We start from the raw sequence: 56,812 nt of genomic DNA on the forward strand, positions 1-56,812 counted from the left end.
CGGACGTACTGCTCGGGGGTTGGATGGCGTGAACTTTGCTGAGCCGGCTGTACGCGACGGACATATGACACACCGGCCCGGCCCCTTCCGTCCGTGGGCGGCTGACCCGCCGTTGTGGTGGGGGCGCCTTCCGTCTGTACGCGGCTGACCCGCCGTTGTGGTGGGGGCGCCTTCCGTCTGTACGCGGCTGACCCGCCGTTGTGGTGGGGGCGCCTTCCGTTCGTACGCGGCTGACCCGCCGTTGTGGTGGGGGCGCCTTCCGTACGTACGCGGCTGACCCGCCGTCTTGGTGGTCCTTCACGCCGACCCTCCGGCCTCTATCGGTCGTGGGGTGCCGTCTCGCCGTTGTGGTGGTCGTTTGCGTCGGTCCGGTCCTTGCCGTTCGTTGGGTGCTGCCCCGCCGTCGCGGTGGTCCTTCGTGGTGGACCGGTTCCTTCCGGGCGTGGGGGCATCCCGCCGTCGTGGTTTCTGGTGGGTCGGGGAGAATCGGGAGTATGAGTAACCCGGACCACACGTCGCCCGAGTCGAAGGATCGGAAGCGGTCGGCGGCTGCCTCCTCTGCGGCCTCGGAGAACCCGAAGGCGTCGGAGGCGGGCTCTTCCGCCATGGATTCCCAGGAGACGGCTTCCGCGCCGCAGGCGTCCGTTTCGGTCAAGCCCGTCTACAAGGATCGGGTGTATCGGTCGCCCGGCGGGCTCGTGGGGGGCGTGTTGCTGCTCGCGTTGTTCGGGTGGCTCGGTGGGGACGCCATTGTGGCGGGGGACGGGCGGACGCCCTGGTTGGCGTTGGCGGCGTTGTTGTTCGCCGTGCCTGTGGTGGCCGCTTTCTCGGTGCGGCCCGCCGTGTTCGCGAATGACGATCGGCTGCGGGTGCGCAATCCGTTCCGGGTGATCGAGTTGCCCTGGGCCACCGTGGTGTCGTTGCGGTCCGGGTACACGAACGAGGTTGTCGATCAGGAGGGCACCAAGTACCAGCTGTGGGCGATCCCTGTCTCGTTGCGGGCCCGTAAGAAGGCCGCCCGGCGGCAGGCCCGTACGACTGCGCAGGGCGACAGCAGTGGTCGTACCGCCCTGGTCGAGCAGCCCGTGCGGGCCGAGACCGATCAGGTCATGGCTGATCTGAGGGTGCTGTGTGAGGCCCGGGCCAAGGCTCCGGGGTCTCAGGGGGAGACCAGTGTGCGCTGGGCCTGGGAGGTCATCGGGCCGGCGGTGGCGGGGGCGCTGCTGCTCGCCGTTCTGTGGGCGGTCGGTTGAGGCGGGTGAACATCCGGGGAGAGGGCGGCAATCCAACGCCCTTTCACTCAGGGTGAGTTGGAGCGGGGCGGCGCCGGTGCGCCGTACCCCCACAGGTTCGTGCGCTTGGATCGCGTGGGATCGTGCGTGGAGCGCAACCCCGATGGCGGCCGGAGTGTCCAGAGAACGATGAGTACGAAGACCGACCCAACCGACCCGACCGATCCACAGGCCCGCCCGCAGTCGCCCCGGCGACTGCCCGCGTCGGCCGTGCCCGAGGGCTGTCCCGACTGGAACGGGGAGCACGTACGGCTGTGGACGGGGGCGCACGCGCCGGCGTGGGTGCCGGTGCGACCGCGTTCGCTGCATCTGCTCGCCGTGGCCCTGGTCGGACTCATAGCCGGGTTCTGGCTGGCGAACTCCAGGGACGTGCCGCCCGCTCTCGCCGCGCTCCTCCCCCTCCAACTGGTGTGGATGCTCGCGCGCCCCGAGATCGTGAGGATCTCGGCACCCCTGCTCACCCTCCTCCTCGTCTGGTACGGCGGCTCACATGACCCGGCGACCGTCGTGGGCTTCCTCGCCATCACCACCACCTGGGCCGTGGCCGAGTTCCGCCTGAGCGCCGGGCGCATGCAGCGCCGTTGGGCGATGGCCGCCGCCGGGAAGGTCACCGCCCCCGTCCCGGCCGGGCTCGGGCCGCTGCGGCGCGGGCGGTTCCTGCTGCTGCTCGGGCTCGGCCTCGCCGTCGTAGGCGCCGGGCTCATCGCGCTCGCCTCGGGCTGGGAGACCGGCTCCGACCGGCGGGAGGCGACGCTCGTGGGATGGTTCGTGGTCGGCTGGGGCTGTACGTCGCTGCTCTCCGGTCTGCTGGGCCGCCGCCGCGCCGCTGCCCTCCGCCGCGCCCCCGTACCCGTCCTGCGCGTCCTCGTGCGCGACGCCGCCAACGGTGACGTCGAGGTCTTCGCCGCCGATGACGTGGCCGCGCTACGGCCCCTCCTCACCGTCTCCACCGAGGAGTGGTACGGCGACGACGAGGACGACGACGAGGAGGACGGGGACGACGGTGGGGAGGTGGAGGGGGGTCGGCTCGGCGAGCAGGAGATGGACGTACTCCTCGACTCCCTCCAGAACGACTGCGGCGACACCGACCAGCCCGGTCCCCTGCGCGAGGCCGTGCTGTACGGGGCCCCGTACGACGGCGGCGAGATCGTGATCGTCAGCGCCCCCGAGGACGCGGACGAGGATGAGGACGAGGGCGAGGGCAAGGGCGAGGGCGAGGAGAACGACGACGAGACCGTCGTGGAGTCCTCCGTCGGGCCGGTGCGGGCGCTGTCCGAGCGTGCCGTCCGGGTTCGTGTCCGTGAGGAGAAGGCGCGGACTCGGCGGAACATCGCCCTCGCGGACCGCCGTGCGGCAGCCGCCGCCGTGACCGCCGAGCGCCTGGGCTCCGGAGCCGTACGACGCTGGCGGGCCGGATGGCTGGACTGGTCCGTCTGCCTGTTCGGGATGCTGTGGGCGGCCCTGCTGGTGCTCGGCGAGGGCGGCGGCTGGAGGTACGTCCCGGGTGCCGTCATCGGGCTCATCAGCGCCGTCATGCTGCCCGGCATGGCTGCCTGGCGCGTCACCGCCGACCGGGAGGGCCTGTGGTTCAACGGCACCCTCAAGCCCCGGCACATCGCCTGGGACCACCTCATGAGCGTGAAGGTCGAGGGCGGCGAACTGAAGATCGACAGCCGCCGTGCGCGATTCGGCGGCGCGTGGACCGCGTACTCCCCGAGGTGGGCCCGGCTGGAACGACGCCTCGGCCTGATCCACCCGTACGAGAAGGTGGCCGCCGAGATCGGTGCGATGTGGAAGGACCCGGCGCTCCGGCCCACCGAGACCAGCGGCGAACACGAACGGGGCCGGGCCCTGTGGCCGCTGGGGTTGTTGCTGGCTGTGGTGTGGGTGGTGGCCCTGGTGTTGGTGCCGTAGGTCTATGGGTGTGGGGCAACGGCCGTAGGCCAATGGGTGTGGGCCAACGACTGTGGGCCAGCGGCTGTGGGCCAGCGACTGTGGGTCAACGGCCGTAGCCCAATGAACGTGGGCCAACGCCTGTAGGCCAACGCCTGTAGGCCAACCGAACGTAGGTCAACAACCGTGGGCCTACAGGTGTTGGTCGTTCGGGCGCGGGGGCGTGCGCGTGCGGCGCGGAGTTACTTACGGGGCGCGAAAGCCCCGGCCGGTATGACCGATCCGGCCGGGGCTCGTGAATTCTGCGGGGGCTTGGTGGTGGGGGTCTCGGGGCCTCCGAGGCCCGGGGTCAGATTCCGGCCGCTGCCGACAGGTCGTGCTTGATCGTCGTCAGGAGGGCCGTCGCCTTGGTGCGGGCCTCGGGAAGGTCGGCACGGGTGGGGACCGGGACCACGACCTCCAGGTAGCACTTGAGCTTGGGCTCGGTGCCGCTGGGGCGGACGATGACGCGGGCGCCGTCGAGGGTGTAGCGCAGGCCGTCGGTGGGCGGGAGCTTGTCCGTGCCCCGGGTGAGGTCCTCGGCGCGGGTGATGGCGAGCCCGGCGAGTGAGGTCGGGGGCCGCTCCCTCAGGCGGCGCATGGCGGCGGCGATGACCGACAGGTCCTGGACGCGGACGGAGAGCTGGTCGGTGGCGTGCAGGCCGTGTTCCACGGCGAGGTCGTCGAGGAGGTCCAGCAGGGTGCGGCCCTCCTCCTTCAGGCGCGAGGCCAGTTCGGTGATGAGCAGGGCGGCGGTGATGCCGTCCTTGTCCCGTACGCCCTCGGGGTCGACGCAGTAGCCGAGGGCCTCCTCGTAGCCGTAGCGCAGGCCCTCGACCCGGGCGATCCACTTGAAGCCGGTGAGGGTCTCCTCGTAGGGGAGTCCGGCCTTCTCGGCGATCCGGCCGAGGAGGGAGGAGGAGACGATCGACTCGGCGAAGGTGCCCCGCGCTCCACGGGACACCAGGTGGGTGGCGAGGAGGGCGCCGACCTCGTCGCCGCGGAGCATGCGCCAGGCCCCACCCTGATCGCCGCCCTTGACGGCCACGGCACAGCGGTCGGCGTCGGGGTCGTTGGCGATGATCAGATCGGGGTCGACGTCGCGGGCCTTGGCGAAGGCCAGGTCCATCGCGCCGGGCTCCTCCGGGTTGGGGAAGGCTACGGTCGGGAACTCCGGGTCCGGCTCGGCCTGTTCGGCGACCAGGACGGGCGTGGGGAAACCGGCTCGGGCGAAGGCCGCGAGGAGGGTGTCCTTGCCGACGCCGTGCATGGCCGTGTAGACCGTGCGGGCGGTTCGGGGGGAGTCGGGCGCGAGCACCGCGTCCGTGCGGGTGAGGTAGGCGTCGAGGACGGAGTCGTCGAGGATCTCCCAGCCGGACGTCGGGCGCGGGACGTCGTTCAGGGACCGTACGGCTTCGATCTCCGCCGCGATCCCGGCGTCGGCCGGGGGCACGATCTGGGAGCCGTCGCCGAGGTAGACCTTGTAGCCGTTGTCGCGGGGCGGGTTGTGGCTGGCGGTGACCTCCACGCCGGCTACCGCGCCGAGGTGCCTTATGGCGAAGGCCAGCACCGGGGTCGGCAGGGGGTGGGGGAGGAGGGCCGCGCGCAGGCCGGCGCCGGTCATGACCGCCGCCGTGTCCAGGGCGAAGTCGGCGGACTTGTGGCGGGCGTCGTAGCCGATGACGACGAGGCCGGGGCCGTTGGCGCCCTGGGTGGCGCCCTGCTTCGTGAGGTACGCGGCGAGGCCGGCGGCGGCGCGGATGACGACCGAGCGGTTCATGCGCATGGGGCCGGCGCCGAGTTCGCCTCGGAGGCCTGCGGTGCCGAACTGGAGGGTGCCGGAGAAGCGTGCGGTCAGCTCCGCCGTGTCCGCCGCGTCGATCAGCCTGCCGAGTTCGTGTCGGGTGTCCGGGTCGGGGTCCTCGGCCAGCCACGCCTTGGCGCGGGCGATCAGGTCGTCGTGCACGGGGGTCAACCTCTCGTTCCTTGTTCGTGTGTGCGTTGGATTGTCCTCGCCCCCGCCGCCCCTACCCGTAGCTCCCCCACTCTCGGCTTCGCGCGAGCGGGGGGACCCCCATCCAGGGGCTGTGCCCCTTTGACCCCCTGGCGCCTGATGGCTCGGGTGGTGTGGGTTGGTTGGCGGGTGCGGGTTGTGTGTGGTTGCTCGCGCAGTTCCCCGCGCCCCTTAAGAGCACGGGCCTGCGGCCCTGTGATCATCGGGCCGCAGGGCCGTGACATATGCGTCTCCGCCGCGTGGGCGCGACCAGCCCCCGCCGGACCCGCACCCGACAACGCACCCAACCCTTGCGCGCTACAGCCGGTTCAGTACCTGGGTCAGCAGTGCGCCCATGCGGGTCGCCGAGTCGCGGCCCGCCTGGAGGACCTCCTCGTGGTTGAGGGGCTCGCCCGACATGCCTGCCGCCAGGTTGGTGACGAGGGAGATGCCGAGGACCTCGGCGCCCGCCTCGCGTGCGGCGATGGCTTCCAGGACCGTGGACATGCCGACCAGGTCCGCGCCGATGACCCTGGCCATCCGGATCTCCGCCGGGGTCTCGTAGTGCGGGCCCGTGAACTGCGCGTAGACGCCCTCCTCCAGGGTGGCGTCGATCTCCTTGCAGAGCGCGCGCAGCCTCGGGGAGTAGAGGTCGGTGAGGTCGACGAAGTTCGCGCCGACGATCGGGGACGTCGCCGTGAGGTTGATGTGGTCGCTGATCAGCACCGGCTGACCGGGGCGCATACCCTCGCGGACACCACCGCAGCCGTTGGTGAGGACCACCGTCTTGACCCCGGCGGCGACGGCCGTCCGCACACCGTGCGCCACGGCGGCCACCCCGCGGCCCTCGTAGTAGTGCGTACGGCCCAGGAAGACGAGCGCGCGCTTGTCACCGATCTTGTACGAGCGGATCTTGCCACCGTGGCCCTCGACCGCCGGCGGCGGGAATCCGGGCAGCTCGGTGACCTGGAACTCGGCCTCGGGAGCGCCGAGCGCGTCCACGGCCGGGGCCCAGCCGGAGCCCATCACGAGGGCGACGTCGTGGGTCTCGGCGCCCGTGAGCTCACGCAGGCGCGCGGCGGCGGCGTCGGCGGCGGCGTACGGGTCGCCCTGGATGTCGTCCGGAAGAAGAGATGCGTTCACGCGACGAGGGTATCCGGTCCTGGCCTACGCGCGTAGATGCCCAGGTGTACGGGATCGGGATCGTTGTCTTGTCGTTTCCAACCGAAGGCCGCGTGCGGCGGCCGGGTGGTCACTCGCCCGGAACGAAGATGTCCTTGTCGTTGAAGACCTCGACAATGAAGATCAGTAGGCGGCCCACGCTGACCGTGTACTCGATGAGGATGTTCTGCGTCAGCCGGATCGTCCGGTCGTCTCCGGTGGAGCTTATGGGCCGGGACAGGTCGGGGAACGGGTCCTGGGCGAGCATCATGATGCCCTTGTCGAACGCGGCGCGCTGTTGTTCGTCGAGTCGGTCCCGCGCTGCCGCTGCCTGCTCGGTGTAGTAGACGGTGTACGCATTCCTGCCGGTCATCGCGCTCTCCCGTTTGTGCGTCAGTCCCGGCCAAGTCTAGGGTCAGGCACCCTCAACAAGGCCGCTTGCGCAGCTCCATCACGTAATCGTGTGGAGCCCCCGCCGATTCGGCTGCGTCGGCGATCTCGCCGAGGTAGCGGGCCGACGGCAGGCCGCCCTCGTAGCCGTTGAGGACGTAGACCCAGGCCGGTTCGCTGCCGTCGAGGGTGTGTACGCGCAGCCGCATCCGGCGGTAGATGTCCAGGCCGACGCCGACCCAGCGGTCCATGGCGTCCTCGTCCATCGGGGCGATGTCGTAGAGGGCCACGAAGACCTGGGCGCCGGGGGCTTCGACGACCGTGGCGAGGGCGCCCTCCCAGCCCATGTGTTCACCGCCGAAGGTGAGCCGCCAGTCGTTCAGCCAGCCGGTCGCGCGCAGGGGGGAGTGGGGGGCGCGGCGGGACATCAGGCGGGCGTCGAGGTTGCCGGCGTAGGCGGCGTAGAGCGACATGGGGAGCAGGGTAGCTCCGCTGGTTCGCCGGGCGCCTAATAGCTCGGGGGGACTGGGTTGGTTGGCGGGTGCGGGTTCGGTGGGGGCTGGTCGCGCAGTTCCCCGCGGCCCTTTCAGGAAGGGCTGCGCCCCCTGAAAAGGGCGCTGCGGGCCGATCCCTTACCCCGGCTCTGTCCCAACCGCGTCCATACGGGACAATGGAGTACGTGACTCGGATCGTGATCATCGGTGGCGGGCCCGGCGGGTATGAGGCGGCTTTGGTCGCCGCGCAGCTGGGGGCTGAGGTGACCGTCGTGGACTGCGACGGTCTGGGCGGGGCGTCGGTGCTCACCGACTGCGTGCCGTCGAAGACGCTCATCGCGACCGCCGAGGTGATGACGACCTTCGACTCCTCCTACGAGGAGCTGGGCATCATCGTCGCCGACGACACCCCGCACATCGACATGCCCGCGCGTGTCGTGGGCGTGGACCTCGGCAAGGTCAACCGGCGTGTGAAGCGGCTCGCGCTGGCGCAGTCGCATGACATCACCGCATCGGTGACGCGCGCCGGCGCGCGGGTCATGCGCGGGCGCGGGCGGCTGGAGGGCATGCAGGACCTGGACGGGTCGCGCAAGGTTGTCGTGCGGGCCGCGGACGGGTCCGAGGAGACCCTGACCGCCGATGCCGTGCTCATCGCCACCGGCGGGCATCCGCGCGAGGTGCCCGACGCCCAGCCCGACGGGGAGCGCATCCTCAACTGGACGCAGGTGTACGACCTCGAAGAGCTGCCGGAAGAGCTGATCGTGGTCGGGTCGGGTGTGACCGGTGCCGAGTTCGCCGGCGCCTACCAGGCGCTCGGGTCGCGCGTCACCCTCGTCTCCAGCCGCGACCGGGTACTGCCGGGCGAGGACCCGGACGCCGCCGCGGTTCTGGAAGAGGTGTTCCGGCGGCGCGGCATGAACGTCATGGCGCGATCCCGAGCCCAGTCCGCCAAGCGGGTCGGCGACCGGGTCGAGGTGACCCTCGCCGACGGCCGGGTCATCAGCGGTACGCACTGTCTGATGGCCGTCGGCGCCATTCCCAACAGCGCCGGGATGGGGCTGGAGGAGGCCGGGGTCAAGCTCAAGGACTCCGGGCACATCTGGACCGACAAGGTGTCCCGCACCACCGCTCCCGGTGTGTACGCCGCCGGTGACGTCACCGGGGTGTTCGCACTGGCGTCCGTCGCCGCCATGCAGGGGCGCATCGCCATGTACCACTTCCTGGGCGACGCCGTGGCCCCGCTGAACCTGAAGACCGTCTCCTCCAACGTCTTCACCGACCCCGAGATCGCCACCGTCGGCTACACCCAGGCCGACCTCGACTCCGGCGTCATCGACGCCGTCGGGGTGAAGCTGCCGCTGCTGCGCAACCCGCGCGCCAAGATGCAGGGCATCCGCGACGGCTTCGTCAAGATCTTCTGCCGGCCGGGCACGGGGATCGTGGTGGGTGGCGTCGTGGTGTCGCCGCGTGCCTCGGAACTCATCCACCCCATCTCGATCGCGGTCGACAACAACCTGACCGTCGAGCAGATCGCGAACGCCTTCACCGTGTACCCGTCCCTTTCGGGCTCGATCGCCGAGGTCGCACGGCAGCTGCACACCCGTAAGTCGGGTGGCGGCGTCTGACCAGGTGGAGCACGGTACGAGGCGGGTCCGGGTCGGTTTCGGTCCGGGCCCGTTTCGTCGTTCCGGTCGTCGTTCCGATCGCTTTCCGTCCCGGATGGCCCCTATATCACTTCTCGCCCCACCGTGCGAACAACTTCTGTTATTCGGCGCAAACTGCTGAAAGCAGACGGTCGTTGGCGTTACTGTCAGTTTCGTGTTCGCTGCAGAACGTCGCCAATTGATCCTCGAAATGGTGCGGGCCAATGGAGCCGTGTCGCTCCGTGAGCTCGCCCGCGTCGTCCAGACCTCCGAAGTGACCGTACGGCGGGACGTGCGCGCTCTGGAGGCAGAAGGACTCCTCGACCGCCGGCACGGCGGTGCGGTATTGCCGGGCGGGTTCACGCGGGAGTCCGGCTTTCCGCAAAAGTCTCATCTCGCGACCGCCGAGAAGACGGCCATCGCCGATCTCGCCGCGGGCTTCGTCGAAGAAGGCGAGGCCATCGTGGTCGGGGCCGGGACCACCACGCAGGAGCTGGCACGCCGGCTCGCGCGGGTCCCCGGGCTGACCGTCGTCACCAACTCCCTGCTGGTGGCCCAGGCGTTGGCCCATGCCAACCGTGTGGAGGTCGTGATGACCGGCGGCACCCTGCGCGGTTCCAACTACGCCCTCGTCGGCTCCGGCGCCGAGCAGTCCCTCCAGGGGCTGCGGGTCTCCAAGGCCTTCCTCTCCGGGAGCGGACTGACCGCCGAGCGCGGGCTGTCCACGTCCAACATGCTGTCGGCGTCCGTCGACCGCGCGCTGGTCCAGGCCGCCGCCGAAGTCGTCGTCCTCGCCGATCACACCAAGCTCGGCACCGACACCATGTTCCAGACGGTGCCGACCGATGTGATCACCCGGCTGGTCACCGACGACCCGCCCGGCCATGACGACCGCGCGGTCACCGAGTTGCAGGCCCTCGCCGATCAGGGTGTGCAGATCTCGGTGGCCGGGGCGTCGGGGGGCGGTGGTACGGGCGGTGATCCCGTCCCGGCGCGTCAGTCACGCCGGGACGTCCCCCTCCCCGGGCCCCGCCGCAACCAGGTCCACGGCTCCGCCCCGCAACTGCGCACCGCCACGGTCCTCGGCGACCAGCCGACCACCGCGGAACGGGACAGGGAGCGGGCGGCGCGGGTCGCCGATCTGCGCCGCCGCTGAGCGCTCCGCCGGCCGTGTCGTTATGTGGCTCCGCCGCGGGGCCGCGACAGGCCGTCGGTTGTCTTCGGCGGCATCGTGGCTGGTCGCTCCCCCACGCTCGGCTGCTCCCCCAGTGCTTCAAGGGCCTGGGAGGTACCCCCGGCGCGGGGGGACCCCAGCGCGGCGGAGCCGCCATCGATACAGCCGGTCACGGCTTCAGGCCGTGCACGGTCAGGGTCAGCAGGCGGTCGGCCAGCTCCGGATCGTCCGGGGTTTCCTCGGCCGCCAGCGCGATGGCGTGGGTGAGCCGGAGCAGGTCGCCGATGGACACGCCGTCGCGTACGGCGTGAGCCTGCTGGGCCCGGCCGAGGAGAGCCGCGCCCATGTCCCGGATCGGGGCACAGCAACGGGCCAGCTCCGAGGCGGACGCCGTGGTGGCGGAGTCGGCGTACGAGACTGTCATCAGCGCTTGCGACAGACCTCGGTATTCACTCGCGTGAGTGATGATGTCGCGCAGCCAGGAGATGAGAGCCGTGCAGGGATCGGCCGTCTGCTGGTGTTCCCGCGCACGGGCCAGCAGATCGCCGACCGCGTCCTCGAAGACCGCGCTCAACAACGCCTGGCGGTTGGGGAAATGGCGGTAGAGGGTGCCGATGCCGACTTCTGCGCGGCGGGCGATGTCCTCCAGTGAGGCGTTCGTTCCCTGGGCCGCGAAGACCCGCCTCGCCTCCGTGAGCAGCCGCTCGTGGTTCCGGCGGGCGTCGGCTCGCATGGGGCGGGGGGGTGCCAAAGGGGTCACCTGCTCTCGGATGGCGGGGTGATTTCAGCGGTTGTGGGTTCGCTGGGGTGCCATCAGCCTAAGAGTTCGGGTGAGTGAGGTCGTTGGGCGAGTGCGGGTTGTGTGTGGTTGCTCGCGCAGTTCCCCGCGCCCCTGAGAACGGCCCTTCGGGCCGATCGTCCGTGCAGCCCGTCCGTGTTCTCGTGAACGAGCCGCACGTTCTCGTGGACGCGCCGCCCGGTTCTCGTGGACGCGCCGCCCGTCCGCGATTCTCTCGGACGGGCGGCGGAGTCTGCTTCGAGTTGCCTCAGTCCTTGATCTCGCAGATCGCGGCGCCGGACGTGATCGAGGCGCCGACCTCCGCGTTGAGGCCCTTGATGGTGCCCGAGCGGTGGGCGTTGAGGGGCTGTTCCATCTTCATGGCCTCCAGGACGACGACCAGGTCGCCTTCCTTGACCTCCTGGCCCTCCTCGACGGCGACCTTGACGATCGTGCCCTGCATGGGTGAGGCGAGGGTGTCGCCGGAGGCCACGGGGCCGGACTTCTTCGCGGCGCGGCGCTTGGGCTTGGCGCCCGCGGCGAGGCCGGTGCGGGCCAGGGTCATACCGAGGGCGGCGGGGAGGGAGACCTCCAGACGCTTGCCGCCGACCTCGACGACGATCGTCTCGCGGTCCGCGTCGTCGTCGGCCTCGGTGGTGTCCGTGGGGGCCGCGAACGGCTTGATGTCGTTGACGAACTCGGTCTCGATCCAGCGGGTGTGAACCGTGAACGGGTCGGCGCTGCCGGTCAGTTCGGGGGCGAACGCCGGGTCCTTGACCACCGCGCGGTGGAAGGGGATCGCCGTGGCCATGCCCTCGACGGTGAACTCGTTCAGGGCGCGGGCCGCGCGCTGCAGGGCCTGCTCACGGGTGGCGCCGGTGACGATCAGCTTGGCGAGGAGGGAGTCCCACGCCGGACCGATGACCGAGCCCGACTCCACGCCCGCGTCGAGGCGGACGCCGGGGCCCGTGGGCGGGGTGAACGTGGTGACGGTGCCGGGGGCGGGCAGGAAGTTACGGCCCGGGTCCTCGCCGTTGATGCGGAACTCGAAGGAGTGGCCGCGCAGCGGCGGGTCGTCGTAACCGAGCACTTCGCCGTCGGCGATGCGGAACATCTCGCGGACCAGGTCGATGCCGGTGACCTCCTCGGTGACCGGGTGCTCGACCTGGAGGCGGGTGTTGACCTCCAGGAAGGAGATCGTGCCGTCGAGGCCGACGAGGAACTCCACCGTGCCGGCGCCGACGTAGCCGGCCTCCTTCAGGATGGCCTTCGAAGCGGCGTACAGCTCGGCGTTCTGTTCGTCGGAGAGGAACGGGGCCGGGGCCTCCTCGACCAGCTTCTGGTGGCGGCGCTGCAGCGAGCAGTCACGGGTGGAGACCACGACCACATTGCCGTGGGTGTCGGCCAGGCACTGGGTCTCGACGTGGCGGGGCTTGTCGAGGTAGCGCTCCACGAAGCACTCGCCCCGGCCGAAGGCCGCCACCGCCTCGCGCACGGCGGACTCGTACAGCTCGGGGACCTCTTCGAGGGTGCGGGCCACCTTCAGGCCGCGGCCGCCGCCGCCGAACGCCGCCTTGATCGCGATCGGCAGACCGTGCTCCTCGGCGAACGCCACGACCTCGTCCGCGCCGGAGACCGGGTCGGGGGTGCCCGCGACGAGGGGGGCGCCGGCGCGCTGGGCGATATGACGGGCCGCCACCTTGTCACCCAGATCGCGGATCGCCTGCGGGGGCGGGCCGATCCAGACCAGGCCCGCGTCCAGGACCGCCTGCGCGAACTCCGCGTTCTCCGAGAGGAAGCCATAGCCCGGGTGGATCGCGTCCGCACCCGAGTCCTTCGCCGCCTGCAGCACCTTGGCGATGTCCAGATAGCTCGTCGCCGGAGTGTCACCGCCCAGCGCGAACGCCTCGTCGGCGGCGCGTACATGCAGCGCGTCCCGGTCCGGATCGGCATACACGGCCACGCTCGCGATCCCGGCATCCCGGCACGCCCGGGCGACGCGGACAGCGATTTCGCCTCGGTTGGCGATCAACACCTTGCGCACGATGGCTCCCTCTCCTTGAAACAAGCCGAGTTTAGGGACTGCCGACACGGCGTTTCGACCCGTCCTCAATGGTGAGCTTGCCCACACGGAGCGTGAAACCAGGCTCGCTCAACCGGCGAAATCCCTTGTCGTACCGCATCACGCAGGACTCCACCCGAAAACCCTAGCCTCGTGATGTGGTCAAGGTCTCTGTGTGGCCGCGCTGCGGCCCACCGGGTTTCTTTGTGGAATCCCTACTAATGGCCCAACGATTCTTTGCTGTCGTGAGAACCCTTGTCCCGGGGTTTACCCGTTAGTAGCGTTCGCGATGTCTTGAACACCTACCTGGGGTAACGGGTGGCGCGAAAGCGACGACAGTGAAAGAGGGTGGACCGGTGATCCGTAGACCGGTGGCGGCGATCACGGCGATCGTGCTCTTCTCGGAGGCACTCGGGATCGCCGGGCTGCAGTGGTTCCTCGGGACGGTCGTCGACCGGCAGCAGATGTCGCTGGCCGGGCTGGACCCCGACGCGATGTCCGTCGGGTCCAAGGCTGGGGGTGTGCTCTTCGGGCTCTACTTCGCGTTCTGCGGCCTGGTCGCGCTGCTCGTCGCCGTACGGGACCGGCCTGCCGCCGGGCTGGGGCGGGTGCTGCTCATCAGTGTGGCCGTGGTGCACGGGCTGCTCGGCGCGTTCACCGTGGGGCTCGTGGGGTGGGGCGCCTTCGCGTTCATGATGGTCGCGTTGGCGCTCGTCGTGCTGACGCTGATGACGTACGACCGGAATGACGGCGCGGCGCCGGAGGCCTCGGGCCCGCCGGAGGCATCGGCACCGCCGGAGGCCTCCGGGGAGCCCGGGGCGGTCGGGCCTCCGGCGTCCAGTGCTTCCTGAGTGGTTCGGCCGGTCGGCTCGGATCAGTCGGCTCGGATCAGCCGCTTGGATCGGTCGGCTTGGATCGGTCGTGTGGGGTCAGTCGTCGGTGGCGGGCCACAACTCCGTGATGCCTACGCCCAGTTGGGCCAGTAGACGGCGGAGCAGGGGGAGGCTGATGCCGATGACGTTGCCGTGGTCGCCCTCGATGCCTTCGATGAACGGGGCAGAGCGGCCGTCGAGGGTGAAAGCGCCGGCCACGTAGAGGGGTTCGCCGGAGGCCACGTACGCGGCGATCTCCTCGTCCGTGGGGTCGCCGAAGTGGACGACCGTGGAGGCGAGCGCGGAGACGTGGCGGTCGGTGGCGGTGTCCCAGACGCAGTGCCCGGTCTGGAGGGTGCCGGCGCGGCCGCGCATGGACTTCCAGCGGGCGGTGGCCTCCTCGGCGTCGGCGGGCTTGCCGAGGGCCTGGCCGTCGAGGTCGAGGACGGAGTCGCAGCCGATGACGAGGGCGCCCTTGAGTTCGGGTTTCGCCGCTACGACGGACGCCTTGGCCTCGGCGAGCGCGAGGGCCAGGTCGGCGGGGGTGGGGGCGGTGACGGCGTCCTCGTCCACTCCGCTGACGTACACCTCGGGGGTGAGGCCGGCCTGGCGGAGGAGATTGAGGCGGGCCGGGGACTTCGAGGCGAGGATCAGACGGCGGCGGGGGTGCGGTTCGGTCATGCGGTCAGGGTAGGGGCCGGTGGGGCGTGGGGGCGCGGGGGGTTCGTCGGGCACGGGGCCCGGTGTCTACCCGGAGTCAGCCCAGGATTCCCAGGACCAGCATCGCCAGGAGCATGGCCAGGGCCATCAGGAGGCCCAGGCGGTGGAGCATGGCCTGGGTGTCTCGGAGGTCTTTGGGGGGCTTGTCGTCGGGGTCGGACCAGAGCATGGGTCGATGGTGCTTCGGGGGGCGGGGCGGGCGCCTGAGTACGGGTACTCAAGTTGGGGGCGCCCGGCCCACCGCCGGTCAGCTCGGCCAGTACGTGCGGCTCCAGGTCGTGGGGCCCGGCGCCGGCAGACGGTGCGCGGCGATGCGGGCCGGGTCGGACCAGGAGTCGCGGGGGGTGGCGGCGCCGGGCGGCTCGGTGGTGGCCGCCGCGGCGCGCGCTCGGACCACCGCCAGGGCGGCGGCGAGCTCCTCGGGGGTCGGGTTGCCCCGTAGGACCTTGATGGTCATATCGGCTCCCATGGGTCCGGGTCGGGTCACTGGGGGATCAGAGGGAGGGCAGAGAGCGGTCAGAGGGGGATGTTGCCGTGCTTCTTCGGGGGCAGGGATTCGCGTTTGGTGCGCAGCTGGCGCAGGCCCCGGACGATGTGGCGGCGGGTTTCCGAGGGCATGATCACGGCGTCGATGTAGCCGCGTTCGGCCGCGGTGTAGGGGTTGAGGAGGGTGTCCTCGTACTCCTGGATGAGGCGGGCGCGGACCTCCTCGCGCTCGTCGTCGGAGGCGGCGGCGATGGTGCGGCGGTGGAGGATGTTGACCGCGCCCTGGGCGCCCATGACGGCGATCTGGGCGGTGGGCCAGGCGAGGTTGAGGTCGGCGCCGAGGTGCTTGGAGCCCATGACGTCGTAGGCGCCGCCGAACGCCTTGCGGGTGATGACCGTGATCAGCGGGACGGTGGCCTCGGCGTAGGCGTAGATGAGCTTCGCGCCTCGGCGGATGATCCCCTCGTGCTCCTGGCCGACGCCCGGCAGGAAGCCGGGGACGTCGACGAAGGTCAGCACCGGGACGTTGAAGGCGTCGCACGTACGGACGAAGCGGGCCGCCTTCTCGGAGGCGTCGATGTCCAGGCAGCCCGCGAACTGCATCGGCTGGTTGGCGACGATGCCCACCGGGTGCCCCTCGACCCGGCCGAAGCCGGTGACGATGTTCGGCGCGAACAGTGCCTGGGTCTCGAAGAACTCCGCGTCGTCCAGGACGTGTTCGATCACCGTGTGCATGTCGTACGGCTGGTTCGCGCTGTCCGGGACCAGTACGTCCAGCTCGCGGTCCTCGTCCGTGACGGTGAGGTCCGCCTGCTCCGGGAACGCCGGGGGCTCGCTGAGGTTGTTCGACGGGAGGTACGACAGGAGCTGCTTGACGTAGTCGATGGCGTCCTTCTCGTCGCCCGCCATGTGATGGGCCACGCCCGAGGCCGTGTTGTGCGTGCGGGCGCCGCCCAGCTCCTCGAAGCCGACGTCCTCGCCGGTGACCGTCTTGATGACGTCCGGGCCGGTGATGAACATGTGCGAGGTCTGGTCGACCATGACCGTGAAGTCGGTGATCGCGGGCGAGTACACGGCGCCGCCCGCGCACGGGCCGACGATCAGGCTGATCTGGGGGATGACGCCGGACGCGTGGGTGTTGCGGCGGAAGATCTCGCCGTACATGCCCAGCGCCATCACACCCTCCTGGATGCGGGCGCCGCCGGAGTCGTTGATGCCGATGACCGGGCAGCCGGTCTTGAGGGCGAAGTCCATCACCTTCATGATCTTCTGGCCGAAGACCTCGCCGAGCGAGCCGCCCAGGACCGTGAAGTCCTGGGAGAAGACGGCCACCGGGCGGCCGTCGACCGTGCCGTAGCCGGTGACGACACCGTCCCCGTACGGGCGGTTCCTCTCCATGCCGAAGTCGGTCGAGCGGTGCCGGGCGAATTCGTCGAACTCCACGAAGGAGTCCTCGTCGAGGAGGAGTTCGATGCGCTCACGGGCAGTCAACTTGCCCTTGGCGTGCTGCTTCTCCACCGCGCGCTCGGAGCCGGCATGCGTCGCCTCATGGATACGGCGCTCAAGATCCGCGAGCTTCCCCGCGGTCGTGTGAATGTCCATGTCTGATCGGTTTGCTGGCTCTTCCGGCTCGGACATCGGGATGCGGCTCCCTGCCTGGATACGAGTGGGTGCGTTGGGTCTTCTTGAGCGGTCTTCCGACTGGTACGTGCTCAGAAGCAGACTTGGTTACTCATCCGTAGCGTAGTGCTGCGCCTACGGTTCGGCAGTGCGGCGTTTAACACACCTAGGGTGGGTTGCATGACGCCGCGAGATGCCTCAGAAGACGACAACGACAAGCCGCGCGACCAGTTGTACGGCAACCGCTGGTCCGATCTGGACCGGCCGCCCCTCAACGCCGCCGCCCTGCGACGGGCGTTGCTGCGGGAAGGGGGGCTGTGGAGCTCCCTGGACGTGATGCAGGTCGTCGGGTCCACCAACACCGAGTTGGTGGGGCGGGCGGAGGGGCTGCCCGAGGGGGCGGTGCTGGTCGCCGAGGAGCAGAACGCGGGGCGCGGACGGCTCGACCGTATCTGGACCGCTCCGGCGCGGTCCGGGCTGTTCTTCTCCGTTCTGCTCAGGCCCGGCGATGTGCCCGTGGAGCGCTGGGGATGGCTGCCGCTGCTGACCGGAGTCGCCGTCGCGACCGGGCTCTCCCGTGCCGCCGGGATCGACACGGCACTCAAATGGCCCAACGACCTGCTGGTGACCGTGGGCGGCGAGGAACGCAAGGCCGGCGGCATCCTCGCCGAGCGCACGGCGGACGGCGACGGCGTGGTCGTCGGCATCGGCGTCAACGTCAGCCTCCGCGCCGACGAACTGCCCGTCCCCACCGCCGGGTCGCTGGCGCTCGCCGGGGCCGTGACCACGGACCGTGACCCGCTGCTGCGCGCCGTGCTGCGGAGCCTGGAGGAGTGGTACGGCACCTGGCGGAGGGCAGGGGGCGATCCCGCCGTGAGCGGGTTGCAGGAGACGTACGCGGCCGGCTGCGCGACGTTGGGGCGCCGGGTGCGTGCCGAACTGCCCGGCGGGCGGGATCTGGTGGGTGAGGCCGTCGCCGTGGACGGGGACGGGCGGCTGGTGATCGCTTCGGGGGAGGGTGTGCAGGAGCCCGTGGGGGCGGGAGATGTGGTGCATTTGCGGGGTGCGTGAGTACATCGGGAGGGTGGGGGAGTACATCTGAAGGTGGGTGAGCGCAGGTGAGGGGTGGTGAGTGCGGGTGAGGGGTGGTGAGCGCAGGTGTGGGGTGGGTGAGTGCGGGTGAGGGGTGTGTGATTCGCGCCCCCGGGCGGTGCGCGACACCCCCTGCGCGGCCGGCCGGAAGGGGCCGCGTACGCATCGGCCGCACCTCACGGAGTGAGCTGGCGCACACCTGCCGTAGAGTTGAGGCCGGTCGAGTACGTGGCCGTGGGAGATCGGAAGGGCAGCAGGCGTGAGCGTCGAGGACACGGGCTCCGGCACGGACGCGCAGGGCCGTGTGGACCTTCCCCCACTGTCTGCCACGGGTGACGACCCCGCCGGTGAGGAGGACCCGCTGGCGTTGCGGCTCGAAGGGCTGATCCTCGGGGCCGAGCGGCGCTACACCCCCTTCCAGGCGGCCCGTAGCGCGGGCGTCTCGATGGAGCTGGCGTCCCGTTTCTGGCGGGCCATGGGCTTCGCCGACATCGGCCAGGCCAAGGCGCTCACCGAGGCGGACGTCCTCGCGCTGCGGCGGCTCGCCGGTCTCGTCGAGGCGGGGCTGCTGAGCGAGGCCATGGCCGTACAGGTGGCACGTTCCACCGGGCAGACCACCGCCCGACTGGCCGAATGGCAGATCGACTCCTTCCTGGAAGGGCTGACCGAGCCGCCGGAGCCGGGGATGACCCGCACCGAGGTCACGTACCCCCTGATCGAGCTGCTGCTGCCCGAGCTGGAGGAGTTCCTCGTCTATGTGTGGCGGCGGCAGCTCGCCGCGGCCACCGGGCGGGTCGTGCAGGCCGGCGACGACGAGGAGATGGTCGACCGGCGGCTCGCCGTCGGCTTCGCCGATCTGGTGGGGTTCACGCGGCTGACGCGCCGTATGGAGGAAGAGGAGCTGGGCGAGCTCGTCGAGGCGTTCGAGACCACCGCGGCGGACCTGGTGGCCGCGAACGGCGGGCGGCTCATCAAGACGCTGGGCGACGAGGTCCTGTACGCCGCCGATGACGCCGGGGTCGCCGCCGAGATCGCCCTCCGGCTCATCGAGACCATGGCGCACGACGAGACCATGCCGGAGCTGCGGGTCGGTATCGCCTTCGGGACCGTGACGACCCGGATGGGCGATGTCTTCGGGACCACCGTGAATCTCGCGAGCCGGCTCACCTCGATAGCGCCGAAGGACGCCGTCCTCGTCGACGGGGCGTTCGCCGAGGAGCTGACCCGGACCGGGGAGGCGCCCGCCTCCGAGGCGGAGGCCGCCGAGGCCGCGGCCGCCGCCGAGAAGGAGGGCGAGGAGCCGCCGACCTACCGGTTCGCCCTCCAGCCGATGTGGCAGCGGCCGGTGCGTGGGTTGGGTGTGGTCCAGCCTTGGCTGATGACTCGGCGGCCTGGGAAGGGTTGAGGGTTCGCCTGGGGGCCTGAGGGGTCGCTTGGGGGTCGCGGCTGAGGGTTCGCTCAGGGGTCTGGGGCCTCGGGGCTGGGGGCCGCTCCGGGACGGCTTGACGGTGAGCTGCCTTGACGGTGAGTTGCGGGGAGCGTCAGCGGTGCAGGGGTTCGTCCACGCACAGGCCCACGATCGGGACGCACAGGCCCGGCTGCCGGGGTGCGCTGGGCTCTTCCGCCTCCGTCGGGGGGTTCGGGGCGGCCGGGGGCTGGGTGGTCGACGCGGTCGGTTGGCGCGCGGCTGTCGGGGGCTGCTGGGTGGGCGTGGTCGGGCCGGTGGCTTCGGGGGCCTCGGCCGACGGGAGCGTGGCCGCGCTCGGGGGGAGACGGCGGGTACCGGGGCCGGACGGGAGTTCCACTCCTACCGAGGTCGAGGGGTGGGTCGCCGACGGGGGCGGGGCCGTCGACTCCGGTGAGGGCGGGGGCGTCGTGGGCGAGGGCGCTGTCGCGCTGTCCGTCGGGGTGTCGGTGGGCGGGGTGGTCGCGGGTGTCGAAGGTGTGCTCGCCATGGTCGCGCCGGTGTTGGTCGCGTGGTCCGTGATGTCGTCCGACAGTTCCGGGGCCGCGCCCGTCGTCGTACCGGCGCCGCCGACCGTGTCCGACGTCAGCCGTACGAGGCTCAGCGCGCCCGCCGCCAGGGCGAGGCCGCCCACGGCGAACAGCACCTTGCGGGGGCGTGGGCGCCTGTGGCGGCCTCGGGGGCGGGGCGCCACGGGGGTGGGGGAGGGGTGGTCTGGGGCGTCTGGGGCGGTTGAGGCGGCCGGGGGGTGGGGTGGGGGCGTGGGCGTGGTCGACGGGGGCCAGGTGGGCGACTGTCTTGGGACGCCGGTGGGGTCCCAGGGGGCTCCCGCCACCGGTGCGCCGGGTACGCGTGGTGTGCGCGGTGTCGTCGACGGTGCCTGCGGTCCCCACGGGGGTGTCGGTGTCGTGGTCGGCCCCGTGGTCGTGGTCGGCCTGGTCGGCCCCGTGCCTGTTGTCGGCCTGGTCACCGTGTTCGTCGTCATGGTCCGTTCCTCCCCTCCGCGCACGTGGCCCCCGGTGCGCCTGTTGCGGTGCGCAGGCTATGTGCCGGGGTGGGCGTTGTGGCCGGAGAAGGCCGGGATGTCACTCGAACGAGAGGACGGCGACGTCGGGGGTTGCCGTGCGGGTCAACGGGGGTGGGCTCACCGGGGGGCGTGGGGGGGCGTGCGGTCGCGCCTGGGCGGGTGGGTGCGTGGGTGGGTCGGGGCCGGGCCGGTGTGTCAGTCCGTCGCAGGCGGACGTACTGCTCGGGGGTTGGGATGGCGTGAACTTTGCTGAGCCGGCTGTACGCGACGGACATATGACACACCGGCCCGGCCCCTTCCGTCCGTACGCGGCTAGCCCGCCGTGGGGGTGGGTGTGACTACCCCGTCGTGGCGTGCGTGGCTGCCTCGCCGTCGTGGCGTGCACGGCTGCCTCGCCGTCGTGGCGTGCGTTGTGGAGATCTGTCTTTGGGTGCTTCCGGGCGTGTGTGTGCGTGAGTGCTGTCGGGCTTTTTCTCGGGGCTCGGGGCTGGGATGATCGGGGTGTCGGCTAGTTAACCTGCGTTAACCGGGAGGGTGTCATGGGTGCTGGTGTGGTCGAGGTGCGGTACGGGGAGTTCGTGCTGGTGCGGCGGCACGGGTTTGTCGCCGAGCTCGTGCTCGACCGGCCCAAGGCCATGAACGCCGTGTCCACCGAGATGGCGCGGTCCATCGGGGCCGCCTGTGCGGCGTTGGGCGGGGAGCGGGACGCGCGGGTGGTCGTGGTGACGTCCACGCATGAGCGGGCGTTCTGTGTCGGGGCCGATCTCAAGGAGCGGAACTCCTTCAGTGATGCCGAGCTGGTGCGTCAGCGGCCCGTCGCGCGGGGCGCGTACACCGGCGTACTGGAATTGCCGATGCCCACGATCGCCGCCGTGCACGGCTTCGCGCTGGGCGGTGGCTTCGAACTGGCCCTGGCCTGCGATCTGATCGTGGCCGACCGTACGGCCGTGGTGGGGCTGCCCGAGGTGTCGGTGGGGGTGATTCCGGGCGGCGGCGGTACGCAGTTGCTGCCGCGCCGGGTGGGGGCCGCGCGGGCCGCCGAGCTGATCTTCACGGCGCGGCGGCTGGAGGCCGTGGAGGCGCGGGAGTTGGGGCTGGTCGATCAGCTGGTGGAGGAGGGGCGGGATCGGGAGGAGGCCCTGGCGTTGGGGGCCCGGATCGCCGGCAACTCGCCTGTGGGGTTGCGGGCGGCCAAGCGGGCGCTGCGGCTCGGGCAGGGGCTCGACCTTCGGGCGGGGCTGGAGGTGGAGGACGCGGCCTGGCGTTCGGTCGCGTTCTCGGGCGACCGGGCGGAGGGTGTGGCCGCCTTCAACGAGAAGCGGAAGCCGGAGTGGCCGGGGGAGTGAGGGGCGTGGAAGGGGCGGGGGAGGGGGCGGTTGATGGCGTGGGGCCGTGGCCGTGGGGGCCTGTGCGGCCGTACCCCTGTTCGCGTCACTAACGTCTCAAATCGGTGCAAAGCTCCCTAGCCTGGAGGGATGGGTGGTGAGGACAGGCGGCTGAGGGCCGTGGTGGCGTTGGCGCGGGGCATGGCGGGGGCGCGCACGGCGCGTGAGACGTGGTGGGCGGCCGCGGACGGCGCCTGCCGGGCGCTGTCGGGGAGCTTTGCCGCGCTGTCCGTGTGGGAGCGGGAGCGGGGGCTGCTGCGGGTGCTGGTGAATGTGGGGAACCGGGCGGTGGGGGAGGAGGAGTTCCCCGAGGACGAGACGTATCCCGTGCATGAGTTTCCGGAGATCGCCGAGTTTCTGCATGAGCGGTGGCTGGAGGGCGGCGAGCCCAACGCCTGGGTGGAGACCGCCGCCGGACCGCTCGGGGGGCGGCGGCCCGGTGGTTTCTGCCATCAGCGGGTCGCGGCGCTGCGGCGGCGGGGGCGGGGGTGCTGTGTCGTGGCGCCGATCGTGCTGAACGGGCGGGCCTGGGGGGAGTTGTATGTCGCCCGGCCTGCCGGGGAGCCGGTCTTCCACGGGGGTGATGCCTCCTTCGCCACCGTTCTCGCCTCGGTCGTGGCCGCCGGGATCGCTCAGTCGGAACGGCTGGAGGAGGCGCGACGGCTTGCCTTCACCGACTCCCTCACCGGGCTCGGCAATCGGCGCGCGGTCGATCTGCGGCTGGACGAGGCGATGGAGGCGCACCGGCGCGACGGCACGGTGATCAGCCTCGTCGTCTGCGACCTCAACGGGCTGAAGAAGGTCAACGACTCCTACGGGCACGCCGTGGGCGACCAGGTCCTGGAACGGTTCGGGTCCGTGCTCTCGCGCTGTGCGGCGGAGTTGCCCGATGTGCTGGCCGCCCGGCTCGGCGGTGACGAGTTCTGTCTGCTCGCGGTCGGCCCCGCGGCGGACGAGGTCGTGCGGGTCGCCGGTGAACTGTGCGTACGTGCACGGGAGTTGGAGCCGGGCGACGGGGTCGCCTGCGGGGTGGCGTCCACCGGGGACGCGATCGGGCCGTTGCGCTCGGCCCGGCGGCTGTTCCGGCTCGCCGACGCCGCGCAGTACCGGGCCAAGGCCGCCGGTTCCGTGGAGCCGGTCGTCGCCGGACGGGAGGGGGAGGGCGCCGAGGACCCGGTGGTCAGCCTCGCCGACCGGCCGCCCGCTCCCGTCGACCCCGCCCACCCTGCGGACCGGCGCCGATTTCGGGGGCGCCGGTCCTAGGGCGGGTCGCGCGACTGTTCGAGGCTGCGCGCGGCCCTCGGATTCCTACGGCCCAGGGGCTGACTGGGGTCGTAGGGGTCCCGGCGGCCGTCAGGGGGGAGTGCGGCCGTGGGGACCGGATGGAATCGGGAGGTCGTGGGGGAGAGGGGTGTGTCCAGGCGCCTTGCCGTGACTTGAATGGGCAAGTGCTTTGAGCCTAGTGGGGGGTGGGGGTGCGGGCATCGTTCGGAGGGCGGATTCTGATCAATTCTGGATCGAACTCTGATCGAAGTGTGAGCTGCTTCCGATCTACGCGGATTGTTTCGGGGTGGTTGACGGGTGGGTGTCGCCGACTGTCGCTGTGGTGCCTGTCGCTGTGGTGCGCGGTAAGGGGCCCTGTCCTCGGTCGGTCGTGACATTCGGCGATTCAGTCCCTACGATCCTGAATATGGATATGCACACTGTGGGCACGGTGGTGCTCGGGACGAACGGTGCCACCGCGGCCGACGTCCTCGCCGTGGCGCGGGCCGACGCCCGGGTCGAACTCTCCGAGGAAGCCGTGGCGGCCCTTGCCGCCGCCCGCGAGATCGTGGACGCGCTGGCCGCCAAACCCGACCCCGTCTACGGCGTCTCCACCGGCTTCGGCGCCCTGGCGACCCGGCACATCGGCCCGGAGCTGCGCACCCGGCTCCAGCGCAACATCGTCCGCTCCCACGCGGCCGGCATGGGGCCCCGGGTGGAGCGTGAGGTCGTACGCGCGCTGATGTTCCTGCGGCTGAAGACGGTCTGCTCAGGGCGTACGGGCGTACGGCCCGAGGTCGCGCAGACCATGGCCGACCTCCTCAACGCCGCCATCACCCCCGTCGTGCACGAGTACGGCTCTCTCGGCTGCTCCGGCGATCTCGCGCCGCTGTCCCACTGTGCGCTGACGCTCATGGGTGAAGGGGACGCGGAGGGGCCCGACGGAGTCGTGCGGCCGGCCGGGGAGTTGCTCACCGCGCACGGCATCCGGCCCGTCGAGTTGCGCGAGAAGGAAGGGCTCGCCTTGCTCAACGGCACCGACGGCATGCTCGGCATGCTGATCATGGCGCTTGACGACCTGGAGACGCTGTACAAGTCCGCCGACGTCACCGCCGCGATCTCCTTGGAGGCGCTGCTCGGCACGGACAAGGTGCTCGCCCCCGAGCTGCACGCCATCCGGCCGCACCCGGGGCAGGGGGTGTCCGCCGCCAACATGCTGGCCGTGCTGAAGGGTTCGGGGCTCACCGGGCACCACCAGGACGACGCGCCCCGCGTGCAGGACGCGTACTCCGTGCGGTGCGCGCCGCAGGTGGCGGGGGCCGGGCGCGACACCATGGCACACGCGCGACTGGTCGCCGAGCGGGAGCTGGCCTCGGCCGTCGACAACCCCGTGGTGCTGCCGGACGGGCGCGTCGAGTCCAACGGCAACTTCCATGGGGCGCCGGTCGCCTACGTCCTCGACTTCCTCGCGATCGCCGCCGCCGACCTCGCCTCCATCGCCGAGCGGCGCACCGACCGGCTGCTCGACAAGAACCGCTCGCACGGGCTGCCGCCGTTCCTCGCGGACGACCCCGGCGTCGACTCCGGGCTGATGATCGCCCAGTACACGCAGGCGGCACTGGTGAGCGAGCTGAAGCGGCTCGCCGTACCGGCCTCGGCCGACTCCATCCCCTCCTCCGCCATGCAGGAGGACCACGTCTCGATGGGCTGGTCCGCCGCGCGCAAGCTCCGCACCGCCGTGGACAACCTGACTCGGGTGCTCGCCATCGAGCTGTACGCCGGCACGCGCGCCGTCGAGCTGCGGGAGGGGCTGACGCCCGCCCCGGCCACCAGGGCCGTCATCGAGGCCGTCCGCAAGGCCGGGGTGGAGGGGCCGGGGCCGGATCGTTTCCTCGCGCCCGATCTGGAGCTGGCCGACGCGTTTGTGCGGGAGGGGAGGCTGGTGTCGGCGGTGGAGGGGGTTGTGGGGGTGTTGGGGTGAGGTGCGGTCGGCAGATGACGGATGGCAGATAACGGATGGCAGATAACGGATGACAGATGACAGATGACGGGTGTCAGGTGACGGATGACAGATAACGGGTGACAGATAACGGGTGACAGAGGTCAACTGACGGATATCAATTGACAGATGACAGATGACAGATGACAGATGACAGATAACGAAATCTGTCAGTTGATCCCCGCGTCCGCACCCGCTCAGCACGCCTCCAGTCGCCCCTGCCGTACCGAGTACGCCACGAACCCGGCGCCCACCGCCAGGAAAACGGTTCCGCCGATGATGTACGGGGTGGTGTTCGGGCTTCCGGTGTCGGCGAGTTCGGTGGCGCGGCCGTCGGGGTCGGCCTTGGTGGAGGCGCTGTCCGTCGAGGTCGACGAATCCTGTCGTATGTCGGCGGCGTCCTGGGTCGCGTTCGCGGACGGCACGAACCACAGGGCGCCCAGAAGGGTCCCCGCGGCGGTTGCGGTCAGCAGCGATCGGCGGGCGGTCGACGACGCTCGACGTGCGACGGACACTGAATATCGATCCCCTTGTGGCGCGGGCGAATTGGCCGTGGACAGCGATGCTAATGAAAGGCGCGGGTCGCGGGAAAGTCGCGCGACCTGTGAGCCGTACGCTCCGGGGCATGAGTACACCTGAGACTTCACAGTTTGTCCGGCTTCGTTTGGAATTGGTGGTGGAGGTCGAGAATGTCGAGGCCGTCACCGGTGCGGCCTTGCGTCGGATCTCCGAGGACCCCGATATGCCGACCGATGAGCGGGCGCACGCCGAGAGTGCCGTGACGGAGGACACAGCGGAGGCGCTCGCGTATCTGATCGACCCGTTCGACCTGGTCAACGACGTGCCGGGGGTCGACCTGGCCCAGGCGTCATGGAGCAGTGAGGGAATCGACTACGACCCCGATTCGCCGGAATGGGGTCTTGACGAGGATGATGACGGCGAGGACGAAGAGGAAGACGGGCGCGGCTGAGGCGGCTTGGGAGATTCGTGACCCCGGGCGGCAACCGCCACCCGGGGTCCTCTCGTCTCAAGGGGCGCACTGGTCACCCGCGCACCACCGCTCGGACCACCGGTCGATGTGGACCGTCGGAGCGGCGATTCATGCGGACGGAGCGGCCGAAGTGGCGTATCCCACACATCGGCCCGAAGCGGAACGGCTCGGTGCCGTCACGGTGTTCTAGTGCTTACGGGGATTCTCGGTTCTGGGGATTTCGGCAACGATGGAGAAGCGTGTGATGACGAACAGTAAGCGGCGCAGGGGCCTGACGGTCGCGTCCGCACTGCTCGGCGGGGTGCTGGTGCTCTCTGCGTGCAGCGGAGGCGACAGCGACAACGCGTCCGGGAACGACGGCGGCGGGGACTCCTCGCAGGCCAAGGTCGACGAGGCGGCGGCCAAGAAGACCTCTGCGGCGGACATCAAGATCACGCCGCAGGACGGCTCGAACAACGCCTCCATCAACAACTCCGCCAAGGTCACGGTGAGCAAGGGCACGCTCACCGAGGTCACCATGACGACCGCCGACGGCACCGCCGTCGAGGGCGAGATATCCGCGGACAAGACGAGCTGGGCGCCGACCGCGCAGCTGGAGCGGTCCACCACCTACAAGGTCGCCGTCTCCGCCGAGGACTCCGAGGGTCTTGAGGCCCACGAGAACGCGTCGTTCACCACCGTCTCGCCGACCAACAGCTTCATCGGCACGTTCACGCCGGAGGACGGCTCCACCGTCGGCGTCGGTATGCCGGTCTCGCTCAATTTCGACAAGGCGATCACCAACAAGGCGGATGTCCAGAAGGGCATCACCGTCAGCTCCAGCTCCGGCCAGGAGGTCGTCGGGCACTGGTTCAACGCCAACCGGCTCGACTTCCGGCCCGAGGACTACTGGCAGGAGGGCTCCACCGTCACGCTGAAGCTCGCGCTCGACGGTGTCGAGGGTGCCTCCGGTGTCTACGGTGTGCAGCAGAAGACGGTGTCCTTCAAGATCGGCCGCAACCAGGTCTCGATCGTCGACGCCCAGACCAAGCAGATGAAGGTCATGCAGGACGGGAAGGTCGTCAAGACCATCCCGATCTCCGCCGGCTCGCCCGAGAACAAGACGTACGAGGGTCAGATGGTGATCTCCGAGAAGTTCAAGGAGACCCGGATGAACGGTGCGACGGTCGGGTTCACCGATGATGACGGCAAGGGCGAGTACGACATCAAGGACGTGCCGCACGCCATGCGTCTGACGACGTCCGGGACGTTCATCCACGGCAACTACTGGGGTGCCGACTCGGTGTTCGGCAACGTCAACACCAGCCATGGGTGTGTCGGTCTGAACGACACCAAGGGGGCGAACGACCCCAACACCGAGGCTGCCTGGTTCTACAACAACTCGATCATCGGTGATGTGGTGGTCGTCCAGAACACCGGTGACAAGACGGTGTCTCCCGACAACGGTCTCAACGGCTGGAACCTGAGCTGGGCGGACTGGACGGCGGGCTCCGCGGTCTGAGTGGTTCTTCGGTTCTTCAACGGCGCCATCCCGATCAACGGGGTGGCGCCGTTGGTGTGTTGGGCGCCTATCAGCTCGGGGGGTTGTGTGGGTGGGCGACTGCGGGTGGTTCGTGGTTGCTCGCGCAGTTCCCCGCGCCCCTGAAAAGCAGGGGCTGCGCCCCTATGCTTTTCAGGCCCGCAGGGCCTGGTCTTTCAGGGGCGCGGGGAACTGCGCGACCAGCCCCCACCCACCCGCAGTCGCCCACCCACCCCCTCGGGGGTCGAAGGGGCACCACCCCTGGGGATGGGACGGGTAGGGGCGGCGGGGGCGAGGAAACCTGTGAGACGGCACAGCCCTTCGCAGGCCCCGCCACAGGGTTCTCATGAGGCTCTCACTCGGGGCTTATTCCTTCATCACGCGGCGTCCCTAGCTTGCCGCCATGTTTTTCACCTACCTGAGGCGCGAACTGCGCCGCCGGAGAAAGGCGGCCCTCGTCGTCGCCTCCGGGCTCGCTCTGGGTATCGCACTGGTGATCGTGGTCAGTTCCGTGTCGTCCGGCATGGAGAAGGCGCAGGGCAAGGTGCTGGAGTCCCTGTACGGGCTCGGGACGGACATGACCGTCACCAAGGCACCGGCCGCCGACTCCGGCCAGAACGGCGGCGGCGACCGCCCACGGTTCGAGTTCGACGCCCAGGACAACGACTCCGACGAGGAACAGAGCAGTGACGTCGTCCTCGTCCAGGGCTTCCAGACCCTCGCCGACTCCACGGTCACCAAGGTCGGCACACAGCAAGGAGTCTCGGAGGCCGTCGGCGGTCTCAGCCTCCAAGTCATCAAGGTGAACGGGCAGTTCCGGCGCGGCGAGTTCCAGCAGGACGAGGGGGCGGGCACCGGCGGCGGGCAGGGCTTCCCCGGCGGCGGTCAGAACGGCGGCGGCAGCGGCCAGCCCCAGGGGCGGGTCGAGGGCGGCGGCGCTCAGTTCGACGTCAACAACTACTCCGTCTACGGCACCGACGTCACCCAGCCCGAACTCGGCCCGCTGACCTCCTCGAAGATCACCAGCGGCCGTACGTTCAAGACCTCCGAGACCGACGCCGAGGTGGCGGTCGTCGACACCTCGTACGCCAAGGAGAAGGAACTCAAGGTCGGTGGCAGTGTCACCATCAAGGGCACGAAGTTCGAGGTCATCGGGATCGCCACGCCCGACAGCGGGGACGCGGCGGCCAACCTCTACATCCCGCTGAAGCAGGCGCAGACGCTCAGCGACTCCCAGGACAAGGTCACCACGATCTACGTCAAGACGAGTGACTCCCAGCAGATCGACTCCGTCAAGTCGGCCATCCAGAAGAACATCGACGGCACGACCGTCACCACCTCCGCCGACCTCGCCGAGACGGTGTCGGGGTCGCTGTCCACCGCCTCCGATCTCGCGTCGAACGTGGGCAAGTGGCTGTCGATCGCCGTGCTGATCGCCGCGTTCCTGGTGGCCGGGCTGCTGACGTCGTCGGCGGTGTCCCGTCGGGTGCGGGAGTTCGGCACGCTCAAGGCGCTCGGCTGGAAGTCCGGGCGGGTCACTCGGCAGGTCGTGGGCGAGGCCGTGGTGAACGGGCTCGTGGGCGGTGTGCTCGGTATCGCGCTCGGGCTCGCGGGGGCGTACGCCGTCACCGCGATCAGCCCGACCCTGCAGGCCCAACTCGGCGCCAGCGGTGGGGGGTTCGGCGGTGGACCGGGCGGTGGCGGGCCCGGAGGCGGCTTCCCCGGTGGCGGTGGTGGTCCCGGCGGGGGTGGGCAGCAGGCGGCTTCCGAGGCGCTCGATGTCGCTCTCACCGCGCCCGTGAGCCTCTCCACGATCGTCGTCGCCGTCGGACTGGCCGTCGCGGGCGGGCTGATCGCCGGAGCCTTCGGCGGGTGGCGGGCCTCCCGGCTGCGGCCGGCGGACGCGCTGCGGCGCGTGGAGTAGACCGCGCGGCGAGATCCGTCCAGCCAGGTCCCTCCAGCCAGGTCCCCTCCAATCAGGCCCGTCCAGCCAGGTCCCTCCCATCAGGCCCGTCCAGCCAGGTCCGTCCAGCCAAGTTCTTCAGGGAATCCAGGAGTTGTTGCCTTCATGTACGTACTCAAGGGCGTCACCAAGCGCTATGCGCGCGGCAAGGACACCGTCAACGCGCTCGACGGGGTCGATCTCACCATCGCCGAAGGGGACCGGCTGGTCATTCAAGGGCCCACCGGCGGCGGGAAGTCCACGCTGCTGCAGATGCTCGGCGGGCTCGACAAGCCCAGTGCGGGGAGTGTCGAGCTGGACGGGACCGATCTCGCCACGCTGTCCGAGGCGCGGCTCACCAAGGTGCGCGGCGAGAACATCGGCTTTGTGTTCCAGAGCTTCAATCTCATCCCCACCCTCACCGCCCAGGAGAACGTCGAGACCGCTCTCGTCCCCCTCGGTGTGAAGGCGAGGGAGCGGCGGGAGCGGGCCGCCGAGGCGCTGACGTCGGTGGGGCTGGGGGAGCGGCTGGGGCATCTGCCGGCCGAGTTGTCGGGCGGGCAGCAGCAGCGGGTCGCGATCGCCCGGGCCCTGGTGAAGCGGCCGAAGGTACTGCTCGCCGACGAGCCCACCGGCAACCTCGACGAGTCCATGCGCGACGAGATCATGGAGGTGCTGGAGGGTCTGTGGAAGGAGCACGGGCTCACTTTTGTGATGGTCACCCATGACTCGACGCTGGCGAAGAAGGCCCCCCGGGTCGCGACGATCCGCAAGGGGCGGATCACCGTGAAGGAGAACGCCGGGGCCTGACACGGCTGTTGAGCGGGGCGCGTTGGAGTGGAGCCCGGGGCGCGTGCGAGGTGCGCGTGCTCCGGGTTTCGTGATTGCTGGGAGTCGGGGGTGTGGAGGGATGGCCGGATCGGGGTTTGGAAGGGAGAGCGGTCAGATAGCGGCACAAGTGAAGTAAATGCATCAGTTATGCGCCGTGTTTTGTGCGTTGTCCGCTGTTGAGCGGCAGTTGACCTCTCGTCATACTGCGTGACCCGGGGAAATTCGACCGGATTTCTGCCGTTGGATTTCTTCTGCCGGATTTCTGCTGCTCCAGGGGGAAAGTTGCGCAGACATATGGGTAGAGCGTGCGCGGTCCTGATCGCCATTGTTTCGACTGCGGCGCTGACGACGGGGACCGAGTACGCGGCCGGCGACGAGGCCGTGGGCACCGGCCGTATCGAGGCCCGGCATCGCATCACCCTCGTCACCGGTGACCGTGTGCTCATGGGGGCCGAGGGACGGGTGCTCGGGCTGGAGCGGGCCGAGGGGCGCAAGGGCGTTCCGGTTCAGGTGCGGGAGGTCGACGGCCATACGTATGTGCTGCCGGCCGATGCCGCCCGGCTGATCTCCGCCGGGCGGGTCGACCGGCGGCTGTTCGACGTCACCGAGTTGAACAGGGCCGACAGCCGCCGGGCCCAGCGGCGGGGGCTGAAGCTCATCGTCGGCTACAGCGGGAAGGCCGCCGGGGTGCGGGCCGACGTACGGGACGCCGGTGGCACCGAGGTGCGCCGGACGTTGAAGATCCTCAACGCCGACGCGGTGGTCGCGCCGAAGGACGATGTCGCCGAACTGTGGAAGGCGGTCACGGACTCCGACGGCACCGCGGCCTCCGGGGTCGCGCACATCTGGCTGGACGGCGTCCGCACGGCGAGCCTCGACAGGACGGTGCCGCGGATCGGCGCCCCCAAGGCGTGGAAGGCCGGCTACGACGGCAAGGGCGTCACCATAGCCGTGCTGGACACCGGCATCGACGCCACACATCCGGACCTCGTCGGCCAGGTGATCGCCGACAAGAACTTCTCCGCCTCGCCCGACACCACCGACAAGTACGGGCACGGCACCCATGTCGCCTCCATCGCGGCCGGGACGGGGAAGAAGTCCAAGGGCAAGTACAAGGGCGTGGCGCCCGGGGCCAAGCTGCTCAACGGAAAGGTGCTCGGCGACGACGGCTCCGGGGACGACTCCGGGATCATCGCCGGGATGGAGTGGGCCGCCGACCAGGGCGCCGATGTGGTCAACCTGAGCCTCGGCGGCCCGGACACCCCCGAGGTCGACCCGATGGAGGCCGAGATCGACAATCTCGCCACCGAGAAGGGCATCCTCTTCACGGTCGCCGCCGGCAACGACGGCGAGTAGGGCGAGAAGACGGTCGGCTCCCCGGGCAGCGCCGCCGGCGCGCTCACCGTCGGCGCGGTCGACGACAAGGACAGGCTCGCCCCCTTCTCCAGCCGGGGCCCGGGGCTGGACGGCCGGATCAAGCCGGACGTGACCGCGCCCGGCGTCGCCGTCACCGCCGCAGCGGCACCGGGCAGCGTCATCGACCAGGAGGTCGGGCAGAAGCCGGACGGCTATCTGACGATCTCCGGTACGTCGATGGCCACCCCGCATGTCGCGGGCGCCGCCGCCCTCCTCAAGCAACGGCACCCGCGGTGGACGTACGCCGAACTCAAGGGCGCACTCATCGCGTCCACCAAGAGCACGGGGTACACGCCGTACCAGCAGGGTTCGGGTCGTATCCGGGTCGACCGGGCCCTCAGGCAGAGCGTCGTCGCCGATCCGGTCTCCGTGGATCTCGGGGTCGCGGAGTGGCCGCACACCGACGACAAGCCGAGGACGCGGCAGCTGACGTACCGGAACCTCGGCAGCAAGCCCGTCACCCTGTCCCTGGCCGTCAAGGGCACCGACCCCAGGGGCAGGCCCGCGCCCGCCGGGTTCTTCGAGCTGGGCGCCAAGAAGGTCACCGTCCCGGCGGGCGGCAAAGCCACCGTGAAACTGAGCGCCCACACCAGGCTGGGCGGCAAGCTCAACGGCGCCTACACCGCGTACGTCGTCGCCACCGGCGGTGGACAGCGCGTACGGACGGCGGCGGCCGTGCGGCGCGAGGTCGAGTCGTACGACGTCACGCTCAAGGTGGTCGACCGGGGCGGGAAACCGGCGGTCGGCCACATGCTCGACCTCACCGGGGTCTCCGGGCTCGCCGAAGGCGTCTGGGTCATGCCGTACGACAAGGACGGCACGGTCTCGCTGCGGGTGCCGAAGGGGAGTTACATCCTCAACGCCGGGGTCGTCGTGGACCCGGACAATCTTGCCAAGGGCGCCGACTGGCTGGCCCGGCCGAGGCTCGACGTCGACCGGCGGATCTCGCTGACGCTGGACGCCCGCAAGGCGAAGCCGGTGAACGTGACCGTGCCGGAGACCGGGGCCGAATCCGTGTTCGCGGCGCCGGAGTTCACGCTGCGGGTGGGGGACGCCGGCTATACCTTCGGGTGGCTGCTCGACGGCTACGCGGGGTTCCGGACCGCGCATCTCGGGCCGTCGGTCGGCGGGGGCCGGCTCAGCCAGAGCTGGGCCGGGCAGTGGAACAAGGGGGAGACCTCGCAGTACTCCACCGTCACCCGGAGTGCGGTGGCGAGGCTTGCCACCGGCTTCACCAAGCGGTGGAAGAAGGGCGAGTTGGCCGTGGTGAAGGTCGGACTCGGGGCCTCCGCCGTCGGTAAGAACGGTGTGGTCACCGCGTGGCCCACGCTGCCCGGTGACGCCGGCATCCCGGCCGTCGGTGTCCAGCAGGCGCTTCCCGGCCGCCGGACCCTGTATCTGTCCACCGCCGGTGGCATCAGGTGGAGTTTCGACTTCGAGCAGTACGGCGGGGTCGACGAACAGGGGTATCCGGTCTCCGAGGTGTACTACACGACCGGGGACAGCCGCTCGTTCAGGGCCGGGCAGACGTATGCCCGGACCTTCAATGTGGGGGTGTTCGGGCCGAAGATCGGTGGGGTCCACGGGATTCGGCGGGATGGGGACGTGCTGTACGGGGCGTTGCCGATGTTCGCCGACGGGGGTGGGCATGTCGGGGCGTCCGTGTACGAGAAGGTCACGTCGAGTCTCTATCGCGATGGAGAGAAGATCGCTTCGGGGGAGGACGCGTTGGATGGGGCGCGTCAGTACGAGGTTCCTGCGGGGGCCGCGACGTACCGGCTGACGACGTCCGTCACGCGGGGTGCGGGGGTGGGGCGGGTCGGCTCCCGGATCGACGGGAGTTGGACCTTCAGGTCGAAGAGGACCGGGGAGGACACGGCGTTGCCGGTTTCCACGGTTCGGTTCGGGGGTGGATTTCTCGGGCTGGACAGTACGGCGGTCGGCGGGCGGAAGGTCAGTGTTCCGGTGACCGTGCAGGGGGCTGCCGTCGGGGGGAACCTCAAGTCGCTGGCTGTGTTTGTGTCCCGGGACGGGGAGCGGTGGAGCGAGGTTGAGGTGACGAACGGGCGGGTTGTGTTCGGGGGGCCTGGGGCGGGGGAGAGCGTGTCTCTGCGGGGGGTTGTGGTCGATCGAGAGGGGAATGTGGGGAGGGTGTCGATTTACGACGCGTATTTCGGGCGGTGAGTTTTGTCGCCCCCGCCGCCCCTGCCCATTCCCATCCCTAGGGGCGGCTGCCCCTCGACCCCGCCTTGGGCTTCGCCCGGGGCGCGGTCCAGCTCGGGTGCTGTGGATCGTTGGCGGGTTTCCGTGCGTGGGGGCTGGTCGCGCAGTTCCCCGCGCCCCTTCGAGGGCCTGCGGCCACTCGTCCCCTTCGGGGGCCTGCGGCCCCCTCTCACCCAGTCGGTGCTCTTGTTGCGTCTGTGCCCCAGATGGACAGGAGGTGGAGGGCTTCGGCGGAGGGGGAGTTGGGTTCTGGGTGGTAGATGATCAGGGTTTGGTCCTGGTCGTCGGGGAGGGGGAAGGACTCGTAGGCGAGGGTCAGGGGGCCCACCAGGGGGTGGTGGAGCTGTTTTACGCCGTTGCTCTTCTCCTTGACGTCGTGTGTGGCCCACAGGCGGCGGAACTCGTCGCTCTTGACGGACAGTTCGCCCACCAGGGCGGCCAGCCGGGGGTCGTCGGGGTGGCAGCCGGCGTCCATGCGGAGGTAGCTGACCATGTCGGCGGCCTTCTGGTCCCAGTCGACGTACAGATCCCGGGACGCGGGGTGGAGGAAGACCAGCCGGGCCCAGTTGCGCTCCTGGGCGGGCAGCTGGGACCAGTCGCCGAAGACGGCCGCCGCCATGCGGTTCCAGACGAGGATGTCCGAGCGCCGACCGGAGACGTATGCGGGGACGCCGTCCAGTGTGTCGACCAGCTGCCGCAGGGAAGCGCGCACCTGCTGCGGCCGGGCCGACGGCTTCTTCTTGTGGGCCTTCGGCTTGGCGAGATGCGTGAGGTGGGCGTGCTCGGCGGCGTTCAGCCGCAGGGCACGGGCGATGGAGTCCAGGACCTCGGCGGAGACATTGCGGCCGTTGCCCTGTTCGAGGCGGGTGTAGTAGGCCACGGACACCCCGGCGAGCTGGGCCAGCTCCTCCCGCCGCAGCCCGGGCACCCGGCGGTGACGGCCGAACGCCGGCAGCCCGACGTCCTCCGGCTGCAGCCGGGCCCGCCGGGTGCGCAGAAACTCGCTGAGCTCGGCACGCCGGTCCAGCGCACCGGGGGCACCCGCGGCACCGGCACCGCCACCTGCGGCTGCGGTGCCGGGGGGCGGGCCGGTCGGCGGCTCCTGTGCGGCTTCGGGCTGTTCGTCCATACGTCAAGTATTCCTGGTCGTACGCCCATGAGCCTGACCCCGCCAGTGGTAGGACCAGCGGACGTACGCAGAGCCGTGACCTGGGTGAACGTCGTGGCGTACGGCACGATGAATGCCGTACCCGGCCGGAAGGCAGGCCGGATACGGGACGACCACCAGGAGAACCCCGGCATGACCACCACTGTTGCCGCTTACGCCGCCCCCGCCGCCAAGGCTCCGCTGGAGCGCACCACCATCGAGCGTCGCGAGGTCGGTGAGTTCGACGTTCTGATCGACATCAAGTTCGCCGGCATCTGCCACTCCGACATCCACCAGGCCCAGGAGGGCTGGGGCGAGGCCATCTTCCCGATGGTCCCCGGCCATGAGATCGCCGGCATCGTCGAGGCCGTCGGCTCCGGCGTCACCCGGTTCGCCGTCGGTGACCGCGTCGGCGTCGGCTGCATGGTCGACTCCTGCCGTGAGTGCGAGAACTGCCGGGCCGGTCTGGAGCAGTACTGCCACGACGGCAATGTCCAGACGTACAACGGCATCGGCAAGGACGGCGAGCCCACCTACGGCGGCTACTCGCAGAAGATCGTCGTCGACGAGGCGTTCACCCTGCGCATCCCCGAGGGCATCGCCCTCGACGAGGCCGCGCCCCTGCTGTGCGCGGGCATCACCACGTACTCCCCGCTCAAGCACTGGAACGCCGGCCCCGGCAAGAAGGTCGCCGTCGTCGGGCTCGGCGGTCTCGGGCACATGGGCGTCAAGCTGGCGCACGCGCTCGGCGCCGAGGTGACCGTGCTGTCGCAGTCCCTGCGCAAGCAGGAGGACGGGCTGAAGCTGGGCGCCGACCACTACTACGCCACCAGCGACCCGAAGACCTTCCAGGAACTGCGGGGCACCTTCGACCTCATCCTGTCGACGGTCTCCGCCCCGATGAACCTCGACGCCTTCCTGTCCCTGCTCCGCACCGATGGCGCCTTCGTGAACGTCGGCGCCCCCGAGGAGCCCGTCTCCCTCAACCTCTTCTCGGTGATCGGGGGCCGCAAGACCCTCGCCGGGTCCGGTATCGGCGGTATCCGCGAGACCCAGGAGATGCTCGACTTCTGCGCCGAGCACGGCCTGGGCGCCGAGATCGAACTCATCCGCGCGGACCAGATCAACGAGGCGTACGAGCGCGTCCTGTCGAGCGATGTCCGCTACCGCTTCGTGATCGATACGGCGACGATCTGAGGGGGCGATGAGGGGAGTCCGTGACGGATGGTGAGGCTCCCGGCCGGGGTTCTAGCGTGGGAAGAGCCAGCGATGAACGACGTATGACGTACGAGGAGGCACGCACATGCCCGTCGCACTGAACCACACGATCGTCGCCGCCCATGACAAAGAGGCCTCGGCTCGGTTCCTGGCCGACATCCTGGGGCTTGAGGTGAGTCCGGAGTTCGGCCCCTTCACCCCGGTCGAGATCCCCAACGGCGTGACCCTCGACTACATGGAGAGCCCCGGCCCGATCACGCCCCAGCACTACGCCTTCCTGGTCACGGAGGACGAGTTCGACGAGATCTTCGCCCGCGTCAAAGCGGCCGGACTGACGTACTGGGCCGACCCGTTCCACCGCCGCACCAACGAGATCAACACCAACGACGGTGGCCGCGGCACCTACTTCGACGACCCCAACGGCCACAACCTGGAGATCATCACGAGGCCGTACGGAAGCGGGTCCTGAGCGGCATTCGGGGCGTGGTGTCGCCCGGGTGCGGCCTCGTCGCCGTGGCCGGACCATGGATGAAGGGGAGGGCGGAGCGGACGGTCGCGGTGCGATGACGACGGCTCGGGGGGCTTCGAGGTGTGAGTGACATGCCCCTTCACAAGGTCCGCCCGGGTACGGTCCACACGATCCGCCCGGACATCAGTGTGCTGGCCGACAGTCTGGAGGTGCCGGGGATCGGGCATCTCCCGGTGAACGCGTTCGTACTGCACGGCAAGCAGCCGGTGGTCGTCGACACGGGCCTCGGCCTGCCCGACCGGAACTTCGTCGAGACCCTCGACGCCGTACTGGACCCCGTCGACGTCCGCTGGATCTGGCTCACCCATCCCGACCGCGACCACACGGGAGGGATCTTCGAACTGCTGGCCGTCGCGCCGGAGGCTCAGGTCGTGACGACGTTCCTCGGCGCCGGCATCCTCTCCTGCGAACACCCCCTGCCCATGGACCGCCTCTACTTCCTCAACCCCGGCGAGACGCTCGACGTGGGCGACCGCACGCTCACCGGCTTCCGCCCACCCCTGTTCGACAACCCCGCGACCGTCGGCTTCTTCGACAACGCCTCCGGGGTCTGTTTCAGCTCCGACTGCTTCGGCGCCCCGCTGCCCACGGCCGAGCTGGCCCGGGCCGTCGACGTCCGCTCCGTCACCGTCGACGATCTGCGCGCCGCGCAACTGCTGTGGGCCACGGTCGACAGCCCCTGGGTGCGGATCGTCGACGAGGAGAAGTTCCTGGCGACCTTCGAACTGCTGAAGGACCGCAAGCCCGACCTGGTGCTCTCCACCCACCTCCCCCCGGCCGCGGGCATCACCGGCTCCCTCCTCGACACCCTCGCCACGGCCCCCTCCGCCCCACCCTTCACCGGCCCCGACCAAACGGCCCTCGAACAACTACTGGCCGGCTTCGAGCCAGACGGCGGCGGCCGCGGCCACTGATCGACATGGGGGGCGGAGGGGTCGGTGCGGGCGGCGGAGCGGATGTCCGGCCGCCCGCTTCTCTGCCGCCGCCCACATCACCGCCGTACGACTGCGGACGCCTACATCACCGCCGTACGACTGCGGACGCCTACATCACCGCCGTACGACTGCGGACGCCCACATCACCGCCGTACGACTGCGGAGGCGTTACGCCTTACGGCGCCCCGCCCCGAGCGGGGCCGTCAACAGCACCAACCCCACGGCGAGAACGCCCAGACCGCCCCACGACACTGCGGGCAATCGCTCACCGAGCACGCCGACTCCCAGGACCGCCGCGACGGCGGGCTCGGCCAGCGTCAGAGTCGTGGCCGTGGACGCCGACGTACGACGCAGCCCGTACCCGAAGAGCCGGTAGGCCAGCCACACGGTGAACACGGCCAGATACCCGGCCACGGCCACGCCCCGCGCACTGACCAGCCACTGCGCGCCGAGGAACACCACCAGCGGCGCCATGAGCAGCCCGGCCGCGCCGAACAGCACACCCATCACGGCGTCCGAGGCGTGCCCGGCGGTGATGAGCCGGCCGCCGATCAGCGAGTACAGGGCGTACGACAGCCCCGCGCACACGGCGAGCGCGACGCCCGTGAGGTCCGTCGGTGCGGAGTGCCCGGTGAGCGTGGGGCCCAGTACCAGCAGGGCGCACCCCAGTACGGCGGCGGTGGTGGCGCCGGCCCAGCGGGCGGTCGGCCGGGCCCGGCCGGTGAGCCAGGCCAGCAGTCCGGCGAAGACCGGCGCGCTGCCGAGGGCGATCACGGTGGCGACGGCCACGCCGGTGCGGGCCACCGCCGGGTAGAACGACACCGGGTACCCGGCGACCGCCAGTACCCCGAGCGCGAGCAGCCACCGTTCACGTCGGCCGCAACGACCGGGCAGCGAACGGGCGCCGCGTGCGGTCAGGTACAGCAGCACCCCACCGAGCGCCAGCCCGGCACCCCCGATGGCCGCCGAGGGAGCGCCCGAGGGCGCGAACGAACCGGCGGTACCGGTCGTACCCCACAGCAGGGCCGAGGTGAGGATCGGCGTGGGCCCACCGAACAGAGCGCCACATGAACGGCGAGCGCCCTCCGCTGTGGCGGCCGGGTGCGAAGAGTCCTGCGAAGAGGACGAAGAGGATGAAGAGGACAGAGAGGGAGTGCGATTCGGCACAGTCGTGATCTTCCGTCGTCGAATGCGAATGAATGCGATCCGAGAACGGGCGCACGACAACAGCCCCTGACCGAACGAACAGCCGTCGGACCGCATCGCGGGCCGACGGGCTGCACTACGAGCCGGTGGGGCCGGGGATCAGACCACCGCTGCCTGCGCCCGTCAGACGCAGAGAGGCGGCAGCACGACGTGCCAGTAGGTGTTCACCCGGGGATACTAACGGGCCCTTGGCCAGGCCGAGCGGGCGGCGGCGGACCTCAGCCCTCCGCCTTCGCCACCCCGATCGGGCAGGAGACCCCGGTGCCGCCGATGCCGCAGTAACCCGCCGGGTTCTTGTCGAGGTACTGCTGGTGGTAGGGCTCGGCGGGGTAGAAGGCGCGGCCCTCGGCCGGGAGGATCTCGGTGGTGATGGGGCCGTAGCGGGCGGTGGTGAGGACTTTCTGGTAGGCGTCGCGGGAGGCTTCGGCGACCGCCGCCTGCTGCGGGGTGTGGGTGTAGATCGCCGAGCGGTACTGGGTGCCGACGTCATTGCCCTGCCGGAAGCCCTGCGTCGGGTCGTGGGACTCCCAGAAGACCTGGAGCAGACGCTCGTAGGAGATGAGGGAGGGGTCGTGGACGACGCGGACGACCTCGGTGTGGCCGGTCAGACCGGAGCAGACCTCCTCGTACGTCGGGTGCTCCGTGGACCCGCCCTGGTAGCCGACCAGCGTGGTCCACACCCCCGCCGGCAGCTGCCAGAACTTCCGCTCCGCGCCCCAGAAGCAGCCGAGCCCGAAGTCGGCGATCTCCAGATGCTCGGGGTAGGGGCCGAGGAGGGGATTGCCCAGCACGGTGTGACGGCCCGGCACCTCGAACGGCCGCTCTGCGCGACCACGCAGCGCCTGCTCGGGGGTGGGCAGCTGGGGCGTGCGGCCGAAGAACATCAGCGACTCCTGTCAGGCTCGTCAGGCTCGTGGAACGGGGAACGGGGAACAGGGGAATGGGGAACGTTGAAACGAGGGAGCGGTACCCGGCACAACGTTCCGGGCACCGCTCGAATTCCGCCGCGCGAGCCACATCGCGTTCCCTCGCGTGTTTCGCCTCGCGTTTCGCCGCGTGTTTCCTCGCGCGAGCTGCCTCGCCCGAAGGCCGTCCTAAGCCGCAGCGCCTGGGTACCTTCAGCCGGCCGCCCCCTCCGCGGCCACCACCTGCGCCGACCCGTTGCGGATACGGCAGTAGTACGCGGCCATCGCGGCCCCGTCGCCCTGATAGCGCCACGGCAGCGCGTTCACATACCCGTCGACCAGCTTGAACTGTTCGAGCGCGGCGGCGTCGCGGTCCTGGAGGGAGAGGTAGTACGCGAGGAGGTGCCGCAGCTCGGGCAGCCGGGGGTGGGCGGCGTCGGCCGCGGCGGCGTCGGCGAGGCCCGCGTCGACCCGGCCGATCATCTTCGGCGTACGGTCGACATCGGCGTCGTCCGACGTGTCGTGCTCGAAGTGCGCGATGAGGGGCAGGACGGTCAGCAGGCTGCCCAGCGGCGCGTCCGCCGCCGCCCGCTCGGCGAACTCCGTGGCCAGCCGCTCCGAGCCCCGCCACTTCGCACACCAGTACTGCAACGCCGAGAAGTGCGCCTCGTAGTGGTGCGGGGCGCGTGCCGTGATCTCCGACCACAGCCGGTCCATCTGGGCATGCGGATAGCCGAGGCCGAGGGCCACCCAGATCTCCGTGATGTACGGGGTGGGGTCGTCGGGGTTGAGCGCGGCCGCCCGCGCGATCTCCTCGCGGGAACGTTCCAGCATCCGATGGAAGCCTCCGAACTGCTCACTCGTCGTGTGCCTGGCCAGCCTCCCGCCCCGCAGATCCCACGCCAGGATCACCGTGGAGCGGGCCCGTACGACGGCCGCGTCCGGGTCGTCGGGGCGGTCGGACTCCCACGCGAGCAGCCAGTCGTCCTCCTTGGCCGCGATCTCGGCCAGCTGGTACGCGGCCGACGAACGGCGCTCCCAGTCCCGGCCGATGTCCTGGAGCAGCTTGGCGGCGGCCTTCCAGTCCCCGCCGCGCACCGACGCGAGCGCCGTCTCCACACCGGCCGACGGCGGACCGGCGTACTTGGTGTTCTGCCGCTCGGCGGGCAGCAGCCCCAGTGCCTCGGCCGCGCTCGGGTCCTCCTCGGGCGGACTCGGCCGGAAGAACTCCTTCAGGAACACCCCGGCGATCCACAGCCCGAACAGCAGCGTCGGCACGGCCAGTACGGCGAGTATCCACAGCAGTACGGTCATCGCGGGGCGTCCGTCTCTCGCGCGGCGGGGCCATGGGGCGCGGCCGGGGGCAGCAGCGCGCGCAGCGGCCCGGTGTCCGGGTGGTCGGCGACCGCCGCCGCGATCGCCGCGCCGAGGTCGGCCTCCGAGCCGTCCGGCGCGGGCGGCAGCTTCACCGACGCCGGCTCCGACCAGGAGAACTCCCAGGTCAGCCGAGCGTGCGCGCTCAGCTCCGCCAGCGCCATGGCCCGCACCGCGTCCGCCAGCGCGGGCCGTACGAACTCACGGAACGCCCGGCCCTGCGCCTCCGCCGCCCGGTCGGACAGCGGCAGCCGCCGCGCCAGCTGCCACAGCTGACCGTCGTCGATCACCTTCAGCAGCGCGGACAGGGTCGGGTGGTCCTTGGTGTACAGGGCGAGGGCCCGGTGCAGCGCGGTGTCGAGGGAGGCGAAGTTCGCCGCCATCGAACCGTCCAGCAGCTCCTGCCAGTCGCCGGCCCGCCGGAACTGCCGCGCCTCCTCGGTCAGCACCGCGTCCTCCAGCGCCGCCAGCGTCCGGTCCGGGTCGCCGAGCAGGGACAACGCCACGCCCCTGGCCTTGTCGACGCGTCCGTCGGCGGGCAGCGCCTCGATCCGCTCGACCCTCTCCGCGATCGGCGGATGCGAGTCGTACGGCGACGACGGCTCGGTCGGCAACTCGGCGCGCAGGCCGACCAGTTCGAGCTGGCGGGCGGTGAGCATCCGGCCGTAGCCGCCGAAGAACTCACCGCGCGGCGGCAGCATGCGCGCCTCGGAACCGAGCGTGGCGTAGCTGTTCATATAGAACCCGAACGCCGCGTCCAGCGCCGGGATCTCACGCAGCGCCGACGCGGTCGCGTCCCGCCCGGCGATCCGCGCGGCAGCGGCGTCGGCGGCGTACTCCTGCCGGCGCGAACCGGCGAGCGTGGCCCGGAAGTACAGCTTGGCGTAGCCGATGTAGATCTTCGCCATCGCGCGGTACGTGATGCCCGCGGACCCGGTGTCGACCTCCTTCGCCTGCTTTCCCTTGGCCACGGCCTTGGCGTTCTTCTTCTCCTGCCGCGCCCGCTCCCGCCCGGCGGTGTTGTCGGCCCGCTGCTCGAAGTGCCCGATCGTCCGCAGCACCTGGGCCCGGCCGCGTACGGTGATCGCCGCGAGCCGGGTGTCGGAGTTGGAGTAGTGGCCCAGCTCATGGGCGAGGACCGCGCGCAACTGGGCCTCGGTCAGGCCCTGGAGCAGCGGTACGCCGAGGTAGAGGCGGCGCGGGCCGGGCAGCAGGCCGAGCAGTCGGGCGTCCTCGCTGACCGCCGCGTTGACATCGGGCGTCAGCACGATCCGCGACGGTGCGTGCGTGCCGACCTCGTCGGCCAACTCCCGTACCGTACGCCACAGTTCGGGCTCATCGGCCTCCGTGACCGCCAGCCCCTCAGGCTCCTCGCCCTTCGGGGTGCGCAGCATGAACAGGCCCCGGACCAAGGGGATCGCCAGGAGTACGGAGACCACGTACAACTTGGCCGCCAGGCTGGACGGGGCATGCAGATACAGCAGATAGTCGGCGGCGGCCAGCGCCGCGAGCAGGATCACGCCGAGCAGATAGAAGCCGGCGAGCAGTACGAGGGCGCGCGTAGCGCGCAGGGTCGCGCCCATTGGGCTGAGGTCCCCCCACGGGAAAATGGCATTCGGATGACGGTCGTGGACGTGTCTGTGGACGTGTCCATGACCGAGTGTGAGGGGCGGAGTATGGCCCAGGGGGGCTTGGGGGTGCAAGGGCTTACTGCGGGGGGCGCCCAAAGGGTGGGGGCGACTGTTGTGTGGCGACCGACGCGTCGTCGTGGCTTGTCGCGCCCACGCGGCGGAGCCGCACGTGTAACGGCCCCGCACCCCTTCAGGTCGGCTCAGTGGAGCAATGTCGCAGGGGTGCCCCCGTTCGCCTCGTACCCTGCCACCGCCAACGCTCGGTATATCGCGTAGTCGGACGCCGGGTCCTTGGCCAGGGTCCAGGGGAGGGCTCCGACGTGGCCGTCGATGTGGACGAGTTGGTGCATGGCCTCGGACCAGCGTTCGGCCTGGACCAGGAAGTAGAGCAGCAGATGGCGGACGTGGGCCGACATGGGGTCGTCGGGGCGGGCCTCGTGGACCGCGAAGAGGGCGCCGTGCATCGCCTTGGTGACCACCTCGCTCTGGTAGAAGCTCTGCACCAGGTCCACCTCGGGCAGGTGCTCGAACACCGCGAAGAGGGGCATGGCCGCGAGGAGCGACTCCTGCGGGGCCCGGGCCGCGGCGGACTCGGCGAAGGAGTACGCCAGCTCGCGCGAGCCGTGCCACTTCTCGCACCAGTAGTGCAGCGCCGCCAGATGCGCGCCCATGTGGGTCGGGGCGCGGTCGAGGACCTTCAGCCAGAGCTGCTCGAACTCCTCACGGGAGTAGGCGAGTCCACGCGCGACGGACAGCTCGATGATGTACGGGACGGGGTCACCGGGGGCCAGCAGCGCCGCGTCGCCGCACGCCGACCGGGCCTCCTCCATGATGATCCGGAACTCGTCCGTGCCCGGCGTGGACGTCCGCCAGGCCTGCTGCACCAGGAACTCCGCGTGCACCTGGGCGCCGCCCGCGTCCTTGGGCGCCTCGGCCCGCCACACCCGCAGCCACTGCCCACCCGGCGACTCGCTCACCCCACCGGGCTTCTGCGCCAGCTCCAGCGAGGCCGCCCCCGCGAAGGCCTGCACCCGCTGCCACCGGACCTCACCCTCCGCCTCGGTCCCGGCCAGCAACTGCTTCGCCGCGCGATAGTCCTGCGTCCGCTGAACGACGTCCAGCACATCCAGCAGATCCTGGTCCGGCCCCGGCATCCGCACATCCAGCAGCTCCTCCCGCACGAACCCGTAGTCCGCCGGATCAGCCGCATCCGGATGCCCCGCGTGCACCCGCTGAACCCCGGCCCGCCGCCGAGCCACGATCGGCCACACCACGAACATGATCATGAGTGCGGCCATCAGCCCCCAGAGAATCTCCATGAGCCCAGGGTTCCAGACCCCACTGACAATTGGCGAACGAGGGGATGGGGGCCGCGTTGTGGGAAAGCCGGGGCGCAGCCCCAGGCTTTAAGGGGCGCGGGACTGTGACATGTGCGGCTCCGCCGCGTGGGCGCGACCAGCCACGACGCAGCCGCAGCCGCCACACTGCCCGAGCCCCCCCACCCCATGAGGCGTCCCACCACCCCCGGACCGCCTACCCTCGGTGCATGAGCGAAAGCAACCCGCACTTCGAGACCAGAGCGATCCACGCCGGCAACACGGCGGACCCCCTCACCGGCGCGGTCGTCCCGCCGATCTACCAGGTCTCGACCTACAAGCAGGACGGCGTAGGAGGCCTGCGCGGCGGCTACGAGTACAGCCGGAGCGCCAACCCCACCCGCACGGCGCTGGAGGAGAACCTCGCCGCGCTGGAGGGCGGCCGTCGCGGCCTCGCGTTCGCCTCCGGACTGGCCGCCGAGGACTGCCTGCTGCGTACGCTCCTCAGCCCCGGCGACCACGTGGTCATCCCCAACGACGCGTACGGCGGCACGTTCCGCCTCTTCGCGAAGGTCGTCTCCCGCTGGGGCGTGGACTGGTCGGTGGCGGACACCGGCGACCCCGCCGCCGTACGGGCCGCGATCACCCCCAAGACCAAGGTCATCTGGGTGGAGACCCCGTCCAACCCGCTGCTCGGCATCACCGACATCCCGGCGGTCGCCCAGGTCGCCCGCGAGGCCGGCGCCAAGCTGGTCGTCGACAACACCTTCGCGACGCCCTACCTCCAGCAGCCGCTGGCGCTCGGCGCGGACGCGGTCGTGCACTCGCTCACCAAGTACATGGGCGGCCACTCCGACGTCGTCGGCGGCGCCCTGATCGTCGACGACCAGGAGCTGGGCGAGGAACTGGCGTACCACCAGAACGCGATGGGCGCCGTCGCCGGTCCCTTCGACTCCTGGCTGGTGCTGCGCGGCACGAAGACGCTCGCCGTCCGCATGGACCGCCACAGCGAGAACGCCACCAAGGTCGCCGACATGCTCACCCGGCACGCGCGCGTGACGCGCGTTCTCTACCCTGGCCTGCCCGAGCACCCCGGCCACGAGGTCGCCGCCAAGCAGATGCGGGCGTTCGGCGGCATGGTGTCGTTCCAGGTCGAGGGCGGCGAGGCGGCGGCGGTCGAGGTCTGTGACCGCGCCAAGGTGTTCACCCTGGGCGAGTCCCTGGGCGGCGTCGAGTCCCTGATCGAGCACCCCGGCCGGATGACCCACGCCTCCGCCGCCGGTTCCGCCCTGGAGGTCCCCGCCGACCTCGTACGCCTCTCCGTGGGCATCGAGAACGTCGACGACCTCCTGGAGGACCTCCAGCAGGCACTCGGTTAAGCGCTCTCCCAAGAGGCCTCGTTCGGGGCTCGGCGAAGGACGCTCTCCCCGAAGGGGACGCTCACCAGTCCGTCAGCGGTGGGGTCGTCGTGGACGGCGGCTCCACCCAGGGGCGCGTCATCGACGCCCAGACGACGAACGCCACCACGGCGGCCAGCAGCACCATCCACATCAGCTGCCGGGCCGCCGTCCGCCGCCGCAGCATGCGGCCACCGCGCCGCATCGCCTCCGCGCACACCTCGGGCGGCACCGACGGCGGCCGGCGGTCCAGGATCTGCCGTACGGCCGCCTCGCGATCCCTCAGACTCATGACGGTGCCACCTTCACCACCTTGGGGACGGCCTTGCGCGGCGGATGCAGCACCGTCGCCATGGCCCGCAGACAGATCGCCCGTACGCGTTCGGCGGGCAGCCCGAGCAGTGCCGCCGTCTGCTCCTCGGCGACACCCTCGTAGAGCCTCAGGACGAGGATCAGCCGCTCCTGGGGGGCCAGCACTCCCAGGACACCGTCCGGAGCGGGGCGGAACAGCGCATGCCGGTGCCAGGCCCCTCGGGCGAAACGGACGGCCAGATGCTGTCGGGCCCGGTCATAGGGGTCCTCGCCGCGCAGCCGGTCCCAGTCGGCGTAGGTGTGCGCGAGGGCGTGGGTGAGCAGCCGTCGCGCGCGCGGGTTGTCGTCCGGCGGCTCCGCCGTGAGCAGGGTGGCCGTCTGCAGCAGCCGCCCCGCCGCGCCCGCGACGAACGCCTCGAACTCCCGTGCCCGGCGGGCCTCCTGGGCCACACGCCGTTCTCGCACCGCGCCTCCCGCCTGAGGCCGACCCTGAGAAGAACGGGACCCCGGCCGCGCACGACGAAGGGCCCGGTCTCATATCAGGCCAGGAGCGGGCGCCCGGTCAAGAGCCGCGCGGCACACAGGTGCGCGACGGGTCGGGCGCGGGCGGCACGCACGTACGCGCGCACACGCGTGCCGTACGGTCGCGGCCCCGACGCGGGTCTCAGGACGGCGACGGGGCCTCGGGGGCGGCCATACGGGTCGACAGGGCGACGTTGAAGCGCGTCAGGAGGGAGCAGAACGCCTCGCGCTCCTCGGGCTGCCAGTCCTGGGTCAGCTCGGCCATCAACTGACGCCTGGAGGAACGTACCTCCTCCAGCCGGGAGTGCCCGCGCGGAGAGAGCTGGAGCACCACCGCACGACCGTCCTCCGGGTGCGAGGTGCGCTTGACGAGACCGGTGTCCACGAGCGGGGCCACCTGCCGGGTGACCGTCGACGAGTCGATCCCCATGCTCGCCGCGAGCGCCTTGACGCCCATCGGGCCTTCCTTGTCGAGGCGGTTGAGCAGCAGATACGCGGCGCGGTCCATGGAGTTGCGCACCTGCCCGACACCGCCGAGCCGGGTCTGTTCGGCACGGCGTGCGAACAACGCGACCTCGTGCTGCAGCGTGTCGAGAAGACCGGTGTCACCGACGGTCGGCAGGTCCATCGACATTTCAGGTGTTGTGGGCATGGCCAAAGGCTCAATTCATGCGTGAGGCGCTGGGTTGGGGGACAGATTACGCGGACCACGCCCACCCCGTACCAACGCCGCCGAAACCCGTCCCGGCCCTTGATCACACCCGTGTTCCCCCGCTGTGAACTGGGAGACTGGTGTCATGAGCCACAGCACGACTGACTCCTTGCGGCGGGTCACGCTCGACGACGTCCGGGGCGCCCAGAAGATGCTCACGGGGGTTTCTCGTGTCACCGCGATGGAGGGCAGCAGGCATCTGTCGCAGCTCGTCGGCGCCCCGGTGCACTTCAAGTGCGAGAACCTCCAGCGCACGGGTTCGTTCAAACTGCGCGGCGCGTACGTCCGGATCGCGGGCCTGCTGCCGGAGGAGCGCGCGGCCGGGGTCGTCGCGGCGAGCGCAGGCAACCACGCCCAGGGCGTCGCCCTCGCCTCCTCCCTGCTGGGCGTGCGCTCCACGGTCTTCATGCCGAAGGGCGCCCCCCTGCCGAAGATCAGCGCGACCGAGGAGTACGGCGCCGAGGTGCGCCTGCACGGAACGGTGGTCGACGAGACGCTGGCCGCCGCCCAGGAGTACGCGGCGGACACGGGCGCGGTGTTCATCCACCCCTTCGACCACCCCGACATCATCGCGGGCCAGGGCACGGTGGGGCTGGAGATCCTGGAGCAGTGCCCGGAGGTGCGCACGATCGTCGTCGGCATCGGCGGCGGAGGGCTCGCCGCCGGGATCGCGGTCGCCGTGAAGTCGCTGCGGCCGGACGTACGGATCGTCGGCGTCCAGGCGGAGGGCGCGGCCGCGTACCCGCCCTCGCTCGCGGCCGGGACGCCGGTGGCCGTGGCCAACCCGGCGACGATGGCCGACGGCATCAGGGTCGGCCGCCCCGGCGACGTACCCTTCGAGATCGTCGCCGAGCTGGTGGACGAGGTCCGCACGGTCTCCGAGTACAACCTCTCCAGCGCCCTGCTGCTCTGTCTGGAGCGGGCCAAGCTGGTCGTGGAACCGGCCGGCGCCAGCCCCGTCGCCGCCCTGCTGAGGGCGCCGGACTCCTTCGAGGGCCCGGTCGTCGCCGTGCTCTCCGGTGGCAACGTCGACCCGCTGCTGATGCAGCGCGTCCTCCGCCACGGCATGGCCGCCGGTGGCCGCTACCTGCAGGTCCGCCTCCGTCTCACCGACCGACCGGGCGCCCTCGCGACGCTTCTCGGGGTGTTGTCAGTGGCCGACGCCAATGTCCTCGACGTGAGCCATGTCCGGACCGATCCCCGGCTCGGGCTCACGGAGGTGGAGGTCGAGCTGCACCTGGAGACGAGGGGGCCGACGCACTGCGTCGAGGTCGGCCACGCCCTGCGCGAGGCGGGTTACACCGTCATCGACTGAGCGCCGCACAGCCGTCGATCGGCTGGCGTCCGACCCCATCACGCCAGGTCAGAGCCGCATGATCACCCGATCGTGGGGTGCTCGGCGAATTCCGTTGAGAGACGCGATACATCGCGTTATGGTGTGTCTCGTGTCCGCTCGGCGGCGTGGTTTGCGTCACGCATCGGGCGGAGCAAAAGGTACAAATTTAGGCTTTGCGAAGGAACCCCAACGACGTGGAGAAATCACATGCCAGGCGCCATCTACGCCGAAGGTCTGGTGAAGACCTTCGGTGACGTAAGGGCCCTGGACGGAGTGGACCTCGATGTCCCCGAGGGCACCGTCCTGGGTCTGCTCGGGCCGAACGGCGCGGGCAAGACGACCACCGTCCGCTGTCTGACCACCCTGCTCCGGCCCGACAGCGGCAAGGCCGTCGTCGCGGGCATAGACGTCCTCAGACACCCCGACGCCGTACGCCGGTCCGTCGGCCTCTCCGGTCAGTTCGCCGCGGTGGACGAATATCTGACGGGCCGGGAGAACCTGCAGATGGTCGGCCGGCTCTACCAGATGAGGGCCAAGGACGCGAAGGTCCGCGCGGGCGAGCTGCTGGAGCAGTTCCACCTCACCGACGCCGCCGACCGGCCAGCGAAGACCTACTCCGGCGGTATGCGCCGCCGACTCGACCTCGCGGCGGCCCTGGTGGTCTCCCCGCCGGTGATGTTCATGGACGAGCCGACCACCGGCCTCGACCCGCGCAACCGGCAGCAACTGTGGGAGGTCATCAAGCAGTTGGTCTCCGGCGGTACGACCCTGCTGCTCACCACCCAGTACCTCGAAGAGGCCGACCATCTCGCGCACGACATCGCCGTGGTCGACCACGGCCGGGTCATCGCCCGCGGCACCTCCGACCAGCTCAAGGCCCGCACCGGCGGCGAGCGCGTCGAGGTCGTCGTGCACGAGCGGGAGCACATCACGACCGCGGTGGAGGTGCTGAACGGCTTCGGCAAGGGCGAGACCGCCGTCGAGGAGCACACCCGCAAGCTCACCGTGCCCGTCACCGGCGGCGCCAAGCTCCTCGCCGAGGTCATCCGCGAACTGGACACCAGAGGCATCGAGATCGACGACATCGGCCTGCGCCGCCCCACCCTGGACGATGTGTTCCTCTCCCTGACGGGCCATGTCGCCGAGGTCAAGGACGAGACCGAGAGAAACGGCGACATGGCCGACGCCAAGGCATCCAAGGCCGCCAAGGGGCGCGGACACGGGAAGGAGAGCGCCAGGTGAGCATCGTCACCGAGACCGCGAGGGTCGCACCGCCCGGCAATCCGATCACGCAGTCCATCCGGGACTCGCTGGTCGTGGCCCAGCGGAATTTGATCCGCATGTCCAGAATTCCCGAAATGGTGATCTTCGGGCTGATCCAGCCCATCATGTTCGTGGTGCTGTTCACCTATGTGTTCGGCGGCTCCATGAACATCGGCGGCACCACCGACCCGGATGTCTACGCCGAGTTCCTGATGGCCGGCATCTTCGCCCAGACCGTCACCTTCGCCACCGCGGGCGCCGGCGCGGGCATCGCCGACGACATGCACAAGGGGCTCATCGACCGCTTCCGCTCCCTGCCCATGGCACGCGGGGCCGTCCTGACCGGGCGCACCCTCGCCGACCTGGTCCAGACGGCGCTCACCCTCGCCGTGCTGGCCGTGGTCGCCCTGCTGGTCGGCTGGCGCACCCACACCAACGTCGGCGAAGTGCTCGGCGCCTTCGGCCTGCTGCTTCTGCTCGGGTACGCGTTCACCTGGGTCGGCGCACTCATCGGGCTCTCCGTGCGCACCCCCGAGGCGGCCACCTCCGGCGGGCTGATCTGGCTCTTCCCGGTCACGTTCATCTCGAACGCGTTCGTGGACTCCAGCCGGATGACGCCCTGGCTGCAGCATGTCGCCGACTGGAACCCGTTCAGCGCCACCGTCCAGGCCTGCCGGGTGCTGTTCGGCAACCCCGGGGTGTCGGACTCGGGCGCCTGGCCCATGGAGCACCCGGTGTGGGCCTCCTTGATCTACTCGGTCCTCATCATCGTCATATTCCGGACCCTGGCGGTACGGAAGTACCGCTCGGCCACGGCGTGAGCGACGGCCTTCGGTACCCCGCGCTCGACATGACGAAGCCCCCGGTGCCGAGGGGGCGCCGGGGGCTCGTGGGCGAGTCGTGGAGGCGGCGGCGCGGGAGCGCGGCGGCTCCGGGGCCGCTCAGGCCTGGTAGGGCTCGGCCTTGAGAATCCGCACCGAAGCGAACTTGCCGTTCGGCAGCTCGTACTGGGCGTCCTCGCCGACCTTCTTGCCGATCACGCCCGTGCCGAGCGGGGACTGCGGCGAATAGGTCTCGATGTCCGAGCTGGCGTACTCGCGGGAGGCGAGCAGGAAGGTCAGGGTGTCGTCCTCGTCGCCGTCGAAGGCGATCGTCACGACCATGCCGGGCGCCACCGCGCCGTCCGCCGACACCGGAGCCTCGCCGACCTTGGCGTTCTCCAGAAGTTGGGTCAGCTGGCGCACACGGAGCTCCTGCTTGCCCTGCTCCTCCTTGGCCGCGTGGTACCCGCCGTTCTCCCGCAGGTCGCCCTCCTCGCGCGCGGCCGCGATCTTGGCGGCGATCTCCGTGCGCGCAGGACCAGACAGGTACTCCAGCTCGGCCCTGAGCTGGTTGTACGCCTCCTGGGTCAGCCAGGTGACGTTCTCGCTGGTCTGGGTCACAGGTGCTCCTCGTAGGTACTGGGAATACAAAGCATCGCCCTACCCAGAAGATTTGGTCCTTCACGAGTGGGCGAAACCACGAGCCTAACAATTCAGTGGCAGAAGGGGGAGGACATAAACCACAAGTATTTCGTCAACGCAGGTCAGCGTCGTACGTCGGCGAGTGACATGCGTCAAGCCGGTGGTCATGGGCGGTATCGGGGTCAGTCGGTGTGGCAGCCGAGGAGTTCGGCGGTGGTGCCCCGGGACGTCGTACGGAGGGTGACGACCTCGTCGATGTCGGTGGTGTCGGCGTCGAAGCGGAAGTCGGCGCGGCCGACCTCGGAGCCGTCCTCGGCCTGGGAGCGCACGGTGCAGTACCCCTCGACCCCGGCGTCCTTGTCCCCCCTGAGGTGCACCTTCACGGACGAGGCCGAGGTCTCGAAGGTGTACACCTCGACGCTGATCCTGTTGCCGGCGACATAGTGGTAGGCGAACCAGCCGATGAGGACGAGGAGGGCCGCGCCCAGGGCGGCGCCGATGACCTTGAGCCTGCGATCGGCGCGCTCGTCCACGGAGCGGCCGTAGCGCCCCTCGGGGAGCCGGGTGCTCGCCGTACTCATGATCGTCCTCTCGGGCAGGGGAACAGGACCGCGAGGTCCCGTGGGGGAGGGAGTCCAGGGTCCGGACCGGGAATTTTCCGCCCCCCGATTCGGTCACTATAGAAGCCTCCCGCCCAGCATCCGACGGCCGCCCCTGAGGGGTGTCCGTGCGGGACGGCAGTATTGACTCACCGGGATCGCGCCCGGGCTGGGTCATCGAAGCAACCGCATTACCAGGCCGGGCGCCGACTTACGAGGGAATGAGTCTTGACTGACCAGCTGCGACTGATGGCCGTGCACGCACACCCCGACGACGAGTCGAGCAAGGGTGCGGCCACCATGGCGAAGTATGTGTCCGAGGGGGTGGACGTGCTGGTCGTGACCTGCACGGGCGGAGAGCGCGGCTCCATCCTCAATCCGAAGCTTCAGGGCGACAAGTACATCGAGGAGCACATTCACGAGGTACGCAAGAAGGAGATGGACGAGGCCCGCGAGATCCTCGGCGTCAAGCAGGAATGGCTCGGCTTCGTCGACTCCGGCCTCCCCGAGGGCGACCCGCTGCCGCCGCTGCCCGACGGCTGCTTCGCCCTGGAGGACGTCGACAAGGCGGCCGGTGAGCTGGTCCGCAAGATCCGCTCCTTCCGCCCCCAGGCGATCACCACCTACGACGAGAACGGCGGCTACCCGCACCCCGACCACATCATGACCCACAAGATCTCGATGGTGGCGTTCGAGGGCGCGGCGGACACCGAGAAGTACCCGGAGGCGGAGTACGGCCCGGCCTACCAGCCGCAGAAGCTGTACTACAACCAGGGCTTCAACCGTGCCCGCACCGAGGCGCTGCACCACGCGATGATCGAGCGGGGCCTGGAGTCGCCGTACGGGGAGTGGCTCAAGCGGTGGGACGATTCGGCGATGCCGGAGCGCACGCTGACCACGCACATCCCGTGCGCCGACTTCTATGAGATCCGCGACAAGGCGCTGATCGCGCACGCGACGCAGATCGACCCCGACGGCGGCTGGTTCCGGGTGCCGATGGAGTTGCAGAAGGAGGTCTGGCCGACGGAGGAGTACGAGCTGGCGAAGTCCCTCGTGGACACCTCGCTCCCGGAGGACGACCTCTTTGCGGGCATCCGTTAGCGCTGGGGGACAATGCCAGGCATGAGCGTAAGCCTGGCAGTCACACACCTCGTCCCCCTCGCCAAGGAGCTGGACAAGGACAAGGTCACCCCCGGTGTCCTCGGCTTCATCGTCTTCGCGGTGATGGCCCTGGCCGTGTGGGGCCTCATGAAGTCCATGAACAAGCACATGGGCAAGGTCGACTTCGAGGAGACGCCGGACACCTCCGGTGAGGGGACCGAGAAGCCCTCGGTCTCCGGCAAGGCCTCGCCCGCGAAGGGCTGAGGCCCACGGCCGTGATCCGACGGCCGCCCGATTCCCGTGACGCCCCGCCCGGCATCACGGGAGCCGGGCGTGCCGTACCGCCACACGGTGCGGTACCCGCCACACGGTGCCGTCCCGCCCTCGCACGGCCGTCCCGCACCGGCGCGTCCACTCCTCACCCCTGCTGCGGCTGAGGCGACACCGGTACCCCCATCACCTCCCGGGCGTGCCGGTTGGGGACCATGCCGAGGGTCCAGCCCCGCCAGCCGCCGTCCAGATTGACGCCGCGTTCCAGCACCAGCTGGTACGCCTCGATGTACTCGTCGAGTTTCTCGTCACGTAGAGGGTGGGTGTTGTAGCCGAGCTGGGCCAGTTCCTCCTGGGCCACGGCGGTGCCTATCTCCACGCCGCCGGGGGCCGCGTAGGGGAGCATCGTGCAGCGCAGGAAGCGGGCCCAGTCCTCGCCCCGGCGGTCGCCGTAGGAGGCGAAGAGATGGGCCGCCTCGTCGCAGAGGGAGAGGGCCTGGGGGGTGCGGTTGTTGCCCGCGTCCACGACGGCCAGCTCCAGACAGGTCCAGGCCTCGCCGTGGGCGACGCCGATGCGCTGGAAGTCGGCGCGGGCGTCGACGAGGAGCTGCCGGGCGAAGCCGGAGTTGCGCAACGAGCCCGTCTGCACGGCCCGTTGGTCGCGGGTGACACGGGCCGAGTGGTGGCGGGCGCAGGCCAGGCCGTAGACGTCCCGCATCCGGGAGAACATCGTCCGTGAGCGCTCCAGCTCCCGTACCGCCTGGTCCAGATTGCCCGTCTCCTCCAGGGCCTGGCCCAGGTAGTAGCCGGTCCAGGCCTCGCCCCGGGCGTCCTCGTTGTCGCGGTGGTGGGCGAGGGCCTGGCGGAGGCCGTCGATGGCGGTGGACGGGTCACCGGCGACGATCCGGGCGCGGGCGAGCTGGGTCATGGCCCAGGCCTGGCCACGCGGGTCGCGGGTGCGGCCGAACAGATCGGACGCGGTGTGCAGTTCGGTCTGCGCGCCCGGCACATCGCCCAGGCGCAGCATCAGCTGACCCAGCTGGAAGTGGGCCCAGGCCTCACCGTGCAGGGAGTCCTGTTGGCGGTGCAGGACCAGGGCGCGGTTCAGCAGATCGAGGGCGTCGGCGAGGTGGGAGCGGTCGCGTTCCACCGCCGCCAGCGCGTGCATCGTCCAGGCGCGGTCGGCGGCCAGCTGCGGCACCGACTGCATGGTCAGCGCCTCCATCAGCTTCGACGCCGCCTCGGTCAGATTGCCCTGGTGGTGCAGGGTGATGCCGAGGGAGCACATGGCCCGGGCGGCGCCCGCGTCATGGTTGGACTCCATGTACAGGTTGACCACCGACGCCAGCGTCGTACGCGACTTGTCCAGCTCGCCCAGCTGACGGGCCGCGATACCCGTACGCCACTGGACCGACCGGGTCAGCAGTCCCTGGTCCACCGACTGGGCCAGCTCGTTCAGCTCACCGAGGCGGTAGAGGTCGCCGCGCAGCAGGCAGTAGTCGCACAGGGCGCCAAGGAGGCTCAGGACCGCCGCCTGGTCCACGCCCTCCGCGTGCCGGAGCGTGGAGGTGATGAAGCTCGTCTCGTCGTCCAGCCAGCGCAGCGCCTCGTCCAGCGAGACGAAGCCGTGCGAGCCGAAGCGGTCCGAGCGGGTCGACATATTGCCGTCGACCAGCCGCAGGACGGAGTCGGCGAGGTCCGCGTACGTCACGATCAGCCGCTCCTGCGCCGCCGTACGCTCGCTCGGCTCCTCCTCGTCGAGGAGGCGGGCCTGGGCGAAGACGTGGACCAGGTCGTGCAGACGGTAACGGTTGCCGTGGACATGGTCGATCAGACCGGCGCGGGAGAGCGCGGTGAGATGCCGGGTCGCCTCGGTCTCGTCGGTGGCGAGGAGGGAGGCCGCCGCGGCCGCGCCGAGCGACGCCCGCCCGGCAAGGGCCAGCCGCCGCAGCAGCTTGCGCGACGGCTCCGACTGGTCGGTGTACCGCAGCCACAGCGCCCGCTCGATCGGCTCCACCGGGCCGTAGGCGCCCAGATCGGTGGCGAGCCGATCCGGCGTACGCGGGCCGAGCGACGAACCGGCCACCCGCAGCGCGAGCGGCAGACCCCCGCACAACTGCCGGATGCGGTCGACGGCTTCGGAGTCGTACTCGGAGTCGTACGAGGCGGAGGGCGGCCCCGAGCGGGCCCCCGAGTGCGTTGCCCGGGACGCTTCCGGACGGGTCACGGGGGAGGCCCCCGGGTGAGTCGCGGGGGAAGCCCCCGCCGACAGTACCGACGCGTCCTGGGCCGCCGTGCTCAGCAGTTCCCGCGTTCCCTCGCCGTCGAGGGGCTCGACCGGGAGGTGGTGGACCCAGGCGGGGAGGTCCGCGGGGAGGGCCAGCGGCTCGCGGCTGGTGACCAGGACGAGGCTGTCGGAGCGTTCGGGGACGAGGGTGCGGACCTGTTCGGGATCGGAGGCGTCGTCCAGGACGATCGTGACCGGCAGTGCCGTCAGCTGCTGGTGATACAGCTCGCTCAACCGTTTGACCTGCTGGTCCTGCGAGGTGCGCTCACGGAACAGGAGCTGGTCGCGGGGGGCACCGAGACGGTTCAGCAGGTGCATCAGCGCGTCGCGGGTGGACAGCGGGGGCTCCTGCGGGCTGTCGGCACGCAGATCGACCAGGCACGCGCCCCGGAAGTAGTCCCGTAGATCGTGGGTGGCGCGTACGGCGAGGGCGGTGCGGCCGGAGCCGGGGGCGCCGTGCAGGACGACCACCGTCGGCCGGGTCTCCGTCTCGGCGCGGGCCGCCTGCACCCACTGCCGGATCTTCCCCATCTCCGACCGCCGGTCCGCGAACTTGTCGTCCCGCTCCGGGAGTTGGGCGAACGACTGCTCCAGTACGTTGCGCCTGCGGGCCGCCGCGCTCTTGTCGGCGCCGCGCAGCCGGGGCGCCTTCTGCTTCGGCGTGGAGGAGGCGAGGACGCGCTGCTGGTCCAGGAACGGGCGGATACCGCGTACCTCCAGCGCCGTCAGCCACTGCAGCCGCAGCTGCTCCGGGCCGCCCGGCTGGCCGAGGGCGCCGGCGCGGTGGTGGGCCGCCGGGAGGTGTGAGGCGGTGACCTTCAGAACCGTCGCCACCGCGCCGGCCACGCCGACGATCACGCCGGTGACCACCGATGTGCCCGGGTCGACGCCGAACGACAGGTCCGCGACCATCGCCGTGCCGGCCGCGACCCCCGCGACCAGCAGCGGAGCGCCGGAACCCTCCTTCGCGTAGCGCTGTGCGAAGGTCTGGCGGCCTGCCTCCGATTCGTCAAGTGCGCGTATGTACGCCTCGTACTCCTCCGCCGCGTTCTGGGCCATCGTGTCCAGGGCCACCCTTGCCCTGCCGAGGAGGACGATGCCGTCGGTACGGCCGCCCGACCTGCGGACCTCCTCCTCGACCGCGCCGATCAACAGCCGCTCGGCGTCTCCCCGGTGGATGTCCCGCATCACGCTCCCCCTTCGCGGTAACGGCTTTCCCCAGGCCAGTGTGGAGCGGATGGGGCGCACTGGCGAGAGGGCGTGCCCCTTGCCGGGGGGCCGACACGGGATTCTCACGATCGGCTGGCCGCGGGTGGCTATTCGCCGTGGGGCGCGATGTGGTTGGCCGGCTGCGGCGCCGTCGTGGCTGGTCGCGCAGTTCCCCGCGCCCCTTTGGGCCTGCGGCCCATTCGGGGCGCGGCCCTCCGACAGGACCAGCCCTCCGACAGGACCAGCCCTCCGACAGGACCAGCCCTCCGACAGGACCAGCCCTCCGACAGGACCAGCCCTCCGACAGGCA

The 56,812-nt window shown here is 70.5% G+C and carries 47 protein-coding genes and 1 pseudogene; 24 read left to right on the forward strand and 24 right to left on the reverse strand.

Annotated features, from left to right (window positions below):
• The first annotated feature begins 605 nt into the window (after positions 1 to 605).
• Entirely contained in the window at positions 606 to 1,253 is a 648-nt protein-coding gene (locus ACWD4G_RS33060) for a PH domain-containing protein (RefSeq protein ID WP_451300218.1), read from the forward strand.
• Positions 1,254 to 1,421: 168 nt separating this feature from the next.
• Positions 1,422 to 3,206, forward strand: a complete 1,785-nt coding sequence (locus ACWD4G_RS33065; protein ID WP_451300014.1) for a hypothetical protein — start codon at positions 1,422 to 1,424, stop codon at positions 3,204 to 3,206.
• 328 nt (positions 3,207 to 3,534) lie between these two features.
• On the opposite strand, the gene ACWD4G_RS33070 is transcribed toward ACWD4G_RS33065, so the two are convergent.
• The 4 genes from ACWD4G_RS33070 to ACWD4G_RS33085 all read right to left on the reverse strand — a co-directional run bounded on the left by ACWD4G_RS33070 (position 3,535) and on the right by ACWD4G_RS33085 (position 7,241).
• A complete protein-coding gene (locus ACWD4G_RS33070; RefSeq protein ID WP_451300220.1) occupies positions 3,535 to 5,190 on the reverse strand; it encodes a phospho-sugar mutase in 1,656 nt (551 codons plus the stop codon).
• A 345-nt stretch (positions 5,191 to 5,535) separates the two neighbouring features.
• Positions 5,536 to 6,360, reverse strand: a complete 825-nt coding sequence (locus tag ACWD4G_RS33075; protein ID WP_451300016.1) for a purine-nucleoside phosphorylase — start codon at positions 6,358 to 6,360, stop codon at positions 5,536 to 5,538.
• A gap of 109 nt (positions 6,361 to 6,469) precedes the next feature.
• The gene (locus tag ACWD4G_RS33080; RefSeq protein ID WP_451300018.1) at positions 6,470 to 6,751 is read right to left on the reverse strand and encodes a type II toxin-antitoxin system RelE family toxin; all 282 of its coding nucleotides are present in this window, start codon (positions 6,749 to 6,751) and stop codon (positions 6,470 to 6,472) included.
• Positions 6,752 to 6,803: 52 nt separating this feature from the next.
• A complete protein-coding gene (locus tag ACWD4G_RS33085; protein ID WP_451300020.1) occupies positions 6,804 to 7,241 on the reverse strand; it encodes a gamma-glutamylcyclotransferase in 438 nt (145 codons plus the stop codon).
• Positions 7,242 to 7,438: 197 nt separating this feature from the next.
• Between ACWD4G_RS33085 and ACWD4G_RS33090 the strand changes: the two genes are divergently transcribed.
• Together ACWD4G_RS33090 and ACWD4G_RS33095 are read left to right on the forward strand one after the other, a co-directional pair.
• Complete coding sequence (locus tag ACWD4G_RS33090; protein WP_451300022.1) at positions 7,439 to 8,887, forward strand: NAD(P)H-quinone dehydrogenase; 1,449 nt, start codon at positions 7,439 to 7,441, stop codon at positions 8,885 to 8,887.
• 193 nt (positions 8,888 to 9,080) lie between these two features.
• Positions 9,081 to 10,061, forward strand: coding sequence for a DeoR/GlpR family DNA-binding transcription regulator (locus tag ACWD4G_RS33095; RefSeq protein ID WP_451300024.1), 981 nt, complete (start codon positions 9,081 to 9,083; stop codon positions 10,059 to 10,061).
• Between the two features lie 187 nt (positions 10,062 to 10,248).
• On the opposite strand, the gene ACWD4G_RS33100 is transcribed toward ACWD4G_RS33095, so the two are convergent.
• Together ACWD4G_RS33100 and ACWD4G_RS33105 are read right to left on the reverse strand one after the other, a co-directional pair.
• The gene (locus ACWD4G_RS33100) at positions 10,249 to 10,812 is read right to left on the reverse strand and encodes a TetR/AcrR family transcriptional regulator (RefSeq protein ID WP_451300026.1); all 564 of its coding nucleotides are present in this window, start codon (positions 10,810 to 10,812) and stop codon (positions 10,249 to 10,251) included.
• A 313-nt stretch (positions 10,813 to 11,125) separates the two neighbouring features.
• Positions 11,126 to 12,901: an acetyl/propionyl/methylcrotonyl-CoA carboxylase subunit alpha gene (locus ACWD4G_RS33105; protein WP_451300028.1), complete on the reverse strand. Its 1,776-nt coding sequence runs from the start codon at positions 12,899 to 12,901 to the stop codon at positions 11,126 to 11,128.
• Between the two features lie 374 nt (positions 12,902 to 13,275).
• Here ACWD4G_RS33105 and ACWD4G_RS33110 point away from each other — a divergent pair, with 374 nt between their 5' ends.
• Positions 13,276 to 13,770, forward strand: coding sequence for a hypothetical protein (locus ACWD4G_RS33110; protein ID WP_451300030.1), 495 nt, complete (start codon positions 13,276 to 13,278; stop codon positions 13,768 to 13,770).
• A 78-nt stretch (positions 13,771 to 13,848) separates the two neighbouring features.
• Here the strand turns inward: ACWD4G_RS33110 and ACWD4G_RS33115 are convergent, their stop codons facing one another.
• From ACWD4G_RS33115 to ACWD4G_RS33130, 4 genes are all read right to left on the reverse strand, one after another.
• Positions 13,849 to 14,472 carry a Maf family protein gene (locus tag ACWD4G_RS33115; RefSeq protein ID WP_451300032.1) on the reverse strand — a complete coding sequence of 208 codons (624 nt, stop codon included), beginning with the start codon at positions 14,470 to 14,472 and terminating at the stop codon, positions 13,849 to 13,851.
• Positions 14,473 to 14,548: 76 nt separating this feature from the next.
• The gene (gene mmpB / locus ACWD4G_RS33120) at positions 14,549 to 14,680 is read right to left on the reverse strand and encodes a morphogenic membrane protein MmpB (protein ID WP_451300034.1); all 132 of its coding nucleotides are present in this window, start codon (positions 14,678 to 14,680) and stop codon (positions 14,549 to 14,551) included.
• Between the two features lie 78 nt (positions 14,681 to 14,758).
• Positions 14,759 to 14,968, reverse strand: coding sequence for an acyl-CoA carboxylase epsilon subunit (locus tag ACWD4G_RS33125; protein ID WP_451300036.1), 210 nt, complete (start codon positions 14,966 to 14,968; stop codon positions 14,759 to 14,761).
• A gap of 59 nt (positions 14,969 to 15,027) precedes the next feature.
• Positions 15,028 to 16,635 (reverse strand): acyl-CoA carboxylase subunit beta, encoded by a 1,608-nt coding sequence (locus tag ACWD4G_RS33130; RefSeq protein ID WP_451300038.1) that lies wholly within the window; start codon positions 16,633 to 16,635, stop codon positions 15,028 to 15,030.
• Between the two features lie 162 nt (positions 16,636 to 16,797).
• Between ACWD4G_RS33130 and ACWD4G_RS33135 the strand changes: the two genes are divergently transcribed.
• Together ACWD4G_RS33135 and ACWD4G_RS33140 are read left to right on the forward strand one after the other, a co-directional pair.
• Positions 16,798 to 17,688: a biotin--[acetyl-CoA-carboxylase] ligase gene (locus ACWD4G_RS33135; protein ID WP_451300040.1), complete on the forward strand. Its 891-nt coding sequence runs from the start codon at positions 16,798 to 16,800 to the stop codon at positions 17,686 to 17,688.
• 280 nt (positions 17,689 to 17,968) lie between these two features.
• Complete coding sequence (locus ACWD4G_RS33140) at positions 17,969 to 19,114, forward strand: adenylate/guanylate cyclase domain-containing protein (RefSeq protein ID WP_451300042.1); 1,146 nt, start codon at positions 17,969 to 17,971, stop codon at positions 19,112 to 19,114.
• A 136-nt stretch (positions 19,115 to 19,250) separates the two neighbouring features.
• On the opposite strand, the gene ACWD4G_RS33145 is transcribed toward ACWD4G_RS33140, so the two are convergent.
• Positions 19,251 to 19,820 (reverse strand): hypothetical protein, encoded by a 570-nt coding sequence (locus tag ACWD4G_RS33145; RefSeq protein ID WP_451300044.1) that lies wholly within the window; start codon positions 19,818 to 19,820, stop codon positions 19,251 to 19,253.
• Between the two features lie 920 nt (positions 19,821 to 20,740).
• Between ACWD4G_RS33145 and ACWD4G_RS33150 the strand changes: the two genes are divergently transcribed.
• The 3 genes from ACWD4G_RS33150 to hutH all read left to right on the forward strand — a co-directional run bounded on the left by ACWD4G_RS33150 (position 20,741) and on the right by hutH (position 24,830).
• Positions 20,741 to 21,547 carry an enoyl-CoA hydratase/isomerase family protein gene (locus ACWD4G_RS33150; RefSeq protein WP_451300046.1) on the forward strand — a complete coding sequence of 269 codons (807 nt, stop codon included), beginning with the start codon at positions 20,741 to 20,743 and terminating at the stop codon, positions 21,545 to 21,547.
• 129 nt (positions 21,548 to 21,676) lie between these two features.
• A complete protein-coding gene (locus ACWD4G_RS33155) occupies positions 21,677 to 22,849 on the forward strand; it encodes a diguanylate cyclase domain-containing protein (RefSeq protein ID WP_451300048.1) in 1,173 nt (390 codons plus the stop codon).
• Positions 22,850 to 23,291: 442 nt separating this feature from the next.
• Positions 23,292 to 24,830 carry a histidine ammonia-lyase gene (hutH, locus tag ACWD4G_RS33160; protein WP_451300222.1) on the forward strand — a complete coding sequence of 513 codons (1,539 nt, stop codon included), beginning with the start codon at positions 23,292 to 23,294 and terminating at the stop codon, positions 24,828 to 24,830.
• Positions 24,831 to 25,045: 215 nt separating this feature from the next.
• Here the strand turns inward: hutH and ACWD4G_RS33165 are convergent, their stop codons facing one another.
• Positions 25,046 to 25,363, reverse strand: a complete 318-nt coding sequence (locus tag ACWD4G_RS33165) for a hypothetical protein (RefSeq protein ID WP_451300050.1) — start codon at positions 25,361 to 25,363, stop codon at positions 25,046 to 25,048.
• 110 nt (positions 25,364 to 25,473) lie between these two features.
• Here ACWD4G_RS33165 and ACWD4G_RS33170 point away from each other — a divergent pair, with 110 nt between their 5' ends.
• The 5 genes and pseudogenes from ACWD4G_RS33170 to ACWD4G_RS33190 all read left to right on the forward strand — a co-directional run bounded on the left by ACWD4G_RS33170 (position 25,474) and on the right by ACWD4G_RS33190 (position 33,731).
• Positions 25,474 to 25,818 (forward strand): hypothetical protein, encoded by a 345-nt coding sequence (locus ACWD4G_RS33170; RefSeq protein WP_451300052.1) that lies wholly within the window; start codon positions 25,474 to 25,476, stop codon positions 25,816 to 25,818.
• Between the two features lie 250 nt (positions 25,819 to 26,068).
• Positions 26,069 to 27,340, forward strand: a complete 1,272-nt coding sequence (locus tag ACWD4G_RS33175) for an Ig-like domain-containing protein (RefSeq protein ID WP_451300054.1) — start codon at positions 26,069 to 26,071, stop codon at positions 27,338 to 27,340.
• A 421-nt stretch (positions 27,341 to 27,761) separates the two neighbouring features.
• Positions 27,762 to 29,282 carry an ABC transporter permease gene (locus ACWD4G_RS33180; RefSeq protein WP_451300056.1) on the forward strand — a complete coding sequence of 507 codons (1,521 nt, stop codon included), beginning with the start codon at positions 27,762 to 27,764 and terminating at the stop codon, positions 29,280 to 29,282.
• Between the two features lie 144 nt (positions 29,283 to 29,426).
• Positions 29,427 to 30,110 (forward strand): ABC transporter ATP-binding protein, encoded by a 684-nt coding sequence (locus tag ACWD4G_RS33185; protein ID WP_451300058.1) that lies wholly within the window; start codon positions 29,427 to 29,429, stop codon positions 30,108 to 30,110.
• A gap of 315 nt (positions 30,111 to 30,425) precedes the next feature.
• Positions 30,426 to 33,731 (forward strand): annotated as a pseudogene (locus tag ACWD4G_RS33190) (S8 family peptidase).
• A 208-nt stretch (positions 33,732 to 33,939) separates the two neighbouring features.
• Here the strand turns inward: ACWD4G_RS33190 and ACWD4G_RS33195 are convergent.
• A complete protein-coding gene (locus ACWD4G_RS33195; RefSeq protein ID WP_451300060.1) occupies positions 33,940 to 34,899 on the reverse strand; it encodes a helix-turn-helix domain-containing protein in 960 nt (319 codons plus the stop codon).
• 171 nt (positions 34,900 to 35,070) lie between these two features.
• Here ACWD4G_RS33195 and ACWD4G_RS33200 point away from each other — a divergent pair, with 171 nt between their 5' ends.
• The 3 genes from ACWD4G_RS33200 to ACWD4G_RS33210 all read left to right on the forward strand — a co-directional run bounded on the left by ACWD4G_RS33200 (position 35,071) and on the right by ACWD4G_RS33210 (position 37,578).
• Positions 35,071 to 36,114 carry an NAD(P)-dependent alcohol dehydrogenase gene (locus tag ACWD4G_RS33200; RefSeq protein ID WP_451300224.1) on the forward strand — a complete coding sequence of 348 codons (1,044 nt, stop codon included), beginning with the start codon at positions 35,071 to 35,073 and terminating at the stop codon, positions 36,112 to 36,114.
• A gap of 106 nt (positions 36,115 to 36,220) precedes the next feature.
• Complete coding sequence (locus ACWD4G_RS33205; protein WP_451300062.1) at positions 36,221 to 36,604, forward strand: VOC family protein; 384 nt, start codon at positions 36,221 to 36,223, stop codon at positions 36,602 to 36,604.
• 131 nt (positions 36,605 to 36,735) lie between these two features.
• A complete protein-coding gene (locus ACWD4G_RS33210) occupies positions 36,736 to 37,578 on the forward strand; it encodes an MBL fold metallo-hydrolase (protein WP_451300064.1) in 843 nt (280 codons plus the stop codon).
• Between the two features lie 189 nt (positions 37,579 to 37,767).
• On the opposite strand, the gene ACWD4G_RS33215 is transcribed toward ACWD4G_RS33210, so the two are convergent.
• The 5 genes from ACWD4G_RS33215 to ACWD4G_RS33235 form a co-directional block, all read right to left on the reverse strand.
• Entirely contained in the window at positions 37,768 to 38,862 is a 1,095-nt protein-coding gene (locus tag ACWD4G_RS33215) for a DMT family transporter (RefSeq protein WP_451300066.1), read from the reverse strand.
• 161 nt (positions 38,863 to 39,023) lie between these two features.
• Complete coding sequence (gene msrA / locus ACWD4G_RS33220; protein WP_451300068.1) at positions 39,024 to 39,689, reverse strand: peptide-methionine (S)-S-oxide reductase MsrA; 666 nt, start codon at positions 39,687 to 39,689, stop codon at positions 39,024 to 39,026.
• Between the two features lie 234 nt (positions 39,690 to 39,923).
• Complete coding sequence (locus tag ACWD4G_RS33225) at positions 39,924 to 41,024, reverse strand: hypothetical protein (protein WP_451300070.1); 1,101 nt, start codon at positions 41,022 to 41,024, stop codon at positions 39,924 to 39,926.
• Positions 41,021 to 42,667, reverse strand: a complete 1,647-nt coding sequence (locus tag ACWD4G_RS33230; RefSeq protein WP_451300072.1) for a M48 family metalloprotease — start codon at positions 42,665 to 42,667, stop codon at positions 41,021 to 41,023. Before ACWD4G_RS33230 ends, ACWD4G_RS33225 begins: the two co-directional genes overlap by 4 nt.
• Before the next feature lie 248 nt (positions 42,668 to 42,915).
• Positions 42,916 to 44,034, reverse strand: coding sequence for a hypothetical protein (locus ACWD4G_RS33235; RefSeq protein ID WP_451300073.1), 1,119 nt, complete (start codon positions 44,032 to 44,034; stop codon positions 42,916 to 42,918).
• A gap of 227 nt (positions 44,035 to 44,261) precedes the next feature.
• Here ACWD4G_RS33235 and ACWD4G_RS33240 point away from each other — a divergent pair, with 227 nt between their 5' ends.
• Positions 44,262 to 45,410, forward strand: a complete 1,149-nt coding sequence (locus tag ACWD4G_RS33240; protein ID WP_451300075.1) for a cystathionine gamma-synthase — start codon at positions 44,262 to 44,264, stop codon at positions 45,408 to 45,410.
• A gap of 61 nt (positions 45,411 to 45,471) precedes the next feature.
• Here the strand turns inward: ACWD4G_RS33240 and ACWD4G_RS33245 are convergent, their stop codons facing one another.
• The 3 genes from ACWD4G_RS33245 to ACWD4G_RS33255 form a co-directional block, all read right to left on the reverse strand.
• Positions 45,472 to 45,720: a hypothetical protein gene (locus tag ACWD4G_RS33245; protein WP_451300077.1), complete on the reverse strand. Its 249-nt coding sequence runs from the start codon at positions 45,718 to 45,720 to the stop codon at positions 45,472 to 45,474.
• Positions 45,717 to 46,205, reverse strand: a complete 489-nt coding sequence (locus tag ACWD4G_RS33250; protein ID WP_451300079.1) for a sigma factor-like helix-turn-helix DNA-binding protein — start codon at positions 46,203 to 46,205, stop codon at positions 45,717 to 45,719. The genes ACWD4G_RS33245 and ACWD4G_RS33250 overlap by 4 nt, the downstream gene beginning before the upstream one ends.
• Positions 46,206 to 46,404: 199 nt before the next feature.
• The gene (locus ACWD4G_RS33255; RefSeq protein WP_451300226.1) at positions 46,405 to 46,896 is read right to left on the reverse strand and encodes a MarR family winged helix-turn-helix transcriptional regulator; all 492 of its coding nucleotides are present in this window, start codon (positions 46,894 to 46,896) and stop codon (positions 46,405 to 46,407) included.
• 163 nt (positions 46,897 to 47,059) lie between these two features.
• Between ACWD4G_RS33255 and ilvA the strand changes: the two genes are divergently transcribed.
• The 3 genes from ilvA to ACWD4G_RS33270 all read left to right on the forward strand — a co-directional run bounded on the left by ilvA (position 47,060) and on the right by ACWD4G_RS33270 (position 50,394).
• Positions 47,060 to 48,289: a threonine ammonia-lyase gene (ilvA, locus tag ACWD4G_RS33260; protein ID WP_451300081.1), complete on the forward strand. Its 1,230-nt coding sequence runs from the start codon at positions 47,060 to 47,062 to the stop codon at positions 48,287 to 48,289.
• A 228-nt stretch (positions 48,290 to 48,517) separates the two neighbouring features.
• Positions 48,518 to 49,552, forward strand: coding sequence for an ATP-binding cassette domain-containing protein (locus ACWD4G_RS33265; RefSeq protein ID WP_451300083.1), 1,035 nt, complete (start codon positions 48,518 to 48,520; stop codon positions 49,550 to 49,552).
• The gene (locus ACWD4G_RS33270; protein ID WP_451300085.1) at positions 49,549 to 50,394 is read left to right on the forward strand and encodes an ABC transporter permease; all 846 of its coding nucleotides are present in this window, start codon (positions 49,549 to 49,551) and stop codon (positions 50,392 to 50,394) included. Before ACWD4G_RS33265 ends, ACWD4G_RS33270 begins: the two co-directional genes overlap by 4 nt.
• A 120-nt stretch (positions 50,395 to 50,514) precedes the next feature.
• Here the strand turns inward: ACWD4G_RS33270 and greA are convergent, their stop codons facing one another.
• Positions 50,515 to 51,015, reverse strand: a complete 501-nt coding sequence (gene greA, locus ACWD4G_RS33275) for a transcription elongation factor GreA (RefSeq protein ID WP_451300087.1) — start codon at positions 51,013 to 51,015, stop codon at positions 50,515 to 50,517.
• 203 nt (positions 51,016 to 51,218) lie between these two features.
• Positions 51,219 to 51,617 (reverse strand): DUF4307 domain-containing protein, encoded by a 399-nt coding sequence (locus ACWD4G_RS33280; RefSeq protein ID WP_451300089.1) that lies wholly within the window; start codon positions 51,615 to 51,617, stop codon positions 51,219 to 51,221.
• Positions 51,618 to 51,884: 267 nt separating this feature from the next.
• Here ACWD4G_RS33280 and mca point away from each other — a divergent pair, with 267 nt between their 5' ends.
• Both mca and ACWD4G_RS33290 read left to right on the forward strand, forming a co-directional pair.
• Positions 51,885 to 52,736, forward strand: a complete 852-nt coding sequence (gene mca, locus ACWD4G_RS33285; RefSeq protein WP_451300228.1) for a mycothiol conjugate amidase Mca — start codon at positions 51,885 to 51,887, stop codon at positions 52,734 to 52,736.
• A 21-nt stretch (positions 52,737 to 52,757) separates the two neighbouring features.
• The gene (locus ACWD4G_RS33290) at positions 52,758 to 53,000 is read left to right on the forward strand and encodes a hypothetical protein (RefSeq protein WP_451300091.1); all 243 of its coding nucleotides are present in this window, start codon (positions 52,758 to 52,760) and stop codon (positions 52,998 to 53,000) included.
• Between the two features lie 154 nt (positions 53,001 to 53,154).
• Here the strand turns inward: ACWD4G_RS33290 and ACWD4G_RS33295 are convergent, their stop codons facing one another.
• Entirely contained in the window at positions 53,155 to 56,481 is a 3,327-nt protein-coding gene (locus ACWD4G_RS33295) for a hypothetical protein (protein WP_451300093.1), read from the reverse strand.
• Positions 56,482 to 56,812 lie beyond the last annotated feature (331 nt).

The organism is Streptomyces sp. NPDC002643 (assembly GCF_053592555.1).

Coding starts and splice junctions, on each gene's coding strand:
- ACWD4G_RS33225 (WP_451300070.1), bottom strand. CDS start 41,024: ATGACCGTACTGCTGTGGATACTCGCCGTACTGGCCGTGCCGACGCTG.
- msrA (WP_451300068.1), bottom strand. CDS start 39,689: ATGTTCTTCGGCCGCACGCCCCAGCTGCCCACCCCCGAGCAGGCGCTG.
- ACWD4G_RS33085 (WP_451300020.1), bottom strand. CDS start 7,241: ATGTCGCTCTACGCCGCCTACGCCGGCAACCTCGACGCCCGCCTGATG.
- ACWD4G_RS33175 (WP_451300054.1), top strand. CDS start 26,069: ATGGAGAAGCGTGTGATGACGAACAGTAAGCGGCGCAGGGGCCTGACG.
- ACWD4G_RS33135 (WP_451300040.1), top strand. CDS start 16,798: ATGACGCCGCGAGATGCCTCAGAAGACGACAACGACAAGCCGCGCGAC.
- ACWD4G_RS33235 (WP_451300073.1), bottom strand. CDS start 44,034: ATGGAGATTCTCTGGGGGCTGATGGCCGCACTCATGATCATGTTCGTG.
- ACWD4G_RS33195 (WP_451300060.1), bottom strand. CDS start 34,899: ATGGACGAACAGCCCGAAGCCGCACAGGAGCCGCCGACCGGCCCGCCC.
- ACWD4G_RS33080 (WP_451300018.1), bottom strand. CDS start 6,751: ATGACCGGCAGGAATGCGTACACCGTCTACTACACCGAGCAGGCAGCG.
- ACWD4G_RS33295 (WP_451300093.1), bottom strand. CDS start 56,481: ATGCGGGACATCCACCGGGGAGACGCCGAGCGGCTGTTGATCGGCGCG.
- ACWD4G_RS33290 (WP_451300091.1), top strand. CDS start 52,758: ATGAGCGTAAGCCTGGCAGTCACACACCTCGTCCCCCTCGCCAAGGAG.
- ACWD4G_RS33170 (WP_451300052.1), top strand. CDS start 25,474: ATGAGTACACCTGAGACTTCACAGTTTGTCCGGCTTCGTTTGGAATTG.
- ACWD4G_RS33155 (WP_451300048.1), top strand. CDS start 21,677: ATGGGTGGTGAGGACAGGCGGCTGAGGGCCGTGGTGGCGTTGGCGCGG.
- ACWD4G_RS33210 (WP_451300064.1), top strand. CDS start 36,736: ATGCCCCTTCACAAGGTCCGCCCGGGTACGGTCCACACGATCCGCCCG.
- ilvA (WP_451300081.1), top strand. CDS start 47,060: ATGAGCCACAGCACGACTGACTCCTTGCGGCGGGTCACGCTCGACGAC.
- ACWD4G_RS33125 (WP_451300036.1), bottom strand. CDS start 14,968: ATGACCATCAAGGTCCTACGGGGCAACCCGACCCCCGAGGAGCTCGCC.
- mca (WP_451300228.1), top strand. CDS start 51,885: ATGGCCGTGCACGCACACCCCGACGACGAGTCGAGCAAGGGTGCGGCC.
- ACWD4G_RS33205 (WP_451300062.1), top strand. CDS start 36,221: ATGCCCGTCGCACTGAACCACACGATCGTCGCCGCCCATGACAAAGAG.
- ACWD4G_RS33150 (WP_451300046.1), top strand. CDS start 20,741: ATGGGTGCTGGTGTGGTCGAGGTGCGGTACGGGGAGTTCGTGCTGGTG.
- ACWD4G_RS33255 (WP_451300226.1), bottom strand. CDS start 46,896: ATGTCGATGGACCTGCCGACCGTCGGTGACACCGGTCTTCTCGACACG.
- ACWD4G_RS33100 (WP_451300026.1), bottom strand. CDS start 10,812: ATGCGAGCCGACGCCCGCCGGAACCACGAGCGGCTGCTCACGGAGGCG.
- mmpB (WP_451300034.1), bottom strand. CDS start 14,680: ATGCTCTGGTCCGACCCCGACGACAAGCCCCCCAAAGACCTCCGAGAC.
- ACWD4G_RS33065 (WP_451300014.1), top strand. CDS start 1,422: ATGAGTACGAAGACCGACCCAACCGACCCGACCGATCCACAGGCCCGC.
- ACWD4G_RS33230 (WP_451300072.1), bottom strand. CDS start 42,667: ATGGGCGCGACCCTGCGCGCTACGCGCGCCCTCGTACTGCTCGCCGGC.
- ACWD4G_RS33130 (WP_451300038.1), bottom strand. CDS start 16,635: ATGTCCGAGCCGGAAGAGCCAGCAAACCGATCAGACATGGACATTCAC.
- ACWD4G_RS33185 (WP_451300058.1), top strand. CDS start 29,427: ATGTACGTACTCAAGGGCGTCACCAAGCGCTATGCGCGCGGCAAGGAC.
- ACWD4G_RS33090 (WP_451300022.1), top strand. CDS start 7,439: ATGGAGTACGTGACTCGGATCGTGATCATCGGTGGCGGGCCCGGCGGG.
- ACWD4G_RS33180 (WP_451300056.1), top strand. CDS start 27,762: ATGTTTTTCACCTACCTGAGGCGCGAACTGCGCCGCCGGAGAAAGGCG.
- ACWD4G_RS33115 (WP_451300032.1), bottom strand. CDS start 14,472: ATGACCGAACCGCACCCCCGCCGCCGTCTGATCCTCGCCTCGAAGTCC.
- ACWD4G_RS33265 (WP_451300083.1), top strand. CDS start 48,518: ATGCCAGGCGCCATCTACGCCGAAGGTCTGGTGAAGACCTTCGGTGAC.
- ACWD4G_RS33240 (WP_451300075.1), top strand. CDS start 44,262: ATGAGCGAAAGCAACCCGCACTTCGAGACCAGAGCGATCCACGCCGGC.
- ACWD4G_RS33200 (WP_451300224.1), top strand. CDS start 35,071: ATGACCACCACTGTTGCCGCTTACGCCGCCCCCGCCGCCAAGGCTCCG.
- ACWD4G_RS33215 (WP_451300066.1), bottom strand. CDS start 38,862: ATGCGGTCCGACGGCTGTTCGTTCGGTCAGGGGCTGTTGTCGTGCGCC.
- ACWD4G_RS33280 (WP_451300089.1), bottom strand. CDS start 51,617: ATGAGTACGGCGAGCACCCGGCTCCCCGAGGGGCGCTACGGCCGCTCC.
- ACWD4G_RS33060 (WP_451300218.1), top strand. CDS start 606: ATGGATTCCCAGGAGACGGCTTCCGCGCCGCAGGCGTCCGTTTCGGTC.
- ACWD4G_RS33245 (WP_451300077.1), bottom strand. CDS start 45,720: ATGAGTCTGAGGGATCGCGAGGCGGCCGTACGGCAGATCCTGGACCGC.